Annotated in this window: 49 protein-coding genes and 1 pseudogene (1 of these 50 running past the window's edge); 16 read left to right on the plus strand and 34 right to left on the minus strand. The window is 49.8% G+C overall.

Annotation, left to right across the window (positions count from 1 at the left end):
* From NAZ64_RS13070 to citB, 3 genes are all read left to right on the plus strand, one after another.
* The coding region (locus NAZ64_RS13070) for a sodium ion-translocating decarboxylase subunit beta (protein ID WP_483640956.1) at positions 1-735 on the plus strand (735 nt) is incomplete at its 5' end.
* A 134-nt stretch (positions 736-869) separates the two neighbouring features.
* Positions 870-2,489, plus strand: coding sequence for a citrate sensor histidine kinase CitA (gene citA / locus NAZ64_RS13075; RefSeq protein WP_183052896.1), 1,620 nt, complete (start codon positions 870-872; stop codon positions 2,487-2,489).
* A 1-nt stretch (position 2,490) separates the two neighbouring features.
* Positions 2,491-3,177 (plus strand): citrate response regulator transcription factor CitB, encoded by a 687-nt coding sequence (gene citB / locus NAZ64_RS13080; RefSeq protein ID WP_134945045.1) that lies wholly within the window; start codon positions 2,491-2,493, stop codon positions 3,175-3,177.
* Positions 3,178-3,198: 21 nt separating this feature from the next.
* Here the strand turns inward: citB and rihC are convergent, their stop codons facing one another.
* From rihC to NAZ64_RS13120, 8 genes are all read right to left on the minus strand, one after another.
* Entirely contained in the window at positions 3,199-4,119 is a 921-nt protein-coding gene (rihC, locus tag NAZ64_RS13085; RefSeq protein ID WP_220569413.1) for a ribonucleoside hydrolase RihC, read from the minus strand.
* 15 nt (positions 4,120-4,134) lie between these two features.
* Entirely contained in the window at positions 4,135-5,337 is a 1,203-nt protein-coding gene (locus NAZ64_RS13090; protein WP_483640957.1) for an XAC2610-related protein, read from the minus strand.
* A 199-nt stretch (positions 5,338-5,536) separates the two neighbouring features.
* On the minus strand, positions 5,537-6,487 hold the full coding sequence (ispH, locus tag NAZ64_RS13095; RefSeq protein ID WP_001166422.1) for a 4-hydroxy-3-methylbut-2-enyl diphosphate reductase: 951 nt from the start codon (positions 6,485-6,487) through the stop codon (positions 5,537-5,539).
* 2 nt (positions 6,488-6,489) lie between these two features.
* The gene (gene fkpB, locus NAZ64_RS13100) at positions 6,490-6,939 is read right to left on the minus strand and encodes an FKBP-type peptidyl-prolyl cis-trans isomerase (protein WP_000047269.1); all 450 of its coding nucleotides are present in this window, start codon (positions 6,937-6,939) and stop codon (positions 6,490-6,492) included.
* Between the two features lie 154 nt (positions 6,940-7,093).
* A complete protein-coding gene (gene lspA, locus NAZ64_RS13105) occupies positions 7,094-7,594 on the minus strand; it encodes a signal peptidase II (protein WP_000042736.1) in 501 nt (166 codons plus the stop codon).
* A complete protein-coding gene (ileS, locus tag NAZ64_RS13110; protein ID WP_001670710.1) occupies positions 7,594-10,428 on the minus strand; it encodes an isoleucine--tRNA ligase in 2,835 nt (944 codons plus the stop codon). Before ileS ends, lspA begins: the two co-directional genes overlap by 1 nt.
* Before the next feature lie 44 nt (positions 10,429-10,472).
* Complete coding sequence (gene ribF, locus NAZ64_RS13115; protein WP_000767311.1) at positions 10,473-11,411, minus strand: bifunctional riboflavin kinase/FAD synthetase; 939 nt, start codon at positions 11,409-11,411, stop codon at positions 10,473-10,475.
* 7 nt (positions 11,412-11,418) lie between these two features.
* A complete protein-coding gene (locus NAZ64_RS13120) occupies positions 11,419-11,634 on the minus strand; it encodes a DUF2575 family protein (protein ID WP_001538903.1) in 216 nt (71 codons plus the stop codon).
* 105 nt (positions 11,635-11,739) lie between these two features.
* Between NAZ64_RS13120 and rpsT the strand changes: the two genes are divergently transcribed.
* The 3 genes from rpsT to NAZ64_RS13135 all read left to right on the plus strand — a co-directional run bounded on the left by rpsT (position 11,740) and on the right by NAZ64_RS13135 (position 15,911).
* On the plus strand, positions 11,740-12,003 hold the full coding sequence (gene rpsT / locus NAZ64_RS13125; protein WP_001518655.1) for a 30S ribosomal protein S20: 264 nt from the start codon (positions 11,740-11,742) through the stop codon (positions 12,001-12,003).
* Between the two features lie 455 nt (positions 12,004-12,458).
* Positions 12,459-13,832, plus strand: a complete 1,374-nt coding sequence (locus NAZ64_RS13130; protein ID WP_220569415.1) for an MFS transporter — start codon at positions 12,459-12,461, stop codon at positions 13,830-13,832.
* 39 nt (positions 13,833-13,871) lie between these two features.
* Positions 13,872-15,911, plus strand: a complete 2,040-nt coding sequence (locus NAZ64_RS13135; protein WP_220569416.1) for a glycoside hydrolase family 31 protein — start codon at positions 13,872-13,874, stop codon at positions 15,909-15,911.
* 54 nt (positions 15,912-15,965) lie between these two features.
* On the opposite strand, the gene nhaR is transcribed toward NAZ64_RS13135, so the two are convergent.
* The 6 genes from nhaR to NAZ64_RS13165 form a co-directional block, all read right to left on the minus strand.
* Complete coding sequence (gene nhaR / locus NAZ64_RS13140) at positions 15,966-16,865, minus strand: transcriptional activator NhaR (RefSeq protein ID WP_000062872.1); 900 nt, start codon at positions 16,863-16,865, stop codon at positions 15,966-15,968.
* Positions 16,866-16,926: 61 nt separating this feature from the next.
* Positions 16,927-18,093, minus strand: coding sequence for a Na+/H+ antiporter NhaA (gene nhaA, locus NAZ64_RS13145; RefSeq protein ID WP_000681340.1), 1,167 nt, complete (start codon positions 18,091-18,093; stop codon positions 16,927-16,929).
* A 162-nt stretch (positions 18,094-18,255) separates the two neighbouring features.
* Entirely contained in the window at positions 18,256-19,971 is a 1,716-nt protein-coding gene (locus NAZ64_RS13150; RefSeq protein WP_024797419.1) for an aryl-sulfate sulfotransferase, read from the minus strand.
* 126 nt (positions 19,972-20,097) lie between these two features.
* On the minus strand, positions 20,098-21,351 hold the full coding sequence (locus NAZ64_RS13155) for an IS1/IS1595 family N-terminal zinc-binding domain-containing protein (protein ID WP_077914018.1): 1,254 nt from the start codon (positions 21,349-21,351) through the stop codon (positions 20,098-20,100).
* Between the two features lie 18 nt (positions 21,352-21,369).
* Positions 21,370-22,560 carry an anaerobic sulfatase maturase gene (locus NAZ64_RS13160; protein ID WP_024797417.1) on the minus strand — a complete coding sequence of 397 codons (1,191 nt, stop codon included), beginning with the start codon at positions 22,558-22,560 and terminating at the stop codon, positions 21,370-21,372.
* A gap of 98 nt (positions 22,561-22,658) precedes the next feature.
* Positions 22,659-24,152, minus strand: a complete 1,494-nt coding sequence (locus tag NAZ64_RS13165) for a sulfatase family protein (protein ID WP_024797416.1) — start codon at positions 24,150-24,152, stop codon at positions 22,659-22,661.
* Positions 24,153-24,746: 594 nt separating this feature from the next.
* Between NAZ64_RS13165 and NAZ64_RS13170 the strand changes: the two genes are divergently transcribed.
* The gene (locus NAZ64_RS13170; protein ID WP_024797415.1) at positions 24,747-25,508 is read left to right on the plus strand and encodes an outer membrane protein OmpK; all 762 of its coding nucleotides are present in this window, start codon (positions 24,747-24,749) and stop codon (positions 25,506-25,508) included.
* Positions 25,509-25,606: 98 nt separating this feature from the next.
* Complete coding sequence (locus NAZ64_RS13175; RefSeq protein ID WP_000262864.1) at positions 25,607-27,178, plus strand: bifunctional metallophosphatase/5'-nucleotidase; 1,572 nt, start codon at positions 25,607-25,609, stop codon at positions 27,176-27,178.
* Positions 27,179-27,223: 45 nt separating this feature from the next.
* Here NAZ64_RS13175 and NAZ64_RS13180 read toward each other — a convergent pair whose 3' ends face one another.
* Positions 27,224-28,942 carry an aryl-sulfate sulfotransferase gene (locus NAZ64_RS13180; protein WP_220569417.1) on the minus strand — a complete coding sequence of 573 codons (1,719 nt, stop codon included), beginning with the start codon at positions 28,940-28,942 and terminating at the stop codon, positions 27,224-27,226.
* Between the two features lie 522 nt (positions 28,943-29,464).
* Here NAZ64_RS13180 and NAZ64_RS13185 point away from each other — a divergent pair.
* A complete protein-coding gene (locus NAZ64_RS13185; protein ID WP_220569418.1) occupies positions 29,465-29,902 on the plus strand; it encodes a winged helix-turn-helix domain-containing protein in 438 nt (145 codons plus the stop codon).
* Between the two features lie 7 nt (positions 29,903-29,909).
* On the opposite strand, the gene NAZ64_RS13190 is transcribed toward NAZ64_RS13185, so the two are convergent.
* Positions 29,910-30,914, minus strand: coding sequence for a LysR family transcriptional regulator (locus NAZ64_RS13190; protein ID WP_483640958.1), 1,005 nt, complete (start codon positions 30,912-30,914; stop codon positions 29,910-29,912).
* A 369-nt stretch (positions 30,915-31,283) separates the two neighbouring features.
* Between NAZ64_RS13190 and NAZ64_RS13195 the strand changes: the two genes are divergently transcribed.
* Entirely contained in the window at positions 31,284-31,733 is a 450-nt protein-coding gene (locus tag NAZ64_RS13195; RefSeq protein ID WP_001250363.1) for a winged helix-turn-helix domain-containing protein, read from the plus strand.
* 99 nt (positions 31,734-31,832) lie between these two features.
* On the opposite strand, the gene NAZ64_RS13200 is transcribed toward NAZ64_RS13195, so the two are convergent.
* The 12 genes and pseudogenes from NAZ64_RS13200 to NAZ64_RS13255 all read right to left on the minus strand — a co-directional run bounded on the left by NAZ64_RS13200 (position 31,833) and on the right by NAZ64_RS13255 (position 46,411).
* Positions 31,833-32,120, minus strand: a complete 288-nt coding sequence (locus NAZ64_RS13200) for a hypothetical protein (RefSeq protein WP_115286373.1) — start codon at positions 32,118-32,120, stop codon at positions 31,833-31,835.
* Positions 32,121-32,158: 38 nt separating this feature from the next.
* Positions 32,159-33,004 (minus strand): DsbA family protein, encoded by an 846-nt coding sequence (locus NAZ64_RS13205; protein WP_000291393.1) that lies wholly within the window; start codon positions 33,002-33,004, stop codon positions 32,159-32,161.
* Positions 33,005-33,068: 64 nt separating this feature from the next.
* Positions 33,069-33,800, minus strand: coding sequence for a fimbrial chaperone BcfG (bcfG, locus tag NAZ64_RS13210; RefSeq protein ID WP_131046625.1), 732 nt, complete (start codon positions 33,798-33,800; stop codon positions 33,069-33,071).
* Positions 33,766-34,284 (minus strand): fimbrial protein BcfF, encoded by a 519-nt coding sequence (locus NAZ64_RS13215; protein WP_001243228.1) that lies wholly within the window; start codon positions 34,282-34,284, stop codon positions 33,766-33,768. Before NAZ64_RS13215 ends, bcfG begins: the two co-directional genes overlap by 35 nt.
* A gap of 15 nt (positions 34,285-34,299) precedes the next feature.
* Positions 34,300-34,845, minus strand: a complete 546-nt coding sequence (locus NAZ64_RS13220) for a fimbrial protein BcfE (RefSeq protein WP_001082038.1) — start codon at positions 34,843-34,845, stop codon at positions 34,300-34,302.
* Positions 34,846-35,853 (minus strand): fimbrial protein BcfD, encoded by a 1,008-nt coding sequence (locus NAZ64_RS13225; protein WP_483640959.1) that lies wholly within the window; start codon positions 35,851-35,853, stop codon positions 34,846-34,848.
* Positions 35,854-38,474, minus strand: a pseudogene (gene bcfC, locus NAZ64_RS13230) (fimbrial usher BcfC). It abuts the gene before it with no gap.
* A gap of 4 nt (positions 38,475-38,478) precedes the next feature.
* A complete protein-coding gene (gene bcfB, locus NAZ64_RS13235; protein ID WP_000742551.1) occupies positions 38,479-39,165 on the minus strand; it encodes a fimbrial biogenesis chaperone BcfB in 687 nt (228 codons plus the stop codon).
* Positions 39,166-39,265: 100 nt separating this feature from the next.
* Positions 39,266-39,808 carry a fimbrial protein BcfA gene (locus NAZ64_RS13240; protein WP_000743356.1) on the minus strand — a complete coding sequence of 181 codons (543 nt, stop codon included), beginning with the start codon at positions 39,806-39,808 and terminating at the stop codon, positions 39,266-39,268.
* Between the two features lie 429 nt (positions 39,809-40,237).
* On the minus strand, positions 40,238-40,942 hold the full coding sequence (locus tag NAZ64_RS13245; protein WP_076725957.1) for a winged helix-turn-helix transcriptional regulator: 705 nt from the start codon (positions 40,940-40,942) through the stop codon (positions 40,238-40,240).
* 280 nt (positions 40,943-41,222) lie between these two features.
* Positions 41,223-44,219, minus strand: a complete 2,997-nt coding sequence (locus tag NAZ64_RS13250) for a chitinase (protein WP_483640960.1) — start codon at positions 44,217-44,219, stop codon at positions 41,223-41,225.
* A gap of 92 nt (positions 44,220-44,311) precedes the next feature.
* Positions 44,312-46,411 (minus strand): glycoside hydrolase family 18 protein, encoded by a 2,100-nt coding sequence (locus NAZ64_RS13255; RefSeq protein WP_483640961.1) that lies wholly within the window; start codon positions 46,409-46,411, stop codon positions 44,312-44,314.
* Between the two features lie 380 nt (positions 46,412-46,791).
* Here NAZ64_RS13255 and NAZ64_RS13260 point away from each other — a divergent pair, with 380 nt between their 5' ends.
* The gene (locus NAZ64_RS13260) at positions 46,792-47,235 is read left to right on the plus strand and encodes a winged helix-turn-helix domain-containing protein (protein ID WP_061377128.1); all 444 of its coding nucleotides are present in this window, start codon (positions 46,792-46,794) and stop codon (positions 47,233-47,235) included.
* A 16-nt stretch (positions 47,236-47,251) separates the two neighbouring features.
* Entirely contained in the window at positions 47,252-47,785 is a 534-nt protein-coding gene (locus tag NAZ64_RS13265; protein ID WP_001068135.1) for a glycoside hydrolase family 108 protein, read from the plus strand.
* Positions 47,786-47,845: 60 nt separating this feature from the next.
* Here the strand turns inward: NAZ64_RS13265 and NAZ64_RS13270 are convergent, their stop codons facing one another.
* The 4 genes from NAZ64_RS13270 to dnaK all read right to left on the minus strand — a co-directional run bounded on the left by NAZ64_RS13270 (position 47,846) and on the right by dnaK (position 52,685).
* A complete protein-coding gene (locus tag NAZ64_RS13270; protein WP_000026889.1) occupies positions 47,846-48,190 on the minus strand; it encodes a phage holin family protein in 345 nt (114 codons plus the stop codon).
* Positions 48,191-48,316: 126 nt separating this feature from the next.
* Positions 48,317-49,264, minus strand: a complete 948-nt coding sequence (locus tag NAZ64_RS13275) for a LysR family transcriptional regulator (protein ID WP_024797406.1) — start codon at positions 49,262-49,264, stop codon at positions 48,317-48,319.
* Between the two features lie 279 nt (positions 49,265-49,543).
* The gene (gene dnaJ, locus NAZ64_RS13280) at positions 49,544-50,683 is read right to left on the minus strand and encodes a molecular chaperone DnaJ (protein ID WP_001119009.1); all 1,140 of its coding nucleotides are present in this window, start codon (positions 50,681-50,683) and stop codon (positions 49,544-49,546) included.
* Between the two features lie 85 nt (positions 50,684-50,768).
* Positions 50,769-52,685, minus strand: coding sequence for a molecular chaperone DnaK (dnaK, locus tag NAZ64_RS13285; RefSeq protein WP_000516126.1), 1,917 nt, complete (start codon positions 52,683-52,685; stop codon positions 50,769-50,771).
* 348 nt (positions 52,686-53,033) lie between these two features.
* Between dnaK and NAZ64_RS13290 the strand changes: the two genes are divergently transcribed.
* The 3 genes from NAZ64_RS13290 to satP all read left to right on the plus strand — a co-directional run bounded on the left by NAZ64_RS13290 (position 53,034) and on the right by satP (position 54,903).
* On the plus strand, positions 53,034-53,438 hold the full coding sequence (locus NAZ64_RS13290; RefSeq protein ID WP_220569421.1) for a DUF2541 family protein: 405 nt from the start codon (positions 53,034-53,036) through the stop codon (positions 53,436-53,438).
* Positions 53,439-53,473: 35 nt separating this feature from the next.
* A complete protein-coding gene (msyB, locus tag NAZ64_RS13295) occupies positions 53,474-54,187 on the plus strand; it encodes an acidic protein MsyB (RefSeq protein ID WP_001103477.1) in 714 nt (237 codons plus the stop codon).
* 149 nt (positions 54,188-54,336) lie between these two features.
* A complete protein-coding gene (satP, locus tag NAZ64_RS13300; RefSeq protein WP_000528525.1) occupies positions 54,337-54,903 on the plus strand; it encodes an acetate uptake transporter in 567 nt (188 codons plus the stop codon).
* Between the two features lie 56 nt (positions 54,904-54,959).
* Here the strand turns inward: satP and mog are convergent, their stop codons facing one another.
* Both mog and tal read right to left on the minus strand, forming a co-directional pair.
* Positions 54,960-55,550 carry a molybdopterin adenylyltransferase gene (gene mog / locus NAZ64_RS13305; protein ID WP_000380373.1) on the minus strand — a complete coding sequence of 197 codons (591 nt, stop codon included), beginning with the start codon at positions 55,548-55,550 and terminating at the stop codon, positions 54,960-54,962.
* A gap of 110 nt (positions 55,551-55,660) precedes the next feature.
* Entirely contained in the window at positions 55,661-56,614 is a 954-nt protein-coding gene (gene tal / locus NAZ64_RS13310; RefSeq protein WP_000130175.1) for a transaldolase, read from the minus strand.
* 268 nt (positions 56,615-56,882) lie between these two features.
* On the opposite strand from tal, the gene NAZ64_RS13315 reads away from it, so the two are divergent.
* Positions 56,883-57,671, plus strand: the 5' portion of a protein-coding gene (locus NAZ64_RS13315; protein ID WP_483640962.1) for an alanine/glycine:cation symporter family protein. It continues 642 nt past the right edge of the window; only the first 789 of its 1,431 coding nucleotides appear in the window; its start codon is at positions 56,883-56,885; the stop codon falls past the right edge of the window.

Consider the following 57,671-nt stretch of genomic DNA (forward strand, 5'->3'; position numbering starts at 1 on the left):
CTGCCGCAGGCGGCGGCCATCGGCATTATCGGCGGCGCGGACGGCCCGACGGCGATTTACCTGTCGGGCAAACTGGCCCCGGAGCTGCTGGGAGCCATCGCGGTGGCGGCGTACTCGTATATGGCGCTGGTGCCGTTAATCCAGCCACCGATTATGCGCGCGCTGACCAGCGAGAAAGAGCGCAAAATCCGCATGGTGCAGCTGCGCACGGTGAGTAAGCGGGAAAAAATCCTCTTCCCGGTGGTGCTGCTCATGCTGGTGGCCCTGCTGCTGCCGGACGCCGCGCCGCTGCTGGGGATGTTCTGCTTTGGCAATCTGATGCGTGAAAGCGGGGTGGTGGAGCGTCTGAGCGACACGGTACAGAACGGGCTGATTAATATCGTCACCATTTTCCTGGGGCTTTCCGTTGGCGCAAAACTGGTGGCGGACAAGTTCCTGCAGCCGCAGACGCTGGGCATTCTGCTGCTGGGGGTGATTGCGTTCGGGATTGGGACGGCGGCCGGGGTACTGATGGCGAAGCTGCTGAACCTGTGCAGTCAGCACAAAATCAACCCGCTGATTGGCTCCGCCGGCGTGTCGGCAGTGCCGATGGCGGCGCGCGTGTCGAACAAGGTGGGCCTGGAATCGGACCCGCAGAACTTCCTGCTGATGCACGCGATGGGCCCGAACGTGGCCGGGGTGATTGGCTCGGCCATTGCGGCGGGCGTGATGCTGAAGTACGTACTGGCAATGTAATAGTGGATGGGATACGCATGTCGTATCCCATTTTCATCCAAATTTTTTCTGAAAGAAAAGTAAGTATGAACTGGTTCAGGTTCCGGTGATGCCGAATGCAAGAAAATACCGTAATTAAATATCTAAATACCAATATGTTTATACGGGAAATTACACACTGGTTTGCCAGACACTCGTTTCAAAACCGGATATTTCTACTGATCCTGTTTACATCCACCATCGTGATGCTGGCAATCACCTGGTATCTGACCGATATCACGAAAGAGCGCCTGCATTATCAGGTGGGTCAACGTGCGCTTATTCAAGCAATGCAAATATCCGCTATGCCAGAATTAGTTGAAGCCGTAGAGGCGCATGATTTGCCACGCATCAAAGCGCTGATTGACCCAATGCGCTCGTTTTCGGATGCGACTTACATTACCGTTGGCAACGAAAAAGGTCAGCGACTGTATCACGTTAACCCGGATGAGATCGGCAAATATATGGAGGGCGGCGATAGCGACGATGCGCTGTATAATGCTAAAAGCTACGTATCGGTGCGCAAAGGTTCATTAGGCTCTTCCTTGCGTGGTAAATCCCCGATTCAGGACAGTACCGGTAAAGTCATCGGTATTGTTTCCGTCGGCTATACTCTGGAACAGTTAGAGAGCTGGCTTAACTTACAAATCAGCTCGTTGCTGTTCCCGATGGCGATACTGTTGCTGGTGCTGTTGTACTGCGCCCGCCGCTTCTCGCTGCATATTAAAAAGCAGATGCTTAACATGGAGCCGCAGCAGCTTTCACAACTATTAATTCAGCAAAGCGTGTTATTTGAGTCGGTATTTGAAGGGTTGATCGCCATTGACTCCCATCACCGTATTACCGCCATTAACCAAACGGCTCGCCGCTTACTGAATCTGAGCCAACCGGAGTCTGAACTCATTGGCTATGCAATCCACCATATCGTGTTGCCGGAGGCCTTCTTTTACGATGCGCCGCAAAAAAACAAAAAAGATGAGATCGTCACCTTTAACCAAATGAAAGTCATCGCCAGTCGCATGGCGGTCATTATTGACAGCCAGCCTCAGGGCTGGGTTATTAGCTTTCGCAACAAAGACGATATCAATACACTCAGCCTGCAGTTAAGTCAGGTGCGGCAATACGCCGATAACCTGCGCGCCGTGCAGCATGAGCATCGCAACCTTATTTCCACCATTGCCGGACTGCTGTTCCTGAAGCGCTACGATAATGCGCTGGCGCTGATTCAGCAGCAGTCGGAAAGCCACCAGAAAGTACTCGATTTTATTTCCCATAATTTCCGTGACCACCACCTTGCGGGGCTATTAATCGGTAAATATTATCGGGCAAAAGAGCTGGGGCTGGAGCTGATTTTCGATCCTTCAAGCTTTGTTGAACACCTGCCGTCATCGCTCTCGCATAATGAATGGATTTCGATTGTTGGCAATTTATTGGATAACGCCTATAACGCCACCCTGCTCAATCGCGAAGGCTCGCGACAGATTGAGTGCCTGATCAACAGCGAAGGTAATGAAGTCATTATTGAAGTTGCCGATCAGGGATGTGGTATTGACGAAAATATCCGCCAGCATATTTTCGAGCGTGGAGTGACCACCCACAACAACGGCGATCACGGAATTGGATTATGGTTGGTGCACAGCTACGTCAAGCAGGCCAATGGTGACATTATCGTCGATAACAATAATCCTTTTGGCACCATTTTTACCCTCTATATCCCTTTTACCAGAGAAGAATAACATGGATAGCATTACGACACTCATCGTTGAAGACGAACCGATGCTAGCGGAAATCCTGGTGGACACCATCAAGCTTTTTCCCCAGTTTTCAATCGTCGGCATCGCAGACAAACTGGAAAGTGCAAAGAAGCAAATACGCCTCTATCAACCACAGTTAATTCTATTGGATAATTTTTTACCCGATGGCAAAGGGATCGATTTAATTCGTCATACCATCAGCACCAACTACACGGGGCGAATTATTTTCATTACCGCCGACAATCATATGGATACCATCAGCGATGCCTTACGCATGGGCGTATTCGATTATCTGATTAAGCCGGTACATTATCAGCGCCTGCAACATACCCTGGAGCGGTTTACCCGTTACCGCAGTTCATTACGTTCCAGTGAGCAGGCAAACCAGACGCACGTTGATGCCTTATTTAATATCCAGGCCAAAGAACAAACCGCAGAACCGAATAGCGGACTGCGGGGAATTGATGAAAACACCTTCAACCGGGTACGACAAATATTCGCCGACCCGCAGGCAGTACATACAACAGACACTCTGGCGCAAATTCTGGGCAGCAGTAAAACCACTGCCCGACGCTATCTGGAACAAGGCGTGAAAAATAACTTTCTCGAAGCGGAGATCAGCTACGGGAAAGTGGGCAGGCCGGAGAGACTCTATCGCGGCAAAGTATGAGATTATGGTGCCAACATGTAATTACGGCGCATAGGCAAACACCTCAGCCACCCACTGACGAAAACCGTCCACATCCAGCGCCAGCGCCACCTGCGCGTTGGCGGGCTGCCCCAGACGCCCTTCAATATCCACCACCGTGGTACCGGCGGTATATTGCCCCTGCGTTTCTACGGCCACAAAACAGGATTGCAGGGTAAAAAGCTCCGGACGCACCAGCCAGGCGATAGCGCAGAGATCGTGCATCCGCAGACCGCTTTGCATACTGCCGCTGCGGTAATGGCTGAACAATGCATGCAGCATGCCGCCGGTTTTATTAAGCGCAGGAAGCGTAGCCAGATACTCCGGCGTCAACACGGCCTGATTGGTGACGTCCAGCCCACACATCACAATCTCAATGCCGCTACGAAATACGTGGGCGGCGGCTTCCGGATCGACAGCAATGTTAAATTCAGCATTAGGCGTAAAATTGCCGCGCCCTGCGGAACCGCCCATCAACACCAGACGGCGAATGTTACACGCACACTCCGGATAGTGCATCAGTAGCAACGCAATATTGGTCAATGGCCCAATCGCCACTAATGTCATGGGCTCCGGGGCGTTCATCAACACATCCCGGATAGCGATAAACGCAGGCTTCGCCAGCGGTTGGCGCTGATGGTCGACAAAATCATAGCCTTCCATACCGGATTCGCCGTGGACGTATGCCGCATCGCGTAACGGACGCAGCAGCGGCGTCGCGGCCCCTTGTGCAAGTGGCACATCGGCGTCCCAGAAATGCAGAAGCTGCAACGCATTACGGGTCGTTTTTTCAACGGAAACATTGCCTGCGACGGTGGTTATTAGTTGCAGATCAAGCTGGGGGGCGAACAGCGCAGCGGCAATCGCAGCCGCGTCATCAATGCCCGGATCGGTATCAAGAATAATGTGTAGGGATGCTGTCATTAACGCTCTCCTGACCTATTGTTTTATATCTTCATACTCAGCGCGACTGATACAGGTATCAGGCACATCGTCATCCGTCACCAGACGCGGACTTAGCTTATCACCTTCGACAAACGGAACTAATGGACAAAAACGCCCTGGCGATGCTTTGTTTTCCTGCCACTGAATCTCAAGCGATTCGGGCTCAGCGCCGGGTTTTTCTGCCTGAATCACGGTACGAATATTACCGGTTAGCCAAAAAGGTTGACACGTCCCATCAAGGCTAAGAGGCGGCGTCAAATGACCATTTTTACGTACTAGCGGATAAATAATACGCCCATCAGCGTAGGAAGGTATCATGTAGCAGTTATACATTTTGCCTTTACTGATCACAGGCTGAAAGTAGCTTTCACCGCGATCGATCAGTTCAATCGTTTTTCCTTTCCAGCGATACACATTGACGCCATGGCTGCAGCAACCGCCGCGCCAATAGCTGACAATCTGTTTATGTTCAGCATCGATCTCTGGTGAAGTGATTTCCTGATAAGACGCTGGCGCATCAACATAACGCTGTTTGGCGGGGTCATAGAGCCATGTTTGTACTGGAGCATCCGGCCCAGCAAGTAACTCTGTTACAATCGACAGATCCGGGTAGCCATCAAAATTGACATCCCCCCATTGAGGCATAAACGGGCTACAAGTGCCCACCGAGGCGGTATCTAAGGTCTGTATGAGTTTACCATCACGGTATAATTTTATCGCCGAAATGGCCGGCGTATTGCCGCAATCAATCTCTTTGGAAGGGTCGTAACCCCCTGCATCATTCGTGTTCGTGACCAGCACAATATCAAGGGAGTTTTTAGGTTTGAGGTAGATAAGGGCAACAGGAAAATGTCGTTTTTTATCTGCGGACGTCCATTCGCCTTTAATCTCACTGCTGGAGATTTCCGCATTCCAGTAACCCGAAAGCGCCTTTACGCGTTCTTCAAGATGCACCTCTTTATCCTGGAGTGAGCCGCGTAGAGCAATCGCTGCCTTGTGCTGATTGCAGGGTTTATAGCAGTAATACCCATAAAGCGTGTTACCAAATCGCGTGATATTAACGTTTACCGGTTTCCCCGCGATAGTTCCGGTATAGTTTCGCTCCCAGGCGGGTAGCTCCAGCACCGTGGCGCTTGTCGCGTCCATCCAAAAGCCGATGGCGAGTAACGTTGCCAATCCATATTTTATTTTGCCCATTTCCCTTATCCCTGTAGGCATTACAACCCAAAAACCAGCAACGATTGTGCTGGTTTTTCAGATGAATAGCAAAAAGGTGGGGCATTAACAACGGATGACGACTACGCCTTATTCTTCCTGTCGCACATTGAATATCAAAAGAAATTCTTAAGATCTGGCCAACGTAGCGTCATCAGGCAGATTTCTGAATTATGAAATCTTATTCGACCTCACGAACATCCACACGCAGTTCTTTCGGCACTTCGAAAACAATATTTTCTTCGCGCCCTTCAAGCGTGACAGCTTCGCCGCCGCCAAACTCGCGCAGACGCGCAATAACATTCTGCACCAGAATATCCGGCGCGGAAGCGCCAGCGGTGACGCCGACGCAGGCGGCTTCTTTCACCCACGCCTCCTGGATATCCGCCGCATCGTCGATAAGAAACGCGGTTCTTCCCATCCGTTGGGCCAGTTCCGCCAATCGGTTAGAGTTAGAAGAGTTTTTCGAGCCGACCACCAGCACTACGTCAGCCTGCTCCGCCAGCGCCCGCACCGCTTCCTGACGATTAGTAGTGGCATAGCAAATATCATCTTTGCGCGGGCCGACGATTTTCGGAAAGCGTTTACGCAACGCATCAATCACATCGGACGTATCGTCCACGGAAAGCGTGGTTTGCGTCATGAAGGAGAGCTTGCCTTCATTTTTGACATTCAGCGTCCAGACGTCCTCTGGCGACTCAACCAGGTACATCCCCCCTTCCGGGTTGCTGTACTGGCCCATGGTGCCTTCCACTTCCGGGTGCCCGGCGTGGCCGATGAGAATAGATTCTTCACCGCGACGACTGGCGCGCGCCACTTCCATATGGACTTTCGTCACCAGCGGGCAGGTGGCGTCAAAAACGGTAAGATCGCGGCTTTTCGCCTCGTTACGCACCGCCTGGGAAACCCCATGAGCGGAGAAGATCAGAATGGCGCCATCCGGCACTTCGCTAATTTGTTCTATAAAGATCGCCCCGCGCTTGCGCAGGCTGTCCACTACATAGCGGTTATGCACGACTTCGTGCCGAACGTAAATTGGCGCGCCGTAAATGGCGAGCGCATTTTCAACAATGCTGATAGCGCGGTCTACCCCGGCGCAAAAACCGCGTGGGTTGGCCAACAGGATCTGCATGTTTATGCCTCCAGCGCCGGATCGATTTCCAGCACTTCAATATCAAAGTGAACGGTATGCCCGGCCAGCGGATGGTTAAAATCAACGGTAATCGAGTCGCCGTTGATTTCGCGAATCACGCCAGGCATTTCGCTGCCATCCATTGCGGTAAAAAGCATAATCGCCCCGACTTCCGGTTCGCCCGCCGCCATAAACTCACGGCGCGAGAAATACTGGATCAAGTCCGGACTGGGGACGCCAAACGCGGCGTCAGGCTCCAGCGAAAACGCTTTCTTTTCCCCTTCTTTCAACCCCAGAAGCTGCTGCTCCAGACCTTCGGAAAGCGAGGTATCGCCAAGACGGAACAGGGCTGGCTTGCCGTTATTGCGGGTAGATTCCGCCGTTGAGCCATCATCCAGTTTCAGGGTGAAGTGAACGAGGATCGCGCTGTTGCTCTGTACGGATTTAGACATGCAAATTGCTCACGTGTTTTGCCCGGAGGCACAAAGAACGATAAAACCGTAGGCCGGATAAGGCGTTTTCACCGCCATCCGGCACCACGTTTGCCTGATGGCGCTGCGCTTATCAGGCCTACAAAACCGGATAAGCGCCACCCGGTATTTACGCTTATGCCTGTTCTTTCGCTGTCGGCTTCGGCAAAAAGCCTTCCAGTACAATAAGCGCCGCGCCGATACAGATCGCGCTATCGGCAAGGTTGAACGTCGCGAAATGCCAGTCGCCGACGTAAAAATCGATCATATCGACAACAAAGCCGTGCCACAGACGATCGAACAAATTCCCCAGCGCGCCGCCGATGATTAACGCATAAGCGATGTTATTCAGCTTCTGCGTCGCTTTCGAGCGATACATCATCACCAAAAGAATTACGCAGATCCCTATCGCAATCCCGGCAAAGAACCAGCGCTGCCAGCCGCCGCTATCCGCCAGGAAGCTAAAAGCCGCGCCGTAGTTACGCGCATAATGCAGATTAAGCGACGGGAACAGCCCTACCGTATCCCCCAGAGCGAAATTCTGGAGGATCAGGTATTTGCTGCCCAAATCGATAATCAGCACGACTACTACCAGCCATAGCCAGCGTAGTCCTGTTGAACAGAGTGGTTTACTCATCAGGCAAATTTACGTTGTTCGCCATTACCGGCGATGTTGCTGACACAGCGTCCGCAGATATCTGCATGTTCCGCCACCTTGCCGACATCAGTAGTGTAGTGCCAGCAGCGCGGACACTTATCACCCTCGGCACGCGTTACCACTGCCTGAACTGTCGTATTACCAGCATTGTACTGAATATTTTCATCATCAATACCCCCCGCTTGCTCAGAAATCACGAACTGGGAAGTAATGAAGATAAATCTGACCTCTTCACCCAACAGTTTCAGCTTCTTGATCGTACCGTTAGCATCGTCAGCATATTTCAGCGTCACTTTTGCTTCCAGGTTCGATTTGATGCCATTGGCTTTCTGATTTTCCAGCTCTTTGTTGACCTGGTCCTTGATATAGCGGACATCGTCCCAGAATGCGTCATTAAATTCTTCATTCTCTTCCAGGCCAAACAACCCGTCGTACCATTCGCCGGTGAAGACATATTTTTCACGCTCGCCCGGCAGGTAGCCCCAGATTTCATCAGCCGTGAAGGACATGATCGGCGCCATCCAGCGAACCAGCGCCTCTGCGATATGATACAGCGCAGTCTGGCAGCTACGACGCGCGACGCTATCGGCCTTCGCGGTGTACTGGCGGTCTTTGATGATGTCGAGGTAGAACGAGCCCATTTCAACGGAGCAGAAGCGCATCAGGCGCTGTACCACTTCATGGAAGTCGTAAGCTTCGTATGCCTTCAGAATCTCTTGCTGCGCCGTTTTCGCGCAGCCCACCGCCCACCTGTCCAGCACCACCATCTCTTCCGGTTTGACCATATCGGTGGCCGGATTGAAGCCATTGAGGTTCGCCAGCAGGAAGCGCGCGGTATTACGGATACGGCGATAGCTGTCGGCAGCACGTTTCAGGATCTCGTCAGAGACCGCCATTTCGCCGGTATAGTCAGTAGACGCCACCCACAGACGCAGGATATCCGCGCCCAGTTTATTCATCACATCCTGTGGCGACACGGTGTTACCGATGGACTTGGACATCTTGCGCCCCTGACCATCGACGGTGAAACCGTGAGTCAGTACCTGGCGGTATGGCGCTTTGCCTTTCATCGCCACGCTAATCATCAGGGAGGACATAAACCAGCCGCGATGCTGGTCAGAGCCTTCCAGATACATATCGGCAGCGTGACCGGCGAATTCCGGACGTGCGTCAACCACGGAGTAACTGGTGGAACCGGAATCAAACCAAACGTCCAACGTATCCGGAACTTTCTCGTATTGATCAGCATCTTCGCCGAGGATCTCTTTCGGGTCGAGATCCCACCACGCCTGGATACCGTCAACTTCGACGCGTTTCGCCACCTCTTCCATCGCCGCCAGAGTACGCTCAATCGGCAGCAGCTCCTGCGTTTCTTTATGCACGAACAGCGACATCGGTACGCCCCAGGTACGCTGACGTGAGATACACCAGTCAGGACGGTTAGCGACCATTGATTCAATACGCGCCTGACCCCAGTCCGGGATCCACTGAACGCCTTTGATCTCTTTCAGCGACTGTTGACGAAGCCCTTCTTTATCCATGCTGACGAACCACTGCGGGGTCGCGCGGAAAATGATCGGCGTTTTGTGACGCCAACAGCACGGATAGCTGTGCTGCATTTTTTCGACATGCAGTAGCGCGCCTTTTTCTTTCAGCAGTTCAATAACGATATCGTTCGCTTTGAAGACGTTAACACCGTCAAGCGTTGGATATGTGCCTGGCAGATAAGTGCCGTCCGGGCCAACCGGGTTAGCGGTTTCCAGACCGTATTTCTGACCAATCACATAGTCGTCCGGGCCGTGACCAGGGGCGGTATGTACCGCGCCGGTACCGGCGTCCAGGGTGACGTGATCGCCGAGGATCGCCGGCACGTCAAAGCCCATAAACGGATGGGTAAAGCGCAGCAGTTCCAGCTCCGCGCCTTTAACGGTGCCGAGAATGGTGTATTCAGCCGCGCCAATACGCTGCATGACGCTTTCAACCAGATCTTTCGCCAGAATCACCGCCTGGCCGTCAATCTGCACCAGCGCATAATCAAAGTCCGGCGCCAGGGAGATGGCGCGGTTAGCCGGCAGAGTCCACGGCGTGGTGGTCCAGATAACCAGCGACACAGGGCCGCTCACGCCCGGCAAACCAAACTTCGCTTTCACCGCATCCTGATCGACGGCGCGGAACGCCACGTCGATAGACGGCGACGTTTTGTCGTAATATTCAACTTCCGCTTCCGCCAGCGCGGAACGGCAGTCAACGCACCAGTGCACCGGCTTAGCGCCTTTGTGCAGATGACCGTTTTTGATAATTCTGCCCAGCGCGCGGATGATGTTGGCTTCGGTTTTGAAGTCCATGGTCAGGTACGGATGCGACCAGTCGCCCAACACGCCCAGACGAATGAAGTCTTTACGCTGGCCGTCAACCTGCGTAGCGGCATATTCGCGGCACTTGGCGCGGAATTCAGCGGCAGTGAATTTCTCGCCCGGCTTACCGAACTCCTGCTCGACTTTCAGCTCGATAGGCAGACCGTGACAGTCCCAGCCCGGCACGTAAGGCGAGTCAAATCCCGACAGTCCTTTGGACTTCACGATAATGTCTTTCAGAATCTTGTTAACTGAGTGACCAATATGAATGCTGCCATTCGCATATGGAGGGCCATCATGCAGAATGAAGGTTTTTTTGCCTTTTTTGGCCGCACGAATGATGCCGTACAGATCATCATCGGTCCAACGCGCCAGCATTCCCGGTTCACGCTTGGCGAGGTCGCCGCGCATCGGGAACCCTGTTTCCGGCAAATTCAGGGTCGATTTATAGTCACTCATCAGATTCTCGGTTCCGTATTTCGGTTTGATAAACACCGTCAGGATTACACCTGCCCGGCTAGCCCAAAAAACTTGCGGGCCGTTAACTCATCGCGTGCGATTTGCGCTTTTAGCTCATCAAGCGACGCAAATCGCTGCTCATTACGTATCTTTTTACGCAGTATTACATCTATATGGCGACCGTAGAGGTCCATTACAACGTCCAGCAGATGTACTTCCAGTTGTTGACGCACGCCAGCCACCGTTGGACGAGTGCCAATGTTCGCTACGCCGGGTAACGGCTTATCGCCAAGCCCGGTGACTTCCACCGCATAGACCCCTTTTACCGGGGAGACCTGACGGCGCAGCGGTAAGTTCGCCGTCGGGAAGCCAATGGTACGTCCCAGCTCGTCGCCATGAACGACACGCCCGGAAATAGTAAAGGGATGTCCCAGCAGGCTTTCGGCAAGCGCCAGGTTATCTTCCGCCAGCGCCTGTCTCACTGCGGTACTACTGATACGCACGCCGCCTTCACAAAAGGTTTGGGTGCTGGAAACCGCAAAACCATACTCCGCCCCCGCCTTCTGTAATAACAAGAAATCGCCCGCGCGGCTAGCACCAAAGCGGAAATCATCGCCGACGGCAAGAAATTGCACGCCAAGTCGCTCCACCAGCAGTTCGCTGATAAACGTTTGCGCCGTCAAAGCGGCAAAGCGGCGATCGAATTTCACGCACAGCACATAGTCCACGCCGCACTGCGCAAGGTAATGCAGTTTTTCACGCAGGCGCGTCAGGCGAGCGGGCGCTTTATCCGTCGCGAACAGCTCCAGCGGCTGCGGTTCGAAAATCATGACCACCACCGGCAGACCGCGTCTGCGTCCTTCTTCCTGCAAACCCTGCAGTAGAGCGCGATGCCCCCGATGTACGCCGTCGAAATTACCAATGGTCAGCACACACCCATGCGGGGCCTGACTGAGATTATGTATGCCGCGTATCAGCTTCATGTCTGACTCAAAACAGTGAAAATCGCAAGAGTATACCTTGTACAGCGGTCAAGGTTAACCGACTATTGCCCTGAGGAAACATAAAGAAGATGCTTTTCATCGCCATGCGGCAAACTCCGCCCCAAAACCCGCCGCTTAATGCAATTTTTCTCATGGAAAGGCTGTATTCACAGCACGCAAGCTGGTAGAATCCTGCGCCATCACTACGCAACGAGTGCTGCAATTTAAACGGCGCTTATTTGCACAAATCCATTGACAAAAGAAGGCTAAAAGGGCATATTCCTCGGCCTTTGAATTGTCCATATAGAACACATTTGGGAGTTGGACCTTGGCTAATATCAAATCAGCTAAGAAGCGCGCCGTTCAGTCTGAAAAGGCTCGTAAGCACAACGCAAGCCGTCGCTCTATGATGCGTACTTTCATCAAGAAAGTATACGCAGCTATCGAAGCTGGCGACAAAGCTGCTGCACTGAAAGCATTTAACGAAATGCAACCGATCGTGGACCGTCAGGCTGCTAAAGGTCTGATCCACAAAAACAAAGCTGCACGTCATAAAGCTAACCTGACTGCACAGATCAACAAACTGGCTTAATCGCCTGCTTGTTATCAGCTTTGTAAAAAAACCCGCGTAAAGCGGGTTTTTTTATGCCTGCTATCTGCCGTTTTGCTCGTCAACCGCTGGCGCTGATCTCACTCGTTCACGCTCTTACTAATCAGCCTATTTTTTCAGCTATCCCTCCCTTAGTCACATAATACTTGAAAGTTATTTTCTTTCACTGTTTTCCTTTTTTTATTTCATTACTGAAAAAATTGTGACCATCTTAGCAAATAAAAACATCGCTCATTCAAAAACTAATAAACGCAATCCTGATGTAAGATTTGATAATTGATTGATGCCGTCGGGTTAACTACTTTTCATGTACACCTTACTCACTCATTTTAATCTGAGGTTAAATTCAGAAACGACATAAAAATAATATTTAAAACTTGCTTAGAAAGTAGAGGTTGTTTTTCTGGGCGTATCGTACCAATATCGGAGTTATCATTATGAGTTCTGTCATTGAGGATACCCAGCCTTCCGGGTCAGCATCATTGTCTTTACTACAGCGTATTAGCTACGGCTCTTTGGATGTGGCGGGTAATCTGCTGTACTGCTTCGGTTCAACGTACATTTTATATTTCTACACAGACGTTGCGGGCATTAGCCTTGCCGTAGCAGGCGTTATCCTGCTGCTGGCGCGTATTATCAATGGCATAGATGCCCCCATATGGGGGATCATCATCGATAAAACGCGTTCACGCTACGGTAAATGTCGTCCCTGGTTTTTATGGTTACCGCTGCCTTTTGCGGTATTCAGTGCGCTGTCATTTTGGTCTCCTGATATCAGTATGACAGGAAAAGCCATCTATGCAGCAATATCTTATATGATTGCCAGCATTCTATTTACCGGACTTAATACACCACTCAGTGCAATATTACCCCTGATGACCTTATCTCCCAAGGAAAGACTGGTTTTAAATTCCTGGCGAATGACCGGTGGGCAAATTGGGGTTTTATTAATGAACGCGACCGCCTTGCCGTTAGTCGCTTTTTTAGGTAACGGTGATGATCACGCTGGTTTTATTTATACGGCAATTACATTTGCCATTATATCCTGCGCGCTAACGCTCTTTGCGTTTAAAAACATTCGTGAAATGGATACGGATAAAATACAGCATGAACCTAAATTGCCGATGAAAAAAAGTTTCGCGGCGATGAAAGGTAACTGGCCGTGGATCCTGATGGTGCTGGCTAATCTGATCTTCTGGATTGCCCTACAGCAGCGCAACACGACCATTGTCTATTATCTGACCTACAACCTCGACCGTAAAGATCTGGTACCGCTGATTAACAGCCTGGCGACGATTCAGATCCTGTTTATCATCGCTATCCCCTTCTTTAGCAAATACCTGGCTAAAACCTGGATATGGGTAGGCGGTCTGCTGGTCGCCACGTTTGGCGGCGTCATGATGTGGCTGGCAGCGGACAACATTACTTTCCTCATCGCCGCCTGGATACTCGGCAATATCGGCAGCGGTATCGCCTGCTCAATGCCGTTTGCCATGCTAGGGTTCGCCGTCGATTTCGGCGCCTGGAAAACCGGTATTAAGGCTACCGGCATTCTTATCGCCTTCGGCAGCACCTTCTGCATCAAGATGGGTAGTGGCCTCGGCACCGCTTTCGCCGCCTGGATCATGAACAGTTTTGGCTATGTCCCCAACCATGCCCAGAGTGCTGCGGGTCTGGAGGGAATTATCTGGGCCTTTATCTGGGCACCCGCCCTACTCTTCGCGCTCGCAGCGATCCCACTACTTTTCTTTCGCAAATACGAAGCGATGGAAGAGAAGATTCGCCACGATCTGGAAACCGTCAACTCATAACGTTCTTTACCTTCACCCTCGAATATGGGAGGCACCACCATGCCATTTATGCAACAAGACCCGCGTCGTCTGGTCTGGCAGCAAAACGATCGCTATTTATGGATTGAACCCTGGGGCGAGAACAGCCTGCGCGTACGCAGCGGCCGTCATCTGCCGGTAATGAGAAATGAAGACTGGGCATTGACTGAGCCAGTCGCAGAAAGCCAGTGCCACATTGATTATGAGCACCACCAGGCAACGCTGACCAACGGCAAAATTATCGCTATCGTCAATCAAAAAGGACAAGTTACCTTTTACCGCCATCGACACAAACCCCTGTTGCAGGAGTTCTGGCGCCTGCGGGGCGAAATTGGCGAGGATGAATCATCTCACGGCCAGTACGTCAGCGCACTCAACCTTGAGGGACGCGAGTTCCGCCCGATTCAGGGTGGGAAATATTCACTGAAAGCTCGCTTCGAAGCCACCGAAGGGGAAAAAATTTATGGTATGGGGCAGTATCAACAGGCCAACCTGGATCTCAAAGGATGCGTGCTTGAGCTGGCGCAACGTAACTCCCAGGCCTCAGTACCGTTTATGCTTTCCAGTCTGGGCTACGGATTTTTATGGAACAACCCGGCAGTCGGACGCGTAACCTTTGCCCAAAACGTTACCGAATGGGAAGCGCAGGTCAGCGAACAGCTGGACTACTGGATCACGGCTGGCGATACCCCGGCAGAAATTAGCCGGGCTTACGCGCTGGCTACCGGCACGCCGCCGATGATGCCGGACTACGCCATGGGCTTCTGGCAGTGCAAACTCCGTTATCGCACGCAGGAAGAGCTGCTGGAGGTCGCCCGCGAATATAAGCGTCGCAATCTGCCTATCTCAGTGATCGTTATCGACTTCTTTCACTGGCCGAATCAGGGTGACTGGATGTTCGATGCGCGCGACTGGCCCGATCCTGATGCCATGATTGCCGAGCTGAAATCGCTGGGAATTGAGCTGATGGTCTCCGTCTGGCCGACGGTGGATAACCGTACCGAAAGCTATCGGGAGATGCGCGAAAACGGCTGGCTGGTACAAACGGAACGTGGCTTGCCGATCAATATGGATTTCCTCGGCAATACCACTTACTTTGATGCGACTCATCCGGGCGCGCGCGACTACGTCTGGGGCAAAGCCAAACGCAACTATTACGATAAAGGCGTGAAGTTATTCTGGTTAGATGAAGCCGAACCTGAGTTCAGCGTTTACGACTACGACAACTATCGCTACCATGCCGGGCCGGTACTGGAAGTGGGCAATATCTACCCACGTATGTACGCTAAAACCTTTTTTGACGGCATGAAAGCCGATGGCGAAGACCAGGTTATCAACCTGCTACGCTGCGCCTGGGCCGGCAGTCAGAAGTACGGCGCACTGGTCTGGTCAGGTGATATTCACTCCTCGTTTAGATCGCTGCGCAACCAGTTTGCCGCCGGACTTAATATGGGAATCGCGGGGATACCGTGGTGGACGACGGATATCGGCGGTTTCCATGGCGGTAATATTCACGACCCGAAATTCCATGAATTGCTGATTCGCTGGTTTCAGTGGGGCGTCTTTAGCCCGGTGATGCGTCTGCACGGCAACCGCGATCCGCAGATTTTACCCGCACAACCGTACCGGGATGGTATCGCCCAGTGCCCTACAGGTGCGCCGAACGAGGTCTGGAGCTACGGTGAGGAAGTATGCGACGTACTGACAGGTTGCCTGGCGTTGCGAGAAAAACTCAAGCCCTATATCAAAGCGCTGATGGAGGAAACCCATAAGTACAATACGCCAGTGATGCGCCCCCTGTTCTTTGAATTCCCCGAACAGGAAACAAGTTGGGCAATCACCGACCAGTATTGTTTTGGTCCTGACCTGCTGATCGCCCCCGTCATGCATGAAGGTATGCACGAACGTGATGTCTGGCTACCGGAAGGGGAAACATGGACGGATCTTGCGACCGGTGAAAGCTATTCAGGAGGGCAGACGCTGCAGTACGCTACGCCACTGAACAGAATTCCGGTGTTTATCCGCGAAGGTGGACAGTACCGTAGCCTGCTGAACTTGTAGAATGATTCCGGCTGCGGGCTAGTTCCGCAGCCGGAAGTATTACGGTAGGTATGTCTACTGTAGTTTAAACAATGCCGAGTAGTCCGCATTGCAAATACGCTGCACCGCCGGATGCTGGATCATTCTCTCGGCAAAAATCGCATGATATTCTTCCATGACATTCTCCACGCGCCCAATCTCTATTACCGACTCATCGGCATAAAAATCCAGTGAATAAAGGCTCGGCGCCACAAAAATCGCATCGTGCGTCGCGCCAAACGCCTTCATTAAGGCCGCGTCATCAAATTCACCGAGGATCTCAACCTGCAACCCCTGCGAATTAAACCAGTTCAACAACTTACGCCCCAGCATTGAGCGACGTCCCGGCACCAGCAACCGTCGCTCTTCCAGGCAGGCAGGGAACGCTTTTTCAGGAAGCGGATTCGTGCACCAGAAACTGACGCTGCATTCGCCGATTTTGACTGAGAATAGCCCCTCCTGCTGCGTGGAATCTATCGGGCAGTCGGAGATAATCATATCCAGCTTGTGCTGGCTGAGCTGTTCGAGCAACATTTCGTGCGTGGACTCGAAGCAACGCAGATGTATGGGTTCGTCCACCACCACCGCCGCATCCAGAACGCTGCTGACCAGACGCTTGGATAAAGCATCGGCGACGCCGACATCAAACAACAGGTTTGATTCTTTGCGGTAATTGACGATATCCAGCATCTCCTGGCTTAGCGTAAACATTTTGTCCGCATAGCGAAAAACCAGCTCGCCCAGTTCGCTGGGCTCAAGACCGCGTCCCTTACGTTTAAATAGCTTCCCCTGTAAACGCTCTTCCAGGGCTTTAATTTGACCCGTAATGGTTTGCGGCGTCAGAAAAAGCGCCTCTGCGGCACCCACGACAGAACCTTCTTTATAGACATGCCAGAAGTAATAAAGATGGTTGTAGTTAATATGAGACATGCTCATTCCTCTCCCTGTTCAATGTCGCAAGGGAGCGATTCATCGCTCCCCCTTTCCTTCGTACTGGTTATGCCGGCGCGTTCAAACGCGCGCGCAACCAGCTATACCCGACCACTGCGGAGAGCAATGAACCAATCAAAATGCCCAATTTCGCCCAGTTAATAAGTTCCGGATCGACATTGCCAAATGCCAGGCTGGCGATAAAGATGGACATCGTAAAGCCAATGCCACACAAAATGCCGACCGCCATGATTTGCTGATAAGTGGTCCCCTGCGGCAGATGCGCCAGCTTGAAACGCAGCGCCAGCCAGCAAAACAGGCTAATCCCCAGCGGCTTACCAATCAGCAGACCGGCAATAATTCCCAGCGGCAGCATGGAGGTCAGACCGTCAATCGTGACGCCCTGAAGAGAAACGCCGGCATTCGCAAAAGCGAAGAGCGGCAGGATCAGGTACGCGACCCACGGATGCAGAACATGCTCCAGACGCTTCGCCGGCGAGCGACCGTGTTTTTCTTTCAGCGGAATAAAGAAGCCGACAATGACGCCTGCCAGCGTCGCGTGAACGCCGGACTTCAGTACCGCCGTCCACAGCACTGCCCCGACCAGAATATATACCCCAGTCCGTCTGACGCCGCACAGGTTCAGCAGCGCCAGCACGGCAATCGCGAACGCCGCCACGCCCAGCGAGACGATAGAAAGATCGCTGGTATAAAACAGTGCGATAATAACGATGGCGCCGAGATCATCGATGATCGCCAGCGCCATCAGGAAAATTTTCAGCGCCAGCGGAACCCGGCTGCCCAACAGCGCCAGCACGCCCAGCGCAAAGGCGATATCCGTCGCGGCAGGAATAGCCCAGCCCTCGCGAGTGACCGGATCGGAGTAGTTAAAGGCCAGATAGAGCAATGCCGGTACAATCATCCCGCCGATGGCGGCAATCACCGGAAAAGCGGCCTGGCGCAGACTGGCTAACGAGCCTTGCATCAGTTCGCGCTTAACTTCCAGGCCAATCAACAGGAAAAACACGGCCATCAGCGCATCGTTGATCCACAACAGCATGTTTTTGTTGATTTCAAGCGCCCCAACCCGTAGCTGAACCGGCGTCTCCAGAAAATCATGATACCATCCACTGGTCGCGCCCATATTGGCCATCAGCATAGCCAGCGCAGCGGCGATGATGAGAATGATGCCCCCAGAGGCATCGCTGCTAAAAAATCGGTGCAGATGTTTCACTTTTTATTCTCTCAATCAGGTGAATTCTTCGAATCTACTATCTTACCTCGCCTGACTCATCGTTAAAATTAGATTATATATGATGAATAGCTCGTTTTTTACGAAATGAAGTCCGACTTACGCCGGACTTTTTTAGTGCAGTCAGTCATTGATGATAGACCGCTACGCGTACAGATCCATTTTATACACCCGGAAACTGGTAATATCGTAGCGATAGCCTTCCCCGTTCGTTTCCGCGTTTTTGTAGTAACCTGACGTCATGGTCGCTTCAAAAAGCACGGTTTTCTCCGTAGGCGCAATCTCCTGTAAAATTAGCAGCCCCATCGCCTCGCTGCCCGCCTGCGGATCGATAATATCGCTCTCGCCAGGCTGGCAAGAGATGGCGCGGCCATTTTCATCAAACGTGCAGTCGGCAAAATGCACCACAATATTGCCATTTTGTTGGATCGCTTTCGCGCTAACGCAGCTACTGTAGCCACGCGCGCCCAGCTCCTTGCCGTATTCAAATGGCCGCATAACGGTCATCTCATTCATATTCACCACGAAATGGACAATGCGACTGTAGTTATCCGGCGGTAACAGGCTTTTGCTGTCATCACGTGAACGGTAATTACCGTTATCAAATACCATAAACTCCACTATACCCGGCGTATTATTGGCGATTTCAACGACGTTATGCTGGCCCCACGTCCAAAAGTCACGGTCAGCCGCGTCGATATCCTCCTGTTTGCTAAAGTCGTAAAGCGCCACACCTTCACTGTCGACCGGGGTTAAAAGATAAGGCTGATAAGCGTCGTCCCAGTCTTCATGCGTTGACAAAATAAAGCGTAACGCTTGCGTTTGCAGATCGACGCCAAACACCGCGCTCTGATGACGCCCGGACGCAATTAACAACTTATTCGTCTCATTCACGTAGCTCTGGTTTATATGCAGCCAGTCTTTAACCGTCGGGTCTTCTCCCGGCGCCGTACCTGAAGGACGGGAAACCCGCGTCGTATCCAACACCTTCGCCATATCGTAGTAAGCGGTCTCCAGCCCGGTAGTCAGATCGACAACCGATACGCCGTCTTCATTGGTTTTCAAATCGTCGGGCCGACCCGAGGTATATTCAGAGGGCGCAACAATGGTATTGCTGTCCCACGGCCAGATAGAATGGTGAAATTGATTATCGAGATTATAGAATGTGTGAAGACGCCCCATCATGTCGAACTCATACATATCCAGATAGGTATTTTTCGCTTCTGAAGTGGTGAGGAAATGGCCATTATCAATTCGAACAAAATTATAAGACGGATAATCCTGAGTAACGTACCAGCGCACCAGACCATTCTGATCTAATGCGTAATTATAGCGATCGAAATGCGTAATAAAATAAAACCCTGGCGCCATCTTGTCCGCATCGGTAGCAGGTTGCGTCACGTTGATAATCGGAAAACCTAATACGACTTCCGCGGAATCTACCGGCGGTAACGGCTGTGTGGTGAGTGTATAGACAGCAAGTGGCGCATCTGCCTGAGAAAAGACAATATGGTTTTCAGTCTCCGCTACCAGCCCCAGAACCGGCAACAGATTTGCGCCTGGCGTAAGGGTGTAAAGATGTTCTATCGGCATCGCCGTTTTTGCCGCATCCTGGACCGTGACCATGATCTCAGCTGATTCCAGACTCCAGACCCCGGCATAAGCGCTTAAAGGCGCCGTGCCGTAAGGGTCTAACAACATGAGCGCATTTTCTACCGTATTCTCTTGCGTGACCTGCGTAAGGCAATTTTCATAAATAGCAGTATGGTTAAGCACCATTTCATTATTGATATCGATACCCTGATTAATCGCCGGACGCGGCGCAGGAAGGACAACAGACGTTGCAGTTAACGTATTCATGATAAATCTCCAGTGTATTAATCTCATCGCCCCTCATGGGGACCACGAAAATTAATACTCTGGATTTTTAAGCCGTCCGAATAAAATACCGCAACAACACCTCATCACACTTTTTATTTTATCAATTCAGTTACGTGAAGCGTTATATTCAAATTTTAGGTAATCCAGTACGGCAACAACATTGCCAGGAGACATCCGGTTAAGATGCGGCAGGAAGGGATGGTTGTGAACATAGCGAATAAACGCCGTCGCGCTATTTAACGTCGCATGGCGTAACAAACTCACCTTTTTATTTCCTGTGAGATTGCATACTGCCATCGCATAATCCCGTGTGGAAAATGTACGCCAGACGTTGTTGCGAATTCCGCCGCTCAAAAACAACCGCGGAGGGAGATCGCGCTTGGGCGGCGTAACGCCTCTTTCACGCACAAACGAAATATGGCAGCGACCCTGACGAAGATAGCTAAAATTCGCCATCATACAGCCGCCCAGAATGAAGCATTCGTGATCGAGATAATGCTGGACATTCAGGGAGCGCTCATCCGTCAACGCCTGAACCAACTCAAAATGTCGATAAGCAGGTAATACGGGTTTTACTAACATCCCCGGATCGTTTTTATATAAAATGGCGGGGCCGTAATCTACATCAAATAATACATTGCGGCGCATGGTCAGCGCCTCTTTTCGCTGCACCAGATGCGCCAGCGTGCCGGATGGGAGCCGTTCTTCGTAATCAGAATGATACTGATAATCCGCCTCCACCGGTTGTGCGGAGTAATTCGTTGAGATCGCGACGACCTTACCGCTCTCTTCTTCCGCCGTCACCAACACGTATAAGCTGCTGTCGCCGCCGTTAAATTTCACGCGAAACGCCCGCGTGCTCATAGCGATGTCAAACGCGGGAAACACAAAATCGCGTTCCGCTTGATTAGCACGACGGGACAGTTTTTGTAATTCGCGGCTAAAACCCGTGCTGTCTATCACCAGCGCCGCCCGTATTTCAACTAGCGACGCTCCTTCGCCAATCAACGTGGCAAGGTTCTCTTGTCTGGCGTCGCCCCTGATAGCGGTATAGGAGATGAACGTTTTATTACACTGGCGGCAATACATACGCCGTTCACCTTTAGTGGAAAAACCATATTTTTTCAGCGACGTCCCGCCACAATGCGGACAGGACTTCACCAGACCTTTCCAGGATTGATTCGCCGCCTGGCGAAAAAGATTAAGCGATCTGGCTGAGATAATGGGGAACAAAAAACCGCACGCTCGACAGAGAACATTTTTCCCTTGCGGTAGATAGTCTGGACTCTCCAGAATCCCCAGATTTTTGCAGCCGGGCGTTTTGCAAGCATCGACATTAATGTGAGAAAACATATTCACTCCCTGCGAATACTACCTTCAAACAAATATTGACTTTATTTCTGCAGGTGAGATGCCTTTTTCATACAGGGTTCGCATGGCACTCATCGCCGTCGCGGTATGCGAGAAAAAAGCCTGATAACCTGCACACAGATAGTTATGATTGGTTGCGCCTGACACAGAGGGTAAAAAACGATGTTTCGGACAGCCGCCATAGCAGGCGAACTTCCATTGACAGCGATGGCACTCCTGCGCCATTGAACGCTGTTTATCGCTGCCGAACTGGCGATTTTGTTCGCCCTGATTCATTTGACGCAGCGTCTTCTGGTGGATATTCCCCAGTTTAAATTGCGGATATACGAAGTGATCGCAATTATAAACATCGCCGTTCATTTCCATCGCAAACGCGCTGCCGCAGGTGGGAGCAAAAACGCAAACCTGCGGCGGCAGGCCGCACCAGGCCGCCAGCGTCTGTTCAAATAGCTGGATGCCGATATCGCCGATATCCTCACGGATCCAGATATCAAATACCGCATTCAGAAACTGACCAAATTGCAGGCTATCGACCGACCACGGCGTCATCGCGATGTGTTTATCCTGCGGCTGCGCCAGCCCATTTTCCCCACAGCGTTCAACTAAAGGGATAAATTGCATATAGCGACTACCAATGCTTTTCAGGTAGCGATAGACCTGAACAGGATGATGCATATTGGTACGGTTAACTACCGTGAGGGTATTAAATTCCACGTCGTGCTGCGCCAGACAACGCACCGCATTTTCTACTTTTTCATGCGTCGGCTTTCCGGAGCGCGTCACTCGCCATTCATCGTGTAACGCGGCATCGCCATCAATAGAGACTCCAACCAGAAAGTCATGCTCCCGGAAGAAGGTCGCCCAGTCGTCGTTGATCAGGATGCCGTTAGTCTGGAAGGTATTGACGATGGTTTTGCCGCCACAATAGCGCTGCTGAAATTCAACGGCTTTACGATAAAACGGGATACCCATTAATGTGGGTTCCCCGCCCTGCCACGCAAAAATGACCTCATCAATATCCTGTGCGGCAATCTGCTGCCTGATGAAGAGTTCGAGGGTCTCTTCCGACATTTTGTAATGGTTTTTTCGATCCGGATAGAGCTTTTCTTTCTCCAGATAAAAACAGTATTTGCAGTCAAGGTTACACACCGATCCGGTTGGTTTAACCATGACCTGACAACTTTTCCCAAACATCATTACCTTCCCTGAAATAAAAGAACCTGATCCGGCACAGAGTGACCGGATCAGGTGGGCATCGCCCTAAGTGGCATACTTAATTTTTTATAATTATTCCATTAGCCCCAGGTGACAGGCGTCGGCTTATCGCCACGGGCTTTCATCAGCGAATCGTTATCAATATCCTTTTTATACTTCAGGAACTTACCGTAAAGCTGTTTCTCAATCTGCGGCTGTTTACCAATTTGATTGAGCGTCTCGAAACGATCGGTTTTCAGGTTATAGAGATATTTGGGTTTATTCTGGCGATCGATGATCATCTTCCAGTCGCCGTCGCGGATCGCCCACTCATCCGTCGGATCGTCCTGGAACGGCATATCGATACCGAAGATCAGCGGTTTCTGGCGTTTTAAGGTCTTGTCCTTCAGGAGCGGAACTAAAGACTGACCGTCGTAGGTACGATCGGTCGGGAGTTTAAAGTCCATCATGTTGGCCAGCGTCGGCAGCCAGTCAAGACCATATACCGGCGTGTCCGTTACCATCCCCTGTGGAATGTGCTTACCGTATTTGATGATTGCCGGTACGCGAATGCCGCCTTCCCACAGGTTGTCTTTACGCCCGCGCAGACCGTCAGTCTCGCCTGCGAGGTTCAGCTCGTAGACTTTACGCGCTTCACGCGTCACCGGGCCGTTATCACTGGTGAAGATGACAATGGTATTATCTTCTTCCCCCATCGCTTTAATTTTATCCAGTACTTTACCGACTTGCGCATCCATGTAGCTGATATTGGCGTAATATTCGCCGGTGCCGCGCCACGGTTTGTCTGCCCAGTCGCCGTAGAACAGATCCGGATGCTGTTTCTGGTAATCGGTCATGTACTGCGAATACATATCAAGGTATTTTTTCGGCGACGCCAGCGGGCTATGGACTTCGGTAAAGGCGACATATAAGAAGAACGGATTATCGTCTTTCTTATTATCCAGCCAGTTCACCACTTCAGAGCTCACAAACTCGCCGCTCATCTTATCTGCGCGGCCAATATGTTGGCCATTACGAATCCACCCCGTAGGATGCACCACGCCATAGCGCGGGCGCTCCTTGGCGTTGTCCAGCGTAGCATCGGTGACAAATCCCGCCGGATTAACCAACGTATAGTCAAAGCCCATGTCTTTCGCCTGCGGCTGATCGGTGCGATCGCCGCCCGCATTCAGGTGTAATTTCCCCATCATCGCCGTATCGTAGCCCTGCTGTTTTAGCAGATTGGCGATAGTCAGTTCATTACGCCCCAGCGCAACATCCTTGCCTTCCGGTATCCAGGAACGGATTCCGGTACGGAACGGCATACGACCGGTTAACAGGCCCGCGCGGGAAGGAGAACACAGAGGCGCTGGCGCATAATAGTCGGTAAACTTCACCCCCTCCTGCGCCAGTTTGTCTATGTTAGGTGTTTTAACGATGCGGTGCCCGTAGGTGGCGAGATCGCCATACCCTAAATCATCCGCCAGAATAATGACTAAGTTAGGGCGCTTTGCGGTTGCCGCTTGCGCGGTTGATAATACGCTTCCAGCGCATAGCGCCAACCCTATCATACTGGCAACGACTGTTCTTTTCATTTCAACTCCTTTGAGTTATCGCACGGTCTGATTACGATATATTTGCCGATAGACCCGGCTGCGGAATACAGCCTGAATTAATTGCACTATATATATTCGATTTGTCTTATATTTCTTCCATTAACATCGTTTTATCGTAGAAAATTATTCACACTCATTATAATATTAATACCATAAATATATTTCGTGCTAAAGAAAACACGCCTGAAGCAGTCTATAAAAAAAGAAATCGCGAACGAGTGATGCAGATCTCAAATATGGCCCATGTGTCAGAACCGCTATTGTGATGTCAATATATGTTGTTGTTTCAACGCTAACACCCTCATTTACTGGCAGTAAGTTGTCTTTGCGAGAAATTATCCCCATTCGAAGTTTCATTAATTTCATGCTATCCGGTGTGACTTTTACAACAGAGACATAAACTATAAATCAAATAGTTATCGCGTAATAAACAACATTATCTGACATGAATATTTGACGATTATATGTCGCTGATATTTTTGAGACATCTATCACCTACGTATAAAAAGACACTCCTTAGAATTCGCTTCTTTACACAACATTTCACTGTGTTTTTACCTCATGGAGTTGAGCATGAAAAATAAGAAATATATTAATAGTCTACTCGCCGCATGTGTTCTTTTCTCTTGCTTTAATGGCCAGGCAGCGGAATTGAAACGCGTATACGGTAAACTTAGCTTCGGATATGGCGACTGGAATAAAGGCTTTGTCAATGTCGATCGCGGCGAAGTGTGGAAAGCGGTAGCCGATTTCGGCGCCGTGTTTGACAGGGGCGAATTTGCATCATTTTATGAAATGAACGTGCTCAACCATCCGGTAGAAGGCCGTAACCATGTTACCCAATTTCTGGGACATTATAGGGTGGTAGAAGGCTCTAACTTTACCGCAATGATGAAACTCTATATGTCGATGGAGAATAAATTCGGTGATGAATTAAACATGATGTACGGGGTAGGTTATCTGGGTTTAACCAGCCCATCAGGCTTTATTAAGCCCTATTTCGCTGTTCATAACTTATCGAACGATTATACCTCTAAAAAGTATGGACAGGCGACAGGCTTTAACGGTTATGTTCTCGGTTGGGTCGCGGCTTATAACTTCGATATGTTTAATGAAAAGTTCGTCATTTCAAACTGGAACGAAGTTGAAATGGATCGTAATGATGCCTACGCCGAACAGCAGGGTGGGAAGACCGGCCTGAACGGCGCGGTAACGTTTACATGGAAATTTATGCCGCGATGGACCGCCTCCGTCTCTTACCGTTACTTCAATAATAAATTGGGGTATGACGGCTACGGCGACCGTATGAATTACCTGATCGGCTTCGAGTTTTAATAATTAATAAACTTGATGAATATTACTTAATTTCCCCCGTTTGTAGTCGTGGATGACACGACTACAGGCATTGTTTTTCTTTAATGTAGCGTAAATGGATGGTTTATATGAACAAAAAGTTTTCGATATCCCTACTGTCGCTGTGCATTGGTTTGTCTTCAGCCATTTCCTTTTCAGCCGATGCGCGTGACATCACAATTTATTATACAAACGATTTACATGCCCATGTGACCCCGGAAATTATCCCCTATGTATCCAAGACACGTCCGGTAGGGGGCTTTGCGCCCATCTCGAAAATTGTCAAAGATGCAAAAGCGAAAGAGAAAGATGTCTTTTTCTTTGATGCTGGCGACTATTTCACCGGACCTTTTATCAGTACGCTGACCAAAGGCGAGGCTATTATTGATATTTTAAATACCATGCCTTACGACGCCGTCTCTGTCGGTAACCATGAATTTGACCATGGCCATGAGAATCTGGTTAAACAACTCAGCAAATTGCAATTCCCGGTATTGTTGGATAATGTTTTTTACAGCGGCACAGATACGCCATTAATTAAAGAACCGTATACCATCGTGGAAAAAGATGGATTCAAGATCGGCGTCATCGGTATGCACGGCGTTTCCGCATTCTATGAAGCGATTGCCGCAGGCGTGCGTGAAGGCGTTGACTGCCGCGATCCGATTCCTTATGTGAAAAAACAGCTGGAAGAGTTAAAAGGGAAAGTTGACCTGACCGTGCTGCTCGCCCACGAAGGCGTGCCGGGTATGCAGTCCAGCGCAGGCGAGGCTGATGTCGCACGCGCTCTGAAAACCGACGTTGATATGGCGAAATCGCTGGAAGGCTATGGACTTAACGTCCTGATTACCGGCCATGCGCATAAAGGTACGCCAGAACCGATTAAAGTGGGCGATACCCTTGTCGTTTCCACGGATGCGTACACCATCGAATTAGGTAAACTGGTGCTTGACTGGAACCCGGAAACCAAAAAAGTGGACAGCTACAATGGTAAGTTGATCACCATGTATGCGGATACTTATAAGCCAGATCCGGTCACGCAGGCCAAAATTGACGAATGGGATAACAAGGTTAAGAAAATTACCGATGAGGTGGTCGCGCACTCTCCGGAAGTGCTAACCCGTTCTTACGGTGAATCAGCGCCAACCGGCAACTTAATCACCGACGCCCTGATGGCTACCGTTCCTGGCGCCGACGCCGCCTTCTATAACGCTGGCGGTATCCGTACCGAATTGCCTAAAGGTAATATCACCTATGGTGATGTGCTGAGTATGTATCCGTTCACCAACGATGTCATGAGCATGGAAATCAGCGGTAAGGACCTGAAATCCATCATGTCACACGCTGCCGATCTGAAAAACGGTATGCTGCACGTATCGAAAACCGTCCAGTTTAAATATGACAGCACCAAACCGCTGGGCCAGCGTATTGTTGAATTTGATATCAAAGGCAAACCGGTAGAAGACAATAAACTCTATACCGTCGCGCTGGATTCCTTTATCGGTAAAGGTGGTGGCGGATTTACCTTCACTAAAGGTAAAAATATCAAATATATAGGGATACAAACCGCACCGGCGTTGGTTAACTATATGAAGCAGGTTAATAATATTCAACCTGACCACACCATGCGCGTGGATGATATTAGCAAATAAGCCATAATGTTATGCGGTCGATAACCGGCCGCATAACATACTTAGTTATGCAAACAGCGGCATTTTGTATACCCGAAATGCAGAAATATCATAACGATAATTCGTGCCATTCGTCTCTTCGTTCTTGAAATAGCCCGACGTCACCATCGCTTCGAATAAGACCTCTTTCGTCTCTTTATTGATTTCTTGTAATACCAGTCGACCTAACGCCTGTTGCCCTTCATCCGGATCGACAAGATCGCTGGAACCTGGTTGCGCGGTAATGGTATGTTCAAACTCATCAACCGTCGTCGCGCCGAAGTGAATAACCAGGTGACCATTAGTCAATAAATGCTTAGCGCTCACAAAACTGCTATAGCCCCGGTTCCCGACTTCCGTTTTACCATATTCATACGGACGCGTTACGGTCATCGTGTTTAGGTTTATTTTAAACTGCACCACCCGGCTGAAGTTATCGAGCGGCAACAGACTTTTCGCATCTTCGCGTGAACGATAGTTACCATTATCAAAGACCATAAACTCCAGGATACCAGGCTCATCGTTTGGAATTTCAACAATATTATGCTGCCCCCAGGTCCAGAAATTCTTATCTGCCGCATCAATCTCTCCCGGCGAGGTAAGATCATACAGCGGGACGCCATCATCATCGACAGGGGTTAATAAGTATTGCCTGAATTCGTCAGACCAATCCTCATGGTTCGCCATAATAAAGCGCAGTTCGCCGGAATCCACATTTACGCCAAAAATCGCGCTCTGATGTCGACCGGAACAGATCAGCAAATTGTTGGGTTCATTAATATAGCTTTGGTTGATATGCAGCCAGTCATCCATTGATACGTCCTGACCTGGCGCGCTTCCGGAAGGACGCGGCGATCTGGAATAATCCATCACATACAGCATATCGTAATAGGCGACTTCAAGTCCGGTAGATAAGTTAATAATAGAAACGCCATCTTTCCCGGTTGAGTAACCGTCTGGCCGTCCATTGCTATATTCTGAAGGCGCAATCGCCAGATTGTTCTCAATGGGAAGAATGGAGTGATGGAACTCATTGTCGAGAAGATAAACCGTATAAACCCGTCCCATAATGTCAAATTCATACATATTCAGACAATGGTTTATTCCCTGTGACGTCGCCAGGAAATGGCCGTTATCCATTCTGACAAAATTATAAGAAGGGATTTCCTGATTTACATACCACCGGACAATCCCGTTATGATCAAAAGCCAGATTATACCGATCAAAATAAGTGGAGAAATAAAGCCCTTCCTCCATCAGCGAGGCCTGCTGCGCAGGACAGGAGACGCTAATAATAGGGAAACCGAGGCTCACGTTAGCCGAATCCGTGGGCGGTAATGCGTCTGTCATTACTGTATATTGCCCGACAATTTGCGAGGCAAGGCGTAGGGTAATCTGATTATTCACCGCGGATACCATCCCACACACAGGAATAAGGTTAGCGCCCGGATGTACATCATATTGATAACGCACTGCCTCTGTCGTCGCTTCGCTATCAACAACATTGATCTCAAGCGCGGCAGCTTCATCGATCCAAATCCCCAGATAGAGACTCAACGGGGCGGTCCCGTAGGGATTTACGGTGACAATGGCCTTGTCACAGGTATTAGATTGCGTGATCTCCGCTAATCGTTGTTCATATATGGCGTTATGGTTTAACACCAGTGCGTTATTGGTATCGATTTTCTGGTTAATCGGCTCACGCGGTGCGGGCATGTTAACCATTGACGAGCTTTTCTTATTCATACGTTTCTCCTGATTAATTGGGATATAGACAACGAGCAGATACAACATGCCAGCCCGTTGCTTAGCAAATAACCCTACGTCAACAAGAGAAATCGGTTTAATAATTTAAAATAAAACATCCATAAAATAACACCCAGACTAACACTATTCTTTATCATCCGGAGATTTTATTTCCCTGGCGCTACTATAAAAGCATAACAATTATGTAGCATTAATGCTTTGCGACCAATAGCCTATACCTTTTTAATGGTTGGCATAGGCCTTACGCCGTAATTCAAATTATTTTATACCAACAATAAATCAATCAAAGCACATCAATCTACTGATAAAAATTAACACTACTATCATTTTATTTTTAGAGTAACTAAAAATAAAACTTTAGCTTTTCTAAAAAACCATCATTTTTGTGACATGATACGATTTTCTCTGGAAAAAAGGCGCTATTACAGTCACGCCAGTTGATCCCTAAATTTAATATGCATATTATTATCGCCACCCCAATTAAACCCATTAAATAACATCATGACTATTTATTTAATTAACAGCACGCACACTTACAATGATAAGACCAATGAGCTAAAAAACATAAAAACGGGAAAGATGATAAAAATTGCCGCAATGCGCATAAAGTGTCTGGAATATATGCTGAATCATGCACAACAAGACATCATTTATAAAAAACAACTCACTAATGAACTTTGGGGGGAAAGAAGTCAATTTATCAGCGACGCCAATCTGACCCAGATTTTATATCTACTGCGGCGCGACCTTAAAGGCTTTGGCCTGAGCCAGTTTTTTTCCACGGTGCCCCGAACTGGTATTAAAGTTGATGCTAACATTATTATCAGCAATGAAAATAAAAACCATCCCTCTTCTTTAAAAAAAGAAGGGTATAAATATATGGCATTACTTTTCGCTTTACTGACCATGGTCATAATGGTTATTTATTCAATACGATAATTTGATATTAAACCGACAAATCGCATAAGGATGTGCTTCCTTCAACCAAAGCGTCAGGCTGCTTTTCCTGGCTAAAAAGAAAGGTCGACTGAAATGTTGATATCAGTTTTTTGGCATTTTTATAATGGATGCTGTTTGTAGCCAGATAAGCATAAACGGGTAACGTACGAAAAATTATTTCATCAGGCATACGTAGTATTTTTATATTATAACGCCGTACATCTCTAAAATAAGTAGCAATCTTTCCTGGCAAAATCGCAACCATATCGCTTTTCTCAACAACACCGATAACTCCAAATAGTGAATCACTATAATAACCTATTTCCCTGCGCCCCGCATAAGGCGTACTGCTCTTGAATAAATCAATGCTATCAGCGGTGAAAGAAGAGAACATATCTGAATGATAGACAGCATGTCTGGCAGCATAAAAATTATATAAAGAAATTTTTTCAAGCCCAACCAATGGACTTTTTTCACCACAAACACAAACAAAATCAGATAAATTATCAATAAGATAACTTTCGATTATCTCACTCTTAATATCCAGAATTCCCATGATGACATCCGCATAGCCATGCGTCAGCATGGAGGCTGGCGAGTATTCCCCTGTTTTTTTAATCGCATAGTGTTTAATAATATATCGATTCACCAACATCATATCCAGCAATGCCGGAAAATAGTAATTTTCAGTGATATCACTTCCCAGAACAATGAGTTCATTACTCTCCTGAGCATCTGTTTTATCGCACAGTGTGCTTTCTATAGATTCAATTGCCTGGCGAAAGACCTGGTGAAGCGATTTACCTTTGCTGGACGGGACTAATCCTTTGCGGGTTCTGATAAATAACTCTTCGCCATAAATATTTTGTAAACGAAGAAGAGCCTGAGAGATCGCCGCAGGCGTGACATCCAGTTTCCTCGCCGCCCTGGTTGCATTTCCTTCAGTAATAACCGTATCGAACACTTTGATCAGATTGTAGTCAATTTTTTTAGCATTTTTTATTGGCCGCATATAGGTTATCCTGGCTGGTATAATCTGGCTCCATCATTTAAGACGCAGATTAACCTTGCACCACACTTATTTCAATAAGTAAATCATTTCCTCTACCTGTTTGTTATTAAATTATAATTTTATTGATATCATTTCAGCCTGTGTGAAATAAAAACACATGATGCTATTTTATAAAAAACATCAAAAACATCTGGCACACTTTATAAAAAAGTAAAAAAGCATAATGTTATCCTGTTTAATCACAAATGATTCTCTTATTTCTTTGCGGTTCTCTACGCTTATCCGTACTGATGTAAGGAGTACTTTACCGCCAGTGAACACACTGACAGTGTGAAACTTACCTTATGAATATCAAAACGGAGTGAATTCATGAGACAATATACTATCAATAACGAATTTATTTATAATGAGTCGTTAAGAGAAATAATATCATTACATGATAAAAAAGTGCTAAAGGTGACGCTAATGCGTGCGCGTTGTTTAAGCTATCTTTTTGAAAATGCCTACAAGAAACTGATTACGCGGGAGATGATTTCACACGCAGTTTGGGGAGAGCGAAGTCAATTTGTTAGCGATGCTAATTTGACGCAACTTCTTTATCTGCTGCGACGAGATTTACAACAAATCGGGCTTTTCGAACTGTTTGTTACGCTCCCCAGGCAAGGGATAAAAATCGATGAAAGATTTATCATTGACGCTGCTGACATACCGCCACAAGCTATTCAATATCATACTCATCGATGTAATAAAATTATATCCATTGGTATTCCCACTCTTTTTTTATTGATCGTGCTTTTCTTTTTAGCACCGTTTATCTGAAGATAAAGTCTGTAGACCGTGTCCCGGGAAGGTGAGAACATTTTTCATAATATCCTCACACGACACTGACGGGACACCATCTGCGGTCTGCTACGCGGTTCAGTCATAGACAATGCGTAGCACTGTTAATTGCTTATCTTCATCCAAATAATCTCGTTTTACCGTTGCATGAGGAGACGATATTGGCGTGATAATATTCTCGACAATAATATAACGTTCAACTCCCTGTTTATTATGGCATTGAATTTTTAAGGTTCCCACGTCATTCCAGCAGCCTGCCTCAACAACCGATCCCATAAAATGAATCTGAGCGGTCGGTTTCGCTGTCCCTTCATGAACGATAAAGGAAAGTAAAATCACCGGTATGACGCAACGCATAGACTTCATTTTACTTTCACTCCTGTACGTTCTCCTCTGAGCGAATATCACCCCTTCGCTTTCTGAATTGCCATTTGCAACATATCCTGAGTCGTGCTTCCCGGGATCACGGTCACCCGTTTTACATCACCGTTTTGCGTCTGAGGCATGACGACAAAAGCAGGCGTGCCGCTAAAGTCCATATGCTGCGCCAGTGCCTGGTTAGTGAGGAGCGCATCATGTACTGCACCACTGCTTTGCGCTTCTTTTACGGCGGCCAACTGCGTCGGCGTTAGATAATGTTGCGCCAGGGTATAGACATCGTGTTCCGTTAACGCGCCTTCCACTTTGCCGGTAGCATACAGGGCATTATGCCAGTCGAGATATTTTGCCCCGCCCTGGGTAAGCCATACCTGTTCGCCGACTCTGGCCGCCAGTCCGGATACCGGCCAGCGGGAGGAAAAAATAGGAAACTCTTTGAAAATAAACCGGGTATCCGGGTTCGCCTTAATCAGGTTTTCGACCACTGGCGCCATTTTGCTGCACCACGAGCACTGGTAATCAAAGAACATCACCACCGCCGCTTTTGCCTCGTTGGGCCCAACGGAAGGACTGCTGCTACTGAGCAACTCAGCACGATACTGTAATGCCAGTTGAACATATGCCTGTTGTTGCGCAATCTGCTGACGCTGATGCAATGTCTCGCTGGCGGCGACCAAAAATTCCGGATGTTCGGCCAAGTACGTTGCCACCACCTCTCCCACTTTATCCGGATGACTGACGATGTAGGCTTCCGCCGTCGGGCCAATTTGCGACGTCGGGGCAGAATCGGCGGCGATTGCCGAGGCGGATACGGCAACGCCTGCCAACGTCAACATCGCCAGTCGGGAAAGTTTTAACGCGTGATAATACATAATAAAAGTCTCGTTCGATAAGATCGGAAAGCCTCCCGCTATCGGGAGACGCCTGAAAAATAGGTTAATGAATACGCGTCAGATCCACGGTTTGCGCTGGCATTACCCGCCCATAGTCATTAATACTTTGCCAGCGCACAGTGCAGCGAACCGTGTGCCGGCACCAGTCCGTTTGACGCGTTGCAAAGGGAGCCACGACCCCGGCGTTGTCCTGGGCGCGCTCGTTAGTACGTAATAAAAAGAGCGTAACGTAATAGGGTGTCGGATTGCGTACCGTCGCGCCATCAGGGGTAAGCGACCAGATCAGATGCCGGTAGGCCTGCTGCGGATTGCCGGCGAGTCCCTCAGGGCGATAGAGCAATTTTAAAGCCGAACGAAACGCCATTTGTACACGGTTCGCTTCCGGTTTACCGGAGGGAATAGCGGCGATACTCAAGGTAAACAAACTTTCCCTGTCGGCGGGTAGCGGTTCGCCGGTATAAACCACCCGCATTGAATTTTCCTGGCGCGCTGAAAGCATAAATAATGGCGGCGTGACCACGAAGGGCGTGATATTTCCTTCGTTTTTGGTTCCGGGCCAGCGGCCGCCAGGTAAAATATGCGTATCAATTAACCAGGACGCTTCTGAATGGTTACTTACCGGTACGCTTAATGCCGGGGCGTCCGCATGATAGATGAAGCGAGTACCGCCAATCACCACGCCAGCCTGCGCCCATGATATGGGAAGCAAGCACCAATATATTGCGCAGCGTAAAAAGAACTTATTCATAGGCAAGAATGAAGGTTGCGGAGGCATTGGCATCCCCGGGCGTTACCGTGCCGCCATCGGCAAGATAACGCGCGTAAAATTGCAGATGCGCCGACGCCTGGCCCGGACTGAGCGTCACTACATCACTCTCCTGCCCCAGTGGGATTAAGGTTTTATTTTGATCATAAAGCGCAATCCCAATGCCTGAAGCGTCGCTTTCCCCTGCGGTAAGCGCCAATAAATCCGTATTACGGCTGTCCCCCGCACCGCTAAAACTGACCGTTACGCCGCTGGCAGTGCTGCCGCAGTTTTGTAAATCGATAGCAAAAGGTTGCCATGCGGAACCGTCGCCTGCGCGATAAAACTGCCGTTGAGAAACCGCGCCCATCGCCACGTTAATATTTTCCGAGTCTGGAGAGAGCGAACACGTATTGTCCGTGATGGTTCCGGAGACATAGACCCGGCCATCGTGCGCCTGGACGCCGGATGCCGCCAGCAGCATCCCGATGCCGTACAGGATATCGTTACGCATAATTACGATAGCTCCTCATTCATACTGCATATCGAAATACATGACCGCCGTCGCGTTCCCGGACGTGACCGTAGGCCGGGTCGATTTATAGCGAATATAAAAAGACAGCGTGTTGCGTCCGGCTTTCAACGGATAGACCACTGAGTCGGCATTATTGATACTGATGGTATCCTGATCATCATTCAGAATTTCCACCCCTACCCCGCTTGCTAACATGTTTCCGCTTCCCATCCCGGTATCGGTTATCGCCAGTAGCGCGGGATTGTCCGGATCGGGTTCGCCGGTAAACCAGATCTTCGCCCCGGCAATTCCTCGGGAACAATTTTTGAGGTTGATATTAAAGGGCTTAAATTTTGTCGTTGTTCCTGTCGAAGGAAAATCGCCAACTGCAAACTGCCCTAAATCAATACTTTGACTGAGGCTGGAAATATCTATGTCGCAGGTTTGCGCCACAATAGTGCCGGTAAATTCGAGGTTATAAGCGAGGTCGTCAGCGCTGGCATTGATTTGTGGACACAGCATCAGTCCCATGGCAAAAAGAGCGCAGTGTGATCTGTTCATTTAGTCAAAGTCCACTCGCAGGCTGGCCAGCGCGGTAAACGCCCCTTCCGCTGGCGTTTCGCCTGTTGTACTTACCGGGTAGGCTTGCAATGTGATGTTAGCGCGTCCGGCGCTATCGGTGATAAAAGGCGCGACACTCTGTGCATCATTGGGGATAAGCGCGTTTCCTTCATCGGTTTCGACCACTACGCCGACATCCGCATTATCCGAAGCGATAGCCTGGGGAACGTGGCTATCCGGCGTAGCGATAAGACGCATCGTTAAATTGACCTGCGAATCCAGACCGCTGCACTTTACCGGTACGCTAAATTTTTTCGCTCGTACCCCCTCCGGCTTTTGGCCTGCATGGTTGAAATTGCCACTGTACAATGCGCCGAAATTCACCAGAATCGTTTGTCCGGCGTTGATTTCGCAGCTTTGCGGTACGGTCACCGTTCCACTATAAAGAATGCTGTATACGACATCTGTCAGCGGATCGCCTGCGGCGGTCATGACATAAACATTGAACATAGTCTTAGGAGTAATATTCACCGTGCCGACGAACGGTTTAACAATTTTGAGCTGAAACTCCAGATTTGAGTCACGAACGTAAAACGGTTGACCCGCTTTCACATTTTCATCATATCCCATCAGGACATTGTTCATCGGCGGATAGATATCGCCCACCGCAGAATCCTCAATTCGCATTCCGCCTTCAAGATAGTCCGGGTCCAGCTTTAAATATTTCCAGTTACCGCTCGTTTCTACGACCGGATATTGCGACACATAGGAGCGATAAGTCTGGCTATAGGTCGCCGCGCCGGCGGGACACACCGCCTGTACATTGACTTCCTGACTTTTCTCCAGTTGAACCGTCGTTCCCACCTGGTTTTGTTCTGCCGTCAGAGTGGTCGTTAAATCGTAATTAATACTGGAAGGTACACCGTTAACGTTTTTACACACGTCTGCGAATGCGTACTGCGATACGACACTTCCCACCAGCAGAGCAAATAAAAGAGGTATTTTCATTTAATGACACTCCGCATGTTGTCGACTCAGAATCTGACGGGAGGAAGAGAGATGATAGGACGCGACACACTGTTGATCCGGCAGGTTCCCCCAGCGAACGTGCAGAATGCCTTGCGCTGACAACCCGGAAAGATAGACTTCCCCGGCCTCGTCAACAATCGCCTCCGCATGGCGATCATTCACCGTCACCGTTGCGCCAAAGGGTACAGGCTTACCGTTATGATTCAGCGTTACCAGGGCACGCGCGCCGACTCGCGCTTTAAAGCGGGCCAGAACCAGCGCGCCTTCGGTCGGCACAACGCGAGTCACCGCGTCATCAATATCGACATCATCAGCCATCGCGTTAACGTCCAGCGCCATACGGTTTTGGCGATATGTCGTCGCATACGGCACCACCGCATAGCCACGCGCGTCCGTATGAATACCCGGCTGGTCGACAACGCCGACGTTGGCTGCGCCCGGCGCGGCAATCAAAATATTGGTATTGCCCAGCGGCTGGCTTAGCGTCACCCCATGCGCGTGCGCCACCAGGCCGCCGCTCAGGCCATAATTCACCTGCCAGTAATCGCCGTTATCGCTAACGTTATAGCCAATGTTGGCGTTGCCTTTCGCCCCATCGTATTCCAGGCTGGCGGCGCCGCTTTCGCCAATACCGTGATTCTGATAACCTTGTTGTATGTTGTAACTAAGATTGTTTTCGTCCAGCAGTGTGCCGCTAAGGCCCGCATTCTGCGTAACGTTATGCTGTTTGTCCGTACTGGTGCTAAAGGTAGCGTAAACATTGTGATGGCGCGTGACCTCATCATCGTGTTGCAGCCATTGACTTAGCGGTACCGAGATATTCAGCGCGAAAATTTGATCGCGCTCCGCATCGCCTGCGGATTTGTTATTGTTGTAAGAAACGCTCCATGCAATACCCGCCAGCGTATCGCTGTATCCCACCTGCAACAAAGAATCCTTTTCATCAGTGTGCCAGTAACTTTGCTGACTGCCGGTAATAAAAAGCGATCCCAACCCGCCCAGCTGTTGATTGATATCGAGTTGTACTTTCCCCCTCCTGGTATAATAAAGATTGTAATAATCCGCCCATTCCGGCCTGCTTTTATCGCTGTCAGTCCGACTGTCATCGTCATAGCCGCTCATCCGTTTCCACGTGGTATCATCCAGCGTATAAAAGCCCGAGGTTGAATAGCGATAGCCCATAAGCTGTAAATTGGTTCCTGACTGTGCAAGCGATTTGGCATACAGGAAACGCAGCGATTGCCCCTGGTAGGTGTTATTATCCGCCAGCGTACTGGTAGCCTGGGTGACATCCAGCGACACCGCGCCCCAGTCGCCCAGATTTGCGCCGCTGCCGATCGCCAGCGCGTGATAATGACTGGAAAGTTGTGTTCCGCCATACAGCGTAAAACCATGCGGTAACCCCCATATCAAGGTCGCCTGACTGAATTTCACCTTCTCTTTTTGACTACTATCGCTGCGATACTCCGCCACCGTCGCCGCATACTTCAGCCGCCCTTCTCGTTGTAGAATCGGCACGGCGGAATAGGGCACGTTATAGCGATTAATAGAACCGTCGGACTCTTTGACTTCCACAGTCAAGTCGCCGCTGGCGGCGGTGGGATAGAGATCATTAATAGTAAATGCCCCGGGCGGCACATAGCGCTGATTGATGATGTAGCCGTTTTGCCGAATGGTCACTTGCGCGTTGCTTCTGGCAATGCCGTGAATGGTCGGCGCGAAGCCCTTCATGCTGTCTGGCAACATATTGTCGTCAGACGCCAGTTGTAGCCCGCGAAAAGGAAGGCTGTCGAATAATGCGGAGGGGGTATAACTATCGCCTGCCGTCAGTTCTCCCTGCAAAAAGACCACATCACGTTCCAGATAAGTACTGATGTGCTGCCAGTCGCTGTCGCTATTCTGATCGCCGCTATTCGCGTTCCATGTGGAGTAGTCGCGTAACCGCCAGGCCCCCAGATTAAGGCCGCTATTCAATCCAAGAAAATAGCTGTTCTCCGCACTGCCGCCTGGGCTCCGATCCTGACTATTCGCGCCGGTAAAGGTGTAATTCAATAGCAACGCGTTAATACCTTCATCCCAGTATTTCGGTGGGATGTAGCCTCTGGCGCTGGCAACCATCGCCGCCTGCGGGATGCTAATATCGAGACGTTGCTGCGCAAAATCAAAGCGGGTCCGGGCGGCCGGTATCGCACTGGCGAGATCCGGGCAACTTCCCGCCGCCGCCTTCGCCAACAGTGGAAACGCCCCGGTGTTTACCCCCATATTTTTAAGCATTTCAGGCGTCAGGCAGGCGCGTAATCCGCTGTCATCGGTGGGCGCGCTTTTTCCCGTCGTTTTCACCGCCTGGAAGGCAATGTCTCTGGTCGCGAGAAACGATTGTTCAGGTAAACGTCAACGCGATACATTCCCGCCGCCTGGGCATTACGGGAAAAGGTCGATAAGTCGGCCACCGCAGACGGGTCGTCAGACAGAAATGCCGGGTTGAAATAGTTTTCCGCCCACCCCGGCGCAGGCGCCAATGCGATAGCCAACGCCAGCGGGGTTAATACGGGTTTAGCTACGCTGGAATAATATCGCGTCATGAAAAGCTGATTACGCATAACATCATGAAGCTGGACAAACGCGTGCTGGCGTCGTTGCGCCAAAATCGTTTACCGTGCGCAAAGATACCTGGCCGGGCGTCGCCGGGAGAGTGATCGCGCCTTTCGGCGGTACCATAGTATTCGGCAGCTTTTTCCCCGCGCTGTACAGTTCAACCATCGAAACGTAGTACGGCGAAGGGTTAGTAATCGTTAGCTGGCCGCGTTCGTTACGGCAGCGAAGCGTGGACGGGGCATGAGCTGGCGCCTCCGCCAGATTTTTCGGGCGAATAAATAGCTTAATCACGCTTTGCGTCGCAATTTGCAGGGAGTTGCCGGTCAGCTTATTTTTATCGACAGAGGGTATCGCTTTACTGTTTAAATAAAATACGCTTTCGCGATCGGTCGGTAATGACGGCCCGACATACATAATGCGTAATATATTTTCTTTTTTAGGCTGGATCACAAAGAGAGGCGGCGTGATGATAAAATCCGTCGAGCGTGAACCATCGGCATTGGCGACCCATGACTGAATTAAAAAAACATTGCTGGCAGAAGAATTAATAATCGGCAAGGAGGTTTGCTTACTTCCCTGCGGATAAATCACCCTGGTCGCGCCCAGCGCAATGCCTCCCGCCTGCGCGGCAAACGACAGGCCGGCCGCCGACAGCAGTAGCAATAATCGAAGGAAAATCGGTACGTTTTTTTTCATCTGCGTAATATCCTGATGCCGTCGGTTTGTTACGCGCAGTGACGCGCGTAACGCCCCTTTCTCGCCTCCCAACAGACGAGAAAAAAATCCCGATAAGGAATCAGGAATAAACCATGCTAAATGTCGCCGTCGCACTAACATTACCGGCAGTCGCCGTACCGGTAGCGATATAATCCACGCTAAGCGGAATAACGTTTTCGCCATCGTTCAAAGTAACAGTACTGGACGATTCACCGATATTCAGCGCCTGGCCATCTGGTCCATAAAGTTGTAATGCCACATTCGTCGCCGAACCTGCCCCAGCGGTATTCGCCAGCGACCCCGGCTGGTTTGCGTCCTGCTGGCCATTAAAAATCACCGCTGCATTCTGGCTGGTCTGAGTATCGCAGTCTTCCAGTTTAATGGTGAAATCTTCTTTTTGATTCGCCACCATACCGGCCTCGGTTAATTTACTGGCGCGAACCTGGCCTAATGTCACGGTCTGATCGACAGAGTCAGCGGAAACAGAACAGGCGGCGTCAACGACCTGTCCGACAAAATTTACCGTACCGCCAGTGACGGTTGTAGTATCCGCTTGCGCGGTGGACAACATTCCGCCAAAGGCAATCGCAGAGACCATTAATGCTAGTACAGGCTTTTTCATTCAAGCTCCTTTTAAATATAAAAATGAGGGTAATCAGATTTTTTAACGAAACGGCTGCTGATATTTCTTCACAGCAATATCACGACTTTTTCTTATGCGAAAAAAAGTGTCTTCTTGTTCTGATATAAATATCAGAAGCAATAAAACAGCCACTCAACGTCGTGAGTTAATCTTTACGTTATAATGAGATAACGATGTTATTAATTATTAGCAAGCCAACGGCAAGTTGCAATCATCGACATTTGGTTTTATAGGACTAAGCATAACTTGTTGTTTTATCTTAACTTTACACCAGTCGTTCGGCCTATCCCCTTTAGTCATATTGACTTTTTAAAAATAATCTTCTTAACAATTTTCAATAAAACATTTTATTAACGATAACAGGCAAATTCAGTCGAGATATGTAAATATATCGTTGCGGATAGTGCATTAATACGCCACTGGCAGTTTTCCGAGCGCCGTCAGCCGCCCATTATCAATATGGATATACCCGCCTTTTTTTAGTTCAGACAGAATCTTCATGGTCCGACTGCGCGATATCCCGGTACGTCGTTGAATAAAATTCAACACGATAATGCTTTCCCGGTAGTCCTGTGGATAAGCCCAGATTTCAGTCAGCAGCGCCCGAACTTTCAGATAAGAATCGACGCCGACTAATTCACGATCGCGCGCGCTCATCACCATCAGACGGTAAGCCAGACAACGGGCCACGTCGTGCCACAAATCGCATTCATCGGCGATTTTTATAAAATCCGTCAGGCGAACAAATCTACCGGTACAAACCGTTTCTGCGAGCAAAAAGTGTTCCGGTCGCGCGGGGACGTTATAGGTAGCGCCATAGCTGTCAACCATACCCACGACCGATGGCGCAAACGATGAAGATATATGGAGTCGGTTGTCATCACGACAGAAAGAAACAACGCCTGACTCCAGTAATACAATGTAGTGTTCATCATTTGCCTGTAAATAAAACTCATCGCCGATACCCAGCGTAAACGGTTGACCAAATGGCAACAAGGCCGAAAATAAGGCATCAATCGCCGCGTGAGGTTTAGCCTGCTGAGAAAAAAGAAAAGAGTGTAATGAATTCTCATTATTATCTTTAGCAAAAGCGTCGTTCATCATTTTTTTCATTAACGGTTGTCTACTCAATGTAGCGTCACAGTATAACCTCTCAAAAAACGCTTAAATTAATAATAAATAACATCGCTATGCAGTATTTCTGTATTCACAAGGCACTAATACGCAATATTTTTAAGATTAAGACAATTCTTAATACAAAATGATTACAGAAAATTAATAACGAATTACGCATAAAGAATGAGAGGTCAGGGGGCGCAGGAAAAGAGATTCGAAAGAACGCGCCTTCGAATCTCAAACTAATAGTCCAGATTAATGCAAATAAGCAGTGATATTATCTGAAATGGCGTGGAGCAGCATAATACTCTACCATTTTATCCGCCAGCCAGCCGCCGTCTTCACCGTTAGAATGGATTGTCGTAATACTGATAGTAGAACCACCGCCCCATAAGATCGAAAAGACGTTAAAGTCCGGTAGGTTCAGCGCCTGCATCTGGCTCCAGTCATACCCTTTATCTTTACGTAAAAAGTCGCCGACGGTCGGGACGCCGTAAGTCGCGCTATTTAAGGCCGTATTGAGTAGCTGCAAAGAGAGCGTGTCAGGATCGCTGCCAATGCGGGCGTCACCCATAAAAAAGGTTCCGCCAGATGCAAAGTGCGCAGCGCTGATTTTACTGACACCCTCTTCTACTGTAGGCATATGGCCGCCTGGGATTTGCCACAGCATGGCGGGCGTCAGCAGCGCTTTCGTCACCTGTTTGACCATCGCCAGGTAATTAAGCCAGCATGTCGCATTCCAGCCATAGTGGGCAAGCGCATCAGGACTGAAACAGTCACGCTCAAATTTATCAAACGCAATAAAGTCCGGCGCATATTCTCCGCTATAAACGCCCAGTTCATGAATAAATTCGGCGATCGCCTGCCCTTCAGCTACCGGATCAGCGGTATCGCGCAGCACCCAGTCCGCCGTTCCTGTCGCCCAGACATTCGTCTGCCAGCCAAAAGCCACATCCGGGGCAAACTGACGAACAAGATAGTTCACCGCCTGAATATAGCCGTAGAGATCGTCGCTAAACGTCGGCAACGAAGGCGCGATAAAGCCAGCCATCACCGGTAATGCTTGTATCGCCGCCGCCAGTTGGGCATTCACCGGCACACTGTTTCTTTGCCGTACTACGGTATAGCCATACGGTCCTTGCTGTAGCGCCCCCAGAAAATCCGGGTTAAGCACAAAGGTGGCCGGGACAGGATGCGTCTCATCTTTGTATGACTGCGCCGCCAGACACTGGGTAATAAAGTTACCAAAATGGTTACGTAGCTTTTGCGCATCCTGTAAATCCGCCAGGGCGCTACCGCCGCTGGCATTCGCGGTATAAATGACCATTACCGGCATGACGCTACGCCCGGCTTCTTTTTCTATCTGGCGCACCAGCGCAACGGTTTTATGGATCGGTAACGTCGCGTAATCCAGAAAACCATCCCCGTTCACGTCAACCTCCGCGGCCGGAACCGGATCGCCGCCGCCGTCAAAACCATCGTATTTAAACAACGCGCTAAACGGTATATCGCGATAAAGAGAAACCGTCTCTGGCGCGTTAACCGTCACGCCGCCATGAGCAAGGTAATCAGGCCAACCTTTTACCTGTAGCGTCACGCCGGGCAGAAACTCCAGCGCCACATGGTTGACCTTTTGCAACAACCGTAGCGGCCCGGCCTGTTCACAACGCCACGGCACGCTGTCGATGAAAATATCGTCCGTCTGAACATCATACAGCCCGGGCGCAAAGCGTAATGCCAACGTCTGCCGATCGCTACCGCTCTCCAGCATTAATGAGTATTGATATTTACCGCTACTGAACAGATAACGCTGCGGCGCGACGCCATCAGGCAGGCCCAGTAGAGTGGCATCCACCGTCACGAAACTCGCCGTGTCGATCGCTGCCTGCTGGTAAGCGACAGCAACCTCGGCAACCTGAGCCGCGGCAGGGATAAAACCCGTAAGCTGTATGGGTGCCGATATAAAGCGGTTATTAATCATCGCAGGCTGCAGATTGACCGTATAATGATGCCCCGCCAGTAGCCGGGTGATTAACTGCGGTTGGTTGGCGATAAGCGTGACGGTACGCTCATCCGCTTGCGTAGCATCGGCGATCTCAACGGTCAATTTCGCATTACCAAGCGCAGGGGCGTCAATCATCAGACGCGCGCTGGCATAACGGACAATCGGCAGACAGGATACCTGGACCTGCGCGGCGGCATCGCCGGTTTGCAGCGTAACGGTAAAAGAGGACTCGACTGGCGCGATTTGCATCTCATCATTCGCCAGTACCGGTACGGTAAGCCGATACGTTCCTGCGCTAAGATCGCCTATTGTCAGCACCTCTCCCCACTCACCGACAAAGCGCCGGGTTTCGCCGGCAGGAAACAGCAGCTCAATCGCCGGTTTAAGCTCCACGGTCTGCGTCATGGCAGGAAAATGAACGCAAATTTTACCCTGACGGGCAGGGTCATGGGCCAACGTCGCGCTCAAATCGCTGATGGCAACTGGCATCTGCGTGGCGGCCAGATAGCACTGTAATTCGGCGGTATCCCCCGCCGTCAGCATCAGCGTGCCGTCATGATTAATGGTGATGGTATTCTTCTCGATGGGCCATCCCCCATCGCTGGCCAGCGTCACGGCCTGATTCCCCAGCATTGTTCCCTGAAACGGACTGTAGGGATCGGGGTGCGCGCTGGCCGTAAAATTCAGTTGAAGCTGATTGAGATCTATCGCCTGGGCGTAGAGGTTGGTCAGCGTAAAGGTGACGCGTTGATACCAACTCGCGGTATTCAACTCGCTAACGTTAAGCGTAAGGCCGCGTTCCTGAAGGTCGTTATCCTTTTCCGGCGCATCGGGTTCGGCGGGGTGTTCATCTGCGGCGGGTATCGCTGGCGTCTCCTCATCGGATAAGGTTTCAGACTCTGTGTCTTCGGATGAAGATGACGCCAGCGTCAAGGTGATGGCGGACATTTTTACCGGCACCTGCGTCGCCGCGAGGCTGAAAGAGAGCGTCCCGCGTTCGCCCGGCTGAAGAAGTAATGCATCGCTGTTATTAATGATGATGTTGTTAGTTTCCAGCGTGCCATACGAACTATCGTTCAACGTAAGCGGCAGGTTCCCTTTGAGCGTACCGCCGCTATTTCCCCATGGATCGATGTGCCCGGAGGCCGTGAACGATATTGCGGCATGGTTCATATCGACCGCATTACCGCTCTCATTAATAAAGGTTAAGGTGATTTTTTGATACCAACTGTTGACGTCAAATGCGCTGGCATGGATAGAAATGGTCATGGTCTACTCTTCCTCTGTCCCTGGTGGAGAAAAGCCCCGGTAAACCGGGGCTTGAATCATGAAGCCCAATACATCGTGCTTAATGCCGTGTATTAGTAAGCGCCAAGATCGGTCCATGCACCGCCGACACCGCAGTTCAGGTCAGGCTGGTTGCCCATAGACCACCATTTCACCTGATAGTTATGGCCTTTCCAGCTAACGATTTCGAAAGAACCCCAGTTTGCGCCATAAACGGTCAAAGCATCCCACTGCGCGTAAGGTGACGTTTTGTCATCTGCTGGCGTATCATCCTCAGCTGGCGTGGTATCTTCTTCCTCGTCCGGTACAGGAACGATAATCTCTTCTTCCTCTTCCGGTTCCGGTTGAACCTGAGATAGCGCAGGTACAGCCGTCAGAACAAAGCGCTGTTGAGAGGACGGTTCGTTGTAGCAGTCGCGTACAAACAGGGTGAACTGAAAGGCTGTTTTTTCGCTAACTTCCGGTACCACAACCTCAATGATTTCTGCCGTTTTGTCTGCCACAGCGATTTGAGAAGGCACGCCCCAGCTAAAGGACAACTCATCACTATCTTCATCAGAAGAACCTGCGCCAGACAGCTGTACCGTAGATCCGCCTACGACCATCAGTTCAATCGCCGCTTTCGGCGCGTGGTTGACTTTCTGCGCGTCGTCGCTATCGCTCTGTTCTTCACCATTTTCTACATTGATACCTTCGAAGTAGAACGGTTCCATATCGATAACTTCAGATTCGATTTCATAACCCAGACCTTCACGCACGGCGTTAACCAGCACGCCGTTATCCTGATCGATAGTCCAGGTAAATACGCCGCCCAGGCCCAGTTTCGCTGCATATTCGCCTTTTGCTTTGACAGTACGCGGCGTATCCAGGGATAAAAACAGTTTGGATTCCGGGCTATACAGGTAGTCAGCGTCAGCGACCTGGTCGGTGTAAACGTTGAAACCGTTACGACCTTTCTGGTTTTCCAGATCCAGGTAGCTATAAATGACGTCATACCATTCGCTGGTGCCGGATTCGAAAGAACCTGTAGTGTCACCTGTTCCCGGGTTATAAGAACCTTTCAGCGGCGACAGGGATTCAATTTCTGCCTGACGAGCGTTACGGGTATAGCCGGCATAACCGATGTTGATACGATCAGCGGAGAAACCTTCCGCCAGCAGGTGATCAACGATGGTTTCGACAGCCCAGCCGCCCTCTTCCAGCGCTTTGCGGTTGGTATGGTGGCCAAGAGTTTCCGCCCATGGCGTACCGAGGAAATCATAGGTCATCAGGTTGATGCCATACAGGCCAGCAGCCAGCAGATCTTTTACTTTAGCGTGATCAAAAATCGTGGTCACCGCGGAAGCAGCGATAGAGATCTTCACATTGCTCAGACCAGCGGAATCCAGCTGTTTGCGCAGTTCGGCAATCAGCAGCGCGTAGTTAGCGCCATCTTCCGGACCAAACGGGTTGCCCGCCCCTTCATCGTTCGGGTATTCCCAGTCAATATCCACTTCGCTGAACATCGGGAACTGTTTGAACAGTTTCACCACGCCTTTGGCGAAGATTTTACGAGAAGAGTCAGAAGCGGCGGTTTCGTGGAACCCGTTACTCATGCTCCAGCCGCCGATACTCATGGAGAGCGCCAGCGTGTGACCTGCAGCTTTCGCTTTTGCCTGCATATCACGCAGCGCACCCAGCATACCTTTGGCGTTAGCCTGGGTCACGGTTTTCGGATCAACATCCCAGCCGCTGGTTTCAAAACCCAGGTTGATATAAGACTGGAAATCGCCCCACGGATCGAGGAAGGTCGGCTCATATTTCACTTTGCCGCACTGTGCTGCCGCTTCTGCTACGACATCGCGGTTTTCTTTATCAATTTTTCTGAAACCGGTGATGCCAACAAAGCCGAAAATCAGTTTGTCATAAGCCGTCGGTGAAACGTTGGTTAAATCATAACCACGGCCCGGTTGGGACATATTGCCTTGCAGACGGCTGTCATACTGTGACCAGTCGGTGTAATAACCGAATACCTTCGGTTTAGTCGTGGAATTTTTATATTTATTGTATACCGGTTTCGCAACACGAGCGGAAGTATAGCTTATTTTATCATCGCTTGTTGCAGGGTCAAAACCATTCGCTGCATGAGTAGTTTCAGTAATTGTATCGCCTTGAATCAGTTTGCTTGTAGCCATTTTCAAATTTCCTTTTACGTTTCAAAATTGTCGCAGCTCGTTCTGCGGGGTCCATAATCGTTACAGGCATAAAAAATAGCTAATCACAAAACATCATCTTTTTAGATGATATAAAAATCATAAAAATGAGGTTAACAACACCGTCTACCGAAGAGAAAACAACACCTCTCAGCGCCCGCTTAGTCCATTCTGGTGAGAACATAGTAAATATCATTTATCATGTAATTAAATATCATTTAATTACAATGAAATAATGTGATTACACTCGCTATAGACAATGACAATACAATAAAACCGGTGACATTTATTGGATTAAGACATTTCTCATACAATATAGTCACCACAGACAACCAGGATGTACATTTCTAAAGGAAGACGTTATGAAAACTTATATCATTAATAGCAACTGCATTTACAATGAAGGTAAATATGAACTGAGAACGGCCTCAAATTCACAGGTTATTAAAATGACTGCGATGAGAGCCAAATGTCTCAGTTTCATCATCGAGAATGCTCATCTGGAGATTATCGAGCGACAAAAAATAACCACCGCGTTATGGGGAAGTCGAAGCCACTATGTTAATGATGCAAATCTAACGCAGATTCTCTATTTAATCAGACGTGACCTTAAAGCGCTTGGTATTAACGATCTTTTTATTACCATTCCAAGACAAGGCCTCAAAGTTAATAGTGATATCGCCATTATCGCGACGGATAGCGAAACAAAGGGAAGAAAAAAACAGATTGTACGGCAAACCATCGCTGCCCTGACGACCGTATTTTCAGTAACGTTAGGTTCTCTCATGTATCTGCATATTCACTAAGCGAAGGAAAGGGAAGATGAATCCAATTATAGATGGAATTATTGCGCTTGAAGGCGGTTACGTATTTAACCCTAAAGATAAAGGCGGCGCCACCCATTGGGGCATTACCGAAGCCACGGCGCGAGCGCATGGCTATGCTGGCGATATGCGGGATCTGACCCGCGCCGAAGCCTACGCGATTCTCGAAGAGGATTACTGGATAAAACCAGGCTTTGACGTCATCTCGACGCTATCGTGGCCAGTCTCCTTCGAGCTGTGCGATGCGGCAGTCAACATAGGCGCTTACCACCCCAGCGCGTGGCTGCAACGCTGGTTGAACGTCTTTAATCACCAAGGTAAACGCTACCCGGATGTTCATGTGGATGGCAATATTGGCCCGCGGACACTTGCCGCTCTCGAACATTATTTGGCCTGGCGAGGCCAGGAAGGGGAAGCCGTTTTGGTGAAAGCCCTCAATTGCAGTCAGGGCACGTACTACTTAAACGTTGCTGAGAAAAACCACAATAACGAACAATTTATTTATGGCTGGATCAAAAATAGAGTGACCTAGACCAGACTGAAAAAAAACGCGTAAAAGGCTCACGGATGAGCCTGATACTGCGAATGATAATTAATCTGAATTATTTCCTTCGATAATTTTTTTAATCCGCCGCCCAAGAATTTTTAAGATCGGACTCGCGAAAACACCGCCTAAGCCTGCCGCCAACAGAACAATGTTGAAACTGCATTCTTTTTCGATTGCAATCGCGCTTAACAAGAAACTGGTGAAGCAGGAAATCACGATCTGCGTTAAGCAATATTTTATACTTTCATGAGAACTATTATATTCTGTCTTATCTTTGCGTAAAAGATAGCTGACAAAGCCTCCCCACGCGCCAATCGAAATAATAGTGAGTAAGATCTCTAGCTCCAATAGCACAACTTCCGTTGTCGACACATGGTTGGGAATAGACATTTTAACACTCCGAAATCATTATAAATGAATAATTAACACAAGGAGTGTAAGCGCCCTGTCAGAAGGGTAAAAATCAAAGCACATCATTTAAAACCATATTAAATCAAAGCGTAAAAATGAGGTGTATTAGCGACGGAAGGAGGAAAGCGTTTGTAACATACTTACCATCTCATTAATCGTCGATATATTTCTACTATTTTTATTCCAGGATGCATAGACCTGAACTGACTTCAAAGCCAGTTCGGGCGGAGGCTGAATAAATTTAATGTCATATTTACGATGGTTTTTATAAAAAAGCGCTAATTTCAAAGGCATCAATGCAATCAATGAGGTTCGTTCGATCATGCTCATCAAACCGTTAAGCGAATCACTGCGATAGCCGACAATACGCCTGCCAGTATAGTAAAGCTCATCCTTAAATAACTCGCTATCATGATATATCACTGAAGCCCCCATTCCCGGCTGATATAACGCATGACGCGAAGAATAAAAATGATGTAGCGACAGTTGTGAGAGGGTACTCAGCATGTGTTTACTGCTACAGATACAAACAAATGATTTAAAACTATCAATAATTTGATTCTCTATGCCGGACTCCAGCAAAGGTTCGGCACTAATCAACAGATCGCCTTGCGCAGTAAACAGAAGTTCGCTGATATGCTCCCGACTCATATTTCTGACAGTGAAATGATTTATCAAAATACGGTCAAATATATCGCTGTTATAGAGCTGAGAAAGATAATAGCTTTCAACAATATCACTGCCTAATAACGTTATCTGGAACGCTTCATCTTTTTTGCTATTACAGAGAAATGTGTCATCCACCAGTTTCATCACCTGACTGAAATTTTGGTGAATGTCGACAGCCTTAGCTGTGGGGATGAGCCCGCCTTTCCCTCTGCTAAACAGTTCTTCCGGGTAATAACTCTGCAGGCGCTTTAACGCCATAGAGACGGCAGCCGGTGTAATGCCTAACTTTTTTGCCGCCATAGCCGCATTTCCTGACAAAATAACAGCGTCAAGAATTTTGATTAAATTATAATCAAAGCTCTTGTTGGCACCTTTCGATCCCATTCGCTGTCTGCCTCCGGAAACTAAAAAAAGCAATATAGATAATACTCAAGATAAATCAATTCACAGCATCTAAAAAAGCAATCGTTAATGTCATCACATCACGTTTTTTTAAAGAATGAGCGTATACAAACCTGCTGATTAACATCAATTTGTTTATCAGTAAAACAAAATACCAACAAATGAGAGGATACGATGCGTTTAGCAGAAGCCTGGGCGCGTACAGGCAGAAAAAAGCCCGGATATGCACCCGGGCTAAAGAAAAATACAACGGTAAAAAGATTAGCGAGTCAAATCGTCAAAGAATTTTTTCACGCCGTCAAAGAAGCTTTTTGAACGCGGGCTGTTTTTCTCTCCCGTCGGGCCGCCAAAACTTTCCTGAAGATCTTTTAGCAATTGCTTCTGTTTTTCGCTCAGACCGACCGGCGTTTCAACCACCACACGGCACAGCAAATCGCCCTGCGCGCCACCGCGTACGGACTTCACGCCTTTGCCGCGCATACGGAACAGCTTGCCCGTTTGTGTTTCGCTCGGTACTTTCAGCATCACGCGACCATCTAACGTCGGCACTTCAATTTCACCGCCCAGCGCCGCCATCGCAAAGTTGATCGGCACTTCGCAATAAAGATTATTGCCTTCACGCTCGAAAATAGGGTGTTGTTTCACCTGGACCTGAACGTACAAGTCGCCTGCCGGTGCGCCATGCTCGCCCGCTTCGCCCTCGCCTGCCAGACGAATACGATCGCCGGTATCCACGCCCGCCGGGATTTTAACGGACAGAGTTTTACTCTTTTCAACACGCCCATGACCGTGGCATTTATGGCACGGATCTTTGATCAGCGTACCGCGTCCCTGACAGTGTGGGCAGGTCTGCTGTACAGCAAAGAATCCCTGGCGCATCTGTACCTGACCAGAACCATGACAGGTCGGACAGGTTTGCGGTTGCGTGCCAGCTTTCGCGCCGCTGCCGTGGCAAACGTCGCACTCCTCCAGCGTCGGAATACGGATCTCTTTGGTCACGCCACGCACCGCTTCTTCCAGGGTGAGATCCATGTTATAACGCAAATCAGCCCCACGCGCCGCACGTTGGCGACCACGCCCGCCGCCAAAGATATCGCCAAAAACGTCACCAAAGATATCACTGAAATCAGCGCCGCCATTGAAGCCGCCGCCAAATCCGCCACCCATACCGCCTTGTTCAAACGCGGCGTGACCATACTGATCGTAGGCTGCGCGTTTTTGCGCATCGGTCAGCACTTCGTAGGCTTCTTTAATCTCTTTAAATTTAGCTTCGGCCTCTTTATCACCCTGATTGCGGTCCGGATGATATTTCATGGCCAGGCGCTTATACGCCTTTTTGATTTCACGCTCTTCCGCTGTTTTGGAAACGCCTAAAATCTCGTAGTAATCTCTTTTCGCCATCTCTTTTTATCTGCCCTTAACATGCATACACGGGCGGAGAGGAAACCTCTTCGCCCGTGCCAGTAATTACCCGTTCAAAGGGCGATTATTTTTTATCTTTTACTTCTTCAAACTCAGCGTCGACAACGTCGTCATCTTTCGCGTTGTTTGCAGAAGCGTCAGCGGAGCCAGCCTGCTGCTGCGCATGTTGCTGCTGAGCGATTTCCATCAGTTTCTGGGAAACCTGCGCCAGTTCCTGCATTTTCGCTTCGATAGCGGCTTTATCTTCGCCTTTCAGGGCAGTTTCCAGCGCGCTCAGGGCAGACTCGATAGCGGTTTTGTCATCAGCCGGCAGTTTATCGCCTGCTTCTTCAACCTGCTTACGGGTGCTGTGCAGCAGATGGTCGCCCTGGTTACGGGTCTGAACCAGCTCTTCGAACTTACGGTCGGATTCAGCGTTCGCTTCTGCATCGCGAACCATTTTCTGAATTTCTTCCTCGTTCAGACCAGAAGACGCCTTGATAGTGATCTTCTGCTCTTTACCGCTATTTTTATCTTTCGCGGAGACGTGCAGGATACCGTCAGCATCGATATCGAAGGTAACTTCGATCTGCGGCATACCGCGCGGCGCCGGGTTGATGCCATCCAGGTTGAACTGACCCAGAGATTTGTTATCAGACGCACGTTTACGCTCACCCTGCAGCACATGGATGGTTACCGCAGACTGGTTGTCTTCCGCAGTAGAGAACACCTGGCTGTGCTTGGTCGGGATGGTGGTGTTTTTGGTGATAAGCGGAGTCATCACGCCACCCATCGTTTCGATACCCAGAGACAGCGGGGTAACGTCCAGCAGCAGTACGTCTTTCACATCACCGGTCAATACGCCGCCCTGAACCGCTGCGCCGATAGCCACAGCTTCGTCCGGGTTAACGTCTTTACGCGGCTCTTTACCAAAGAACTCAGCCACTTTTTTCTGCACCATTGGCATACGGGTCTGACCGCCGACGAGGATCACGTCGTTGATATCAGACACGGACAGGCCAGCGTCCTGCAGTGCGACTTTCAGCGGCTCGATAGAACGGTTCACCAGATCTTCAACCAGGCTTTCCAGTTTCGCACGAGTCACTTTGATGTTCATGTGTTTCGGACCGGTGGCATCTGCGGTAATGTACGGCAGGTTCACGTCGGTCTGCTGCGCAGAAGACAGCTCGATTTTGGCTTTTTCTGCGGCTTCTTTCAGGCGTTGCATGGCCAGCGGATCGTTACGCAGGTCAATGCCCTGATCTTTCTTAAACTCGTCAACGAGGTAGTTGATCAGGCGGGTATCGAAGTCTTCACCACCCAGGTGGGTATCACCGTTGGTTGCCAGAACTTCAAAGGTTTTTTCGCCATCAACTTCGTCGATTTCGATAATAGAGATATCGAAAGTACCACCACCGAGGTCGTAAACCGCGATAGTACGGTTGCCGACTTCTTTATCCAGACCGTAAGCCAGCGCTGCGGCAGTCGGTTCGTTGATGATACGTTTAACTTCCAGCCCCGCGATACGACCAGCATCTTTGGTAGCCTGACGCTGCGCATCGTTAAAGTAAGCCGGTACGGTGATAACCGCTTCAGTTACCGGTTCGCCCAGATAATCTTCAGCCGTTTTCTTCATTTTCTTCAGCACTTCGGCAGAAATCTGCGGCGGCGCCATCTTCTGACCTTTCACATCAAGCCATGCGTCGCCGTTGTCGGCGCCGATGATTTTGTACGGCATGATAGAAACGTCACGTTGAACTTCTTCGTCCTGGAAGCGGCGGCCAATCAGGCGTTTAATCGCAAACAGGGTGTTTTGCGGGTTTGTCACTGCCTGACGTTTAGCCGGCTGACCAACCAGAGTTTCACCATCCTGGGTATAAGCAATGATAGAAGGCGTAGTGCGATCGCCCTCGGCGTTCTCCAGCACGCGTGCCTGCGTTCCATCCATAATCGCTACACAAGAGTTGGTAGTACCCAGGTCGATACCAATAATTTTACCCATCTAAACGTCTCCACTAAAAATTCGGTCATCATGTGGTTGTGAATCTGTAATAAGGGCGAAACGTGCGGTTTCAACTACCCTGAATCGTTTTTTTTCAGACTCACCACTGCGGTTGACTACAAGATGGGGTCGTAACCCACGTCATCAAGGGGGAGATGAAAAAATTTTTTAGTGACGAGAGGGCGCGATGGAAAACCAGACAGATAAATATTCATGAAATAAATTAAACAACGAATACCATTCACGGAAAAATTGTAATAAAAAGAAAAGATTACAAAACTGAATCGTTGCCATGAGCAGAGTATGATAGACGGTAATTGCTTATTGAACCCGTCAAAGAGAAATTCCATGCGATCTGTGTTAACGATTTCCGCCGGCCTGCTTTTCGGCCTGGCGTTAAGTAGCGTCGCGCACGCGAACGACCATAAAATACTGGGTGTTATTGCCATGCCCAGAAATGAAACGAACGATCTCGCGCTGAAAATTCCCGTCTGCCGCACCGTGAAGCGCATTCAACTCACGGCGGATCACGGCGACATCGAACTTAGCGGCGCATCCGTCTATTTTAAAACTGCGCGTAGCGCCAGCCAAAACCTGAACGTCCCTTCCTCAATCAAAGAGGGCCAGACGACAGGCTGGATCAATATTAATAGCGATAACGACAACAAACGCTGCGTATCAAAGATTACCTTCTCAGGTCATACGGTAAATTCTTCCGATATGGCGAGACTTAAAGTCATTGGCGACGATTAATCGCTGTTATTTCTATTCCAAAAGCCAGACTGAAAATGAACGTCACCTATTTACACGACGAGGATTTAGACTTTCTTCAGCATTGTAGCGAAGAACAACTCGCCGATTTCGCCCGTTTGCTGACGCATAACGAAAAGGGCAAGGCTCGCTTGTCGAGCGTCCTTAGTCATAACGAGCTGTTCAAAGCGATGGAAGGTCACCCGGAGCAACACCGCCGTAACTGGCAGCTCATTGCCGGCGAGTTTCAGCATTACGGCGGCGACAGTATCGCCAACAAATTGCGCGGACACGGAAAACAGTACCGCGCGATTCTGCTGGATGTCGCAAAACGGCTAAAACTTAAAGCAGATAAAAGCATGTCGACGTTTGAAATAGAACAGCAACTGCTGGAGCATTTTTTACGTCATACCTGGCAGAAGATGGACGCGGCGCATAAGCAGGAATTTCTGCAAGCCGTAGACGCCAAAGTTTCTGAACTGGAAGAACTGCTGCCGCTGCTCATGAAAGATCGCAGTCTGGCAAAAGGGGTCTCCCACCTGCTTTCCACCCAGCTTACCCGCATTTTACGTACCCATGCCGCAATGAGCATCCTGGGCCACGGATTGCTGCGCGGCGCAGGTCTTGGCGGCCCGGTCGGCGCGGCGTTAAACGGCGTCAAAGCGATGAGCGGCAGCGCGTATCGCGTGACTATTCCGGCGGTGTTGCAAATAGCCTGCCTGCGACGAATGATGGCAGCCGTTCAGGCGTGAATGCCCTCACAGGGGGAAATATTTTCTTTTCCCCCTTATTAGATCATAGACAGTCCTCTTCCCCCTGATTATTATGCCGCGCCCCGAATACGGAACTCGTTATTCTGGGAAACTATTTCACCATTCAATTATGATGATTTTGAGGAATTATGGGCAACACTAAGTTGGCTAATCCGGCACCGCTGGGCCTGATGGGCTTCGGCATGACCACCATTCTGCTTAACCTGCACAATGCCGGTTTTTTCGCCCTGGACGGTATTATTCTGGCGATGGGGATTTTCTACGGCGGTATCGCGCAAATTTTTGCCGGTCTGCTGGAGTACAAAAAAGGCAATACCTTTGGTTTAACGGCCTTTACCTCTTACGGTTCGTTCTGGCTGACGCTGGTCGCTATCCTGCTGATGCCGAAAATGGGCCTGACGGATGCGCCTGACGCTCAGCTACTCGGCGCTTATTTAGGTCTGTGGGGCGTGTTCACGCTGTTTATGTTCTTTGGTACGCTGAAAGCCGCCCGGGCGCTGCAATTTGTTTTCCTGAGCCTGACCGTACTGTTCGCTCTGCTGGCGGTCGGCAATATCACCGGTAACGAAGCCATTATCCATATCGCAGGCTGGGTTGGTCTGGTTTGCGGCGCCAGCGCTATTTATCTGGCGATGGGTGAAGTGCTAAACGAGCAATTTGGCCGCACTATTCTGCCAATCGGCGAAGCGCACTAAATCTCTTTTATTCCTCCCGCACCGGGAGGAATAACCCTACTATCAGTATCTTCCGGTCAGGATGACATATTCTCACGTCTGGCGCTCTTCGGACGGAAAGCGGCAACCACTTCCGGCGCGGTTTCGACATACGGCCCGTCAAGCAGCTGTATGCAATACGGCACGCTCGCAAAAATGCCCGGCACGCTAACGCTGCCATCGTCCGCTTTTACGCCTTCCAGCGTTTCTTTGATCGATTTTGGCTGTCCAGGCAGATTAAGAATTAACGCCTGTTTACGGATAACACCCACCTGGCGGGAAAGAATGGCGGTCGGCACAAAGCGCAGGCTGATCTGGCGCATCTGTTCGCCAAAACCTGGCATTTCACGGTCGGCGATGGCAAGGGTCGCGTCCGGCGTGACGTCGCGACGCGCCGGACCGGTACCGCCAGTGGTCAGCACCAGATGACAGCTCATCTCATCGACCAGTTCACACAACGTTTGCTCGATAATTTCCTGTTCATCAGGAATTAAGCGCCGTTGGACCTCGAAAGGCGTGGTCAGTGCAGAAGCGAGCCACTCCTCAAGCGCAGGAATGCCTTTATCCTGGTAAACGCCGCTTGAAGCGCGGTCGGAGATAGAAACTAAGCCAATACGTAAGGTATCCATAATTATTCCGTTAAAACAGTCTCGTTAAACAGAATGATACACTGCGAAGGGAAGGACAGACAGGTTTCAGAAGAGGTAGCGTGACCCATATCAGGGCCACGCGTTAATGATTACAGCAGATCGCCGATCATTTTTTCCAGTTTTTCCTGGTCTACCGCAAACTTACGGATACCATCCGCCAGTTTGTCAACCGCCATGGGATCCTGGTGATGCTGCCACAGGAACTCAGCTTCGGTAATGCGTTCCGGACGCGCTTTGACTTCGCCGGAGAAAGAGAGCTTACGCTCAATCGCCCCTTCGCTTTCCGCCAGTTCTTTCAGCAATGCCGGCGCGATAGTCAGACGGTCGCAGCCCGCCAGCTCCAGAATTTCGCCTACGTTACGGAAGCTTGCGCCCATAACGACGGTTTCGTAACCATGCTGTTTGTAGTACTCGTAGATTTCCGTTACGGAAACCACGCCCGGATCTTCAGCTGGCGCATAGTCTTTCTTGTCGGTATTGGCTTTATACCAGTCAAGAATACGACCTACGAACGGCGAGATCAGGTAGACGCCCGCTTCGGCGCACGCACGCGCCTGCGCGAAGGAGAACAGCAGCGTCAGGTTACAGTTGATGCCTTCTTTTTCCAGCTGTTCGGCTGCGCGAATGCCCTGCCAGGTGGACGCCAGCTTGATCAGGATACGATCGTTGCTGATACCCGCATCATTGTAGAGTTTAATGATACGTTTTGCTTTGGCGATAGACGCTTCAGTGTCATAAGACAGACGCGCGTCAACTTCGGTAGAAATACGCCCCGGCACCAGCTTCAGGATTTCCAGGCCAATATTCACCGCCAGCTTATCGGTCGCGTCAACAACCTGCTGCGCGCGGTCGCTGCTCTGCTGTTTCGCCCAGGCGACAGCATCGTCAATCAGCTTACGATATTCCGGGATTTGCGCTGCGTTAAGAATGAGAGAAGGGTTAGTTGTAGCATCCTGCGGCTGGTACAGCTTCATTGCCGCGATATCTCCGGTATCAGCCACTACGGTGGTGAACTGACGAAGGGAGGTCAATTTGTCCGTCATGATAGAGTTTCTCTTTAAACAGCTTGTTAGGGGATGTAACCGGTCTACCCTGATGATAACACGACGCACTCACAGCGCAACCGCCTACATGCACCTGGCTGCCCTTGTGCACTGTTTGCGTATCTGCCGACGGTTGATGCGCAATTAAAGGATACCGCCGTATTTATGGTAAACTGCCGTTAATATTAGTCTGACAAGGTCATCTACATCATGGGTCACGCTTATACAGGATCATCAAAGCGTGCCGGCATCAACAAGAGGGACGTTAATGCCTGAGTTTTTCAGTTTTATTAACGAAATACTCTGGGGCTCGGTAATGATTTACCTGCTGCTCGGCGCAGGATGTTGGTTTACCTGGCGTACCGGATTCATTCAATTTCGTTATATTCGCCAATTTAGCCGCAGTCTGAAAGGCAGCTTTAGCCCGCAGCCAGGCGGCCTGACGTCATTTCAGGCGCTGTGTACCAGCCTCGCGGCGCGGATTGGCAGCGGTAATCTGGCCGGCGTGGCGCTGGCTATCGCCGCAGGCGGTCCCGGCGCGGTATTCTGGATGTGGGTCTCGGCCATCGTTGGTATGGCGACCTCCTTCGCCGAGTGTTCGCTTGCCCAGCTTTATAAAGAACGTGACCCGACAGGCCAGTTCCGCGGCGGCCCGGCGTGGTATATGGCGCGCGGGCTGGGAATGCGCTGGATGGGCGTGGTTTTCGCCCTCTTTCTGCTCGTCGCCTACGGGTTGATTTTTAATAGCGTGCAGGCGAATGCCGTCTCACGCGCGCTCCATTTCGCCTTCAACATTCCGCCGCTTATCTCCGGCATTGCTCTGGCGTTCTGTGCCCTGTTAATTATCATCCGCGGCATAAAAGGCGTCGCCCGCCTGATGCAATGGCTGATTCCCCTCATCGCGTTATTGTGGGTCGCCGGCAGCGTATTCATTTGCCTCTGGCATATTGAGCAAATGCCTGGCGTTATCGCCTCGATAGTCAAAAGCGCATTTGGCTGGCAGGAAGCCGCGGCAGGCGCAGCCGGATATACGCTCACCCAAGCTATTACCAGCGGT

It is taken from the genome of Salmonella sp. A1325 (assembly GCF_056991255.1).

What these genes read in the sequence shown, in the direction of transcription:
- NAZ64_RS13205 (WP_000291393.1), bottom strand. Translation starts at nt 33,004, where the DNA reads ATGTATTATCACGCGTTAAAACTTTCCCGACTGGCGATGTTGACGTTG.
- NAZ64_RS13275 (WP_024797406.1), bottom strand. Translation starts at nt 49,264, where the DNA reads ATGGGATCGAAAGGTGCCAACAAGAGCTTTGATTATAATTTAATCAAA.
- dnaJ (WP_001119009.1), bottom strand. Translation starts at nt 50,683, where the DNA reads ATGGCGAAAAGAGATTACTACGAGATTTTAGGCGTTTCCAAAACAGCG.
- NAZ64_RS13165 (WP_024797416.1), bottom strand. Translation starts at nt 24,152, where the DNA reads ATGAAAAGAACAGTCGTTGCCAGTATGATAGGGTTGGCGCTATGCGCT.
- ribF (WP_000767311.1), bottom strand. Translation starts at nt 11,411, where the DNA reads ATGAAGCTGATACGCGGCATACATAATCTCAGTCAGGCCCCGCATGGG.
- NAZ64_RS13270 (WP_000026889.1), bottom strand. Translation starts at nt 48,190, where the DNA reads ATGTCTATTCCCAACCATGTGTCGACAACGGAAGTTGTGCTATTGGAG.
- NAZ64_RS13240 (WP_000743356.1), bottom strand. Translation starts at nt 39,808, where the DNA reads ATGAAAAAGCCTGTACTAGCATTAATGGTCTCTGCGATTGCCTTTGGC.
- NAZ64_RS13090 (WP_483640957.1), bottom strand. Translation starts at nt 5,337, where the DNA reads ATGGGCAAAATAAAATATGGATTGGCAACGTTACTCGCCATCGGCTTT.
- NAZ64_RS13150 (WP_024797419.1), bottom strand. Translation starts at nt 19,971, where the DNA reads ATGAATACGTTAACTGCAACGTCTGTTGTCCTTCCTGCGCCGCGTCCG.
- ispH (WP_001166422.1), bottom strand. Translation starts at nt 6,487, where the DNA reads ATGCAGATCCTGTTGGCCAACCCACGCGGTTTTTGCGCCGGGGTAGAC.
- tal (WP_000130175.1), bottom strand. Translation starts at nt 56,614, where the DNA reads ATGACGGACAAATTGACCTCCCTTCGTCAGTTCACCACCGTAGTGGCT.
- NAZ64_RS13130 (WP_220569415.1), top strand. Translation starts at nt 12,459, where the DNA reads ATGAGTTCTGTCATTGAGGATACCCAGCCTTCCGGGTCAGCATCATTG.
- rihC (WP_220569413.1), bottom strand. Translation starts at nt 4,119, where the DNA reads ATGACAGCATCCCTACACATTATTCTTGATACCGATCCGGGCATTGAT.
- NAZ64_RS13195 (WP_001250363.1), top strand. Translation starts at nt 31,284, where the DNA reads ATGAGACAATATACTATCAATAACGAATTTATTTATAATGAGTCGTTA.
- NAZ64_RS13175 (WP_000262864.1), top strand. Translation starts at nt 25,607, where the DNA reads ATGGTTTATATGAACAAAAAGTTTTCGATATCCCTACTGTCGCTGTGC.
- NAZ64_RS13160 (WP_024797417.1), bottom strand. Translation starts at nt 22,560, where the DNA reads ATGATGTTTGGGAAAAGTTGTCAGGTCATGGTTAAACCAACCGGATCG.
- nhaR (WP_000062872.1), bottom strand. Translation starts at nt 16,865, where the DNA reads ATGAGCATGTCTCATATTAACTACAACCATCTTTATTACTTCTGGCAT.
- NAZ64_RS13260 (WP_061377128.1), top strand. Translation starts at nt 46,792, where the DNA reads ATGAAAACTTATATCATTAATAGCAACTGCATTTACAATGAAGGTAAA.
- NAZ64_RS13220 (WP_001082038.1), bottom strand. Translation starts at nt 34,845, where the DNA reads ATGAACAGATCACACTGCGCTCTTTTTGCCATGGGACTGATGCTGTGT.
- NAZ64_RS13190 (WP_483640958.1), bottom strand. Translation starts at nt 30,914, where the DNA reads ATGCGGCCAATAAAAAATGCTAAAAAAATTGACTACAATCTGATCAAA.
- NAZ64_RS13215 (WP_001243228.1), bottom strand. Translation starts at nt 34,284, where the DNA reads ATGCGTAACGATATCCTGTACGGCATCGGGATGCTGCTGGCGGCATCC.
- bcfB (WP_000742551.1), bottom strand. Translation starts at nt 39,165, where the DNA reads ATGAAAAAAAACGTACCGATTTTCCTTCGATTATTGCTACTGCTGTCG.
- citA (WP_183052896.1), top strand. Translation starts at nt 870, where the DNA reads ATGTTTATACGGGAAATTACACACTGGTTTGCCAGACACTCGTTTCAA.
- mog (WP_000380373.1), bottom strand. Translation starts at nt 55,550, where the DNA reads ATGGATACCTTACGTATTGGCTTAGTTTCTATCTCCGACCGCGCTTCA.
- msyB (WP_001103477.1), top strand. Translation starts at nt 53,474, where the DNA reads ATGAACGTCACCTATTTACACGACGAGGATTTAGACTTTCTTCAGCAT.
- NAZ64_RS13185 (WP_220569418.1), top strand. Translation starts at nt 29,465, where the DNA reads ATGACTATTTATTTAATTAACAGCACGCACACTTACAATGATAAGACC.
- NAZ64_RS13200 (WP_115286373.1), bottom strand. Translation starts at nt 32,120, where the DNA reads ATGAAGTCTATGCGTTGCGTCATACCGGTGATTTTACTTTCCTTTATC.
- fkpB (WP_000047269.1), bottom strand. Translation starts at nt 6,939, where the DNA reads ATGTCTAAATCCGTACAGAGCAACAGCGCGATCCTCGTTCACTTCACC.
- NAZ64_RS13265 (WP_001068135.1), top strand. Translation starts at nt 47,252, where the DNA reads ATGAATCCAATTATAGATGGAATTATTGCGCTTGAAGGCGGTTACGTA.
- satP (WP_000528525.1), top strand. Translation starts at nt 54,337, where the DNA reads ATGGGCAACACTAAGTTGGCTAATCCGGCACCGCTGGGCCTGATGGGC.
- ileS (WP_001670710.1), bottom strand. Translation starts at nt 10,428, where the DNA reads ATGAGTGACTATAAATCGACCCTGAATTTGCCGGAAACAGGGTTCCCG.
- NAZ64_RS13180 (WP_220569417.1), bottom strand. Translation starts at nt 28,942, where the DNA reads ATGAATAAGAAAAGCTCGTCAATGGTTAACATGCCCGCACCGCGTGAG.
- lspA (WP_000042736.1), bottom strand. Translation starts at nt 7,594, where the DNA reads ATGAGTAAACCACTCTGTTCAACAGGACTACGCTGGCTATGGCTGGTA.
- NAZ64_RS13245 (WP_076725957.1), bottom strand. Translation starts at nt 40,942, where the DNA reads ATGAAAAAAATGATGAACGACGCTTTTGCTAAAGATAATAATGAGAAT.
- bcfG (WP_131046625.1), bottom strand. Translation starts at nt 33,800, where the DNA reads ATGCCTCCGCAACCTTCATTCTTGCCTATGAATAAGTTCTTTTTACGC.
- dnaK (WP_000516126.1), bottom strand. Translation starts at nt 52,685, where the DNA reads ATGGGTAAAATTATTGGTATCGACCTGGGTACTACCAACTCTTGTGTA.
- NAZ64_RS13135 (WP_220569416.1), top strand. Translation starts at nt 13,872, where the DNA reads ATGCCATTTATGCAACAAGACCCGCGTCGTCTGGTCTGGCAGCAAAAC.
- NAZ64_RS13255 (WP_483640961.1), bottom strand. Translation starts at nt 46,411, where the DNA reads ATGGCTACAAGCAAACTGATTCAAGGCGATACAATTACTGAAACTACT.
- NAZ64_RS13250 (WP_483640960.1), bottom strand. Translation starts at nt 44,219, where the DNA reads ATGACCATTTCTATCCATGCCAGCGCATTTGACGTCAACAGTTGGTAT.
- citB (WP_134945045.1), top strand. Translation starts at nt 2,491, where the DNA reads ATGGATAGCATTACGACACTCATCGTTGAAGACGAACCGATGCTAGCG.
- NAZ64_RS13225 (WP_483640959.1), bottom strand. Translation starts at nt 35,853, where the DNA reads ATGAAAATACCTCTTTTATTTGCTCTGCTGGTGGGAAGTGTCGTATCG.
- NAZ64_RS13170 (WP_024797415.1), top strand. Translation starts at nt 24,747, where the DNA reads ATGAAAAATAAGAAATATATTAATAGTCTACTCGCCGCATGTGTTCTT.
- NAZ64_RS13290 (WP_220569421.1), top strand. Translation starts at nt 53,034, where the DNA reads ATGCGATCTGTGTTAACGATTTCCGCCGGCCTGCTTTTCGGCCTGGCG.